This window comes from Streptomyces sp. SDr-06 (genome assembly GCF_003324565.1).
Lineage (GTDB): Bacteria > Actinomycetota > Actinomycetes > Streptomycetales > Streptomycetaceae > Streptomyces.
Genome location: NZ_QOLA01000014.1, coordinates 115,179 through 172,849 on the forward strand (window position 1 = coordinate 115,179; position 57,671 = coordinate 172,849).

General features: G+C 72.7%; 43 protein-coding genes, 1 tRNA gene, 1 pseudogene and 1 riboswitch (1 of these 46 only partly in view). Of the genes and pseudogenes, 29 read left to right on the forward strand and 16 right to left on the reverse strand.

The window, feature by feature from the left end:
* Both DT019_RS25740 and DT019_RS25745 read left to right on the forward strand, forming a co-directional pair.
* Positions 1-658: the 3' portion of an ABC transporter ATP-binding protein gene (locus DT019_RS25740; protein WP_114039290.1), read on the forward strand. Its footprint begins 131 nt before the window's first position; the window shows 658 of its 789 coding nt (coding positions 132-789); its start codon lies off the left edge, out of view; it ends in the stop codon at positions 656-658.
* A complete protein-coding gene (locus DT019_RS25745; protein WP_114039291.1) occupies positions 655-3,234 on the forward strand; it encodes an ABC transporter permease in 2,580 nt (859 codons plus the stop codon). Before DT019_RS25740 ends, DT019_RS25745 begins: the two co-directional genes overlap by 4 nt.
* A gap of 93 nt (positions 3,235-3,327) precedes the next feature.
* On the opposite strand, the gene DT019_RS25750 is transcribed toward DT019_RS25745, so the two are convergent.
* Both DT019_RS25750 and DT019_RS25755 read right to left on the reverse strand, forming a co-directional pair.
* A complete protein-coding gene (locus DT019_RS25750; protein ID WP_114039292.1) occupies positions 3,328-3,789 on the reverse strand; it encodes a hypothetical protein in 462 nt (153 codons plus the stop codon).
* On the reverse strand, positions 3,782-4,273 hold the full coding sequence (locus DT019_RS25755) for a SigE family RNA polymerase sigma factor (RefSeq protein ID WP_114039293.1): 492 nt from the start codon (positions 4,271-4,273) through the stop codon (positions 3,782-3,784). Before DT019_RS25755 ends, DT019_RS25750 begins: the two co-directional genes overlap by 8 nt.
* 708 nt (positions 4,274-4,981) lie before the next feature.
* On the opposite strand from DT019_RS25755, the gene mfd reads away from it, so the two are divergent.
* Both mfd and DT019_RS25765 read left to right on the forward strand, forming a co-directional pair.
* Positions 4,982-8,515 carry a transcription-repair coupling factor gene (mfd, locus tag DT019_RS25760; protein WP_114039294.1) on the forward strand — a complete coding sequence of 1,178 codons (3,534 nt, stop codon included), beginning with the start codon at positions 4,982-4,984 and terminating at the stop codon, positions 8,513-8,515.
* Between the two features lie 241 nt (positions 8,516-8,756).
* Positions 8,757-9,425 carry an HNH endonuclease family protein gene (locus DT019_RS25765; RefSeq protein ID WP_114039358.1) on the forward strand — a complete coding sequence of 223 codons (669 nt, stop codon included), beginning with the start codon at positions 8,757-8,759 and terminating at the stop codon, positions 9,423-9,425.
* Between the two features lie 25 nt (positions 9,426-9,450).
* On the opposite strand, the gene DT019_RS25770 is transcribed toward DT019_RS25765, so the two are convergent.
* Entirely contained in the window at positions 9,451-10,161 is a 711-nt protein-coding gene (locus tag DT019_RS25770; protein WP_114039295.1) for a hypothetical protein, read from the reverse strand.
* Positions 10,162-10,345: 184 nt separating this feature from the next.
* On the opposite strand from DT019_RS25770, the gene DT019_RS25775 reads away from it, so the two are divergent.
* The 3 genes from DT019_RS25775 (at position 10,346) to DT019_RS25785 (ending at position 14,644) form a co-directional block, all read left to right on the forward strand.
* Positions 10,346-12,397, forward strand: a complete 2,052-nt coding sequence (locus DT019_RS25775) for an N-6 DNA methylase (protein WP_114039296.1) — start codon at positions 10,346-10,348, stop codon at positions 12,395-12,397.
* A 139-nt stretch (positions 12,398-12,536) separates the two neighbouring features.
* Positions 12,537-13,124 carry a hypothetical protein gene (locus DT019_RS25780; protein WP_114039297.1) on the forward strand — a complete coding sequence of 196 codons (588 nt, stop codon included), beginning with the start codon at positions 12,537-12,539 and terminating at the stop codon, positions 13,122-13,124.
* Positions 13,121-14,644: a serine/threonine-protein kinase gene (locus DT019_RS25785; protein WP_223279749.1), complete on the forward strand. Its 1,524-nt coding sequence runs from the start codon at positions 13,121-13,123 to the stop codon at positions 14,642-14,644. The genes DT019_RS25780 and DT019_RS25785 overlap by 4 nt, the downstream gene beginning before the upstream one ends.
* A gap of 375 nt (positions 14,645-15,019) precedes the next feature.
* Here DT019_RS25785 and DT019_RS25790 read toward each other — a convergent pair whose 3' ends face one another.
* The gene (locus DT019_RS25790) at positions 15,020-17,497 is read right to left on the reverse strand and encodes a YfhO family protein (protein ID WP_114039298.1); all 2,478 of its coding nucleotides are present in this window, start codon (positions 17,495-17,497) and stop codon (positions 15,020-15,022) included.
* 248 nt (positions 17,498-17,745) lie between these two features.
* Between DT019_RS25790 and DT019_RS25795 the strand changes: the two genes are divergently transcribed.
* Both DT019_RS25795 and DT019_RS25800 read left to right on the forward strand, forming a co-directional pair.
* Positions 17,746-18,423 carry a SurA N-terminal domain-containing protein gene (locus tag DT019_RS25795; RefSeq protein WP_114039299.1) on the forward strand — a complete coding sequence of 226 codons (678 nt, stop codon included), beginning with the start codon at positions 17,746-17,748 and terminating at the stop codon, positions 18,421-18,423.
* Between the two features lie 21 nt (positions 18,424-18,444).
* Entirely contained in the window at positions 18,445-19,419 is a 975-nt protein-coding gene (locus DT019_RS25800; protein ID WP_114039300.1) for a nucleoside triphosphate pyrophosphohydrolase, read from the forward strand.
* A gap of 479 nt (positions 19,420-19,898) precedes the next feature.
* Here DT019_RS25800 and DT019_RS25805 read toward each other — a convergent pair whose 3' ends face one another.
* The gene (locus DT019_RS25805) at positions 19,899-21,125 is read right to left on the reverse strand and encodes a globin domain-containing protein (protein ID WP_223279750.1); all 1,227 of its coding nucleotides are present in this window, start codon (positions 21,123-21,125) and stop codon (positions 19,899-19,901) included.
* Between the two features lie 40 nt (positions 21,126-21,165).
* Between DT019_RS25805 and DT019_RS25810 the strand changes: the two genes are divergently transcribed.
* The 9 genes from DT019_RS25810 to DT019_RS25850 all read left to right on the forward strand — a co-directional run bounded on the left by DT019_RS25810 (position 21,166) and on the right by DT019_RS25850 (position 31,595).
* Positions 21,166-22,425 (forward strand): cytochrome P450 family protein, encoded by a 1,260-nt coding sequence (locus DT019_RS25810; protein ID WP_114039301.1) that lies wholly within the window; start codon positions 21,166-21,168, stop codon positions 22,423-22,425.
* Between the two features lie 143 nt (positions 22,426-22,568).
* A complete protein-coding gene (locus DT019_RS25815) occupies positions 22,569-23,561 on the forward strand; it encodes a transglycosylase family protein (RefSeq protein ID WP_114039302.1) in 993 nt (330 codons plus the stop codon).
* A gap of 257 nt (positions 23,562-23,818) precedes the next feature.
* Positions 23,819-23,988, forward strand: a riboswitch (cyclic di-AMP (ydaO/yuaA leader).
* Between the two features lie 3 nt (positions 23,989-23,991).
* Positions 23,992-24,705 carry a transglycosylase family protein gene (locus DT019_RS25820; RefSeq protein ID WP_114039303.1) on the forward strand — a complete coding sequence of 238 codons (714 nt, stop codon included), beginning with the start codon at positions 23,992-23,994 and terminating at the stop codon, positions 24,703-24,705.
* A gap of 256 nt (positions 24,706-24,961) precedes the next feature.
* Entirely contained in the window at positions 24,962-26,248 is a 1,287-nt protein-coding gene (eno, locus tag DT019_RS25825; RefSeq protein WP_114039304.1) for a phosphopyruvate hydratase, read from the forward strand.
* A gap of 102 nt (positions 26,249-26,350) precedes the next feature.
* A complete protein-coding gene (locus tag DT019_RS25830; RefSeq protein ID WP_114039305.1) occupies positions 26,351-26,839 on the forward strand; it encodes an FtsB family cell division protein in 489 nt (162 codons plus the stop codon).
* A 30-nt stretch (positions 26,840-26,869) separates the two neighbouring features.
* Positions 26,870-27,403, forward strand: a complete 534-nt coding sequence (locus tag DT019_RS25835; protein WP_114039306.1) for a DUF501 domain-containing protein — start codon at positions 26,870-26,872, stop codon at positions 27,401-27,403.
* The gene (locus DT019_RS25840; RefSeq protein WP_114039307.1) at positions 27,400-28,314 is read left to right on the forward strand and encodes a Ppx/GppA phosphatase family protein; all 915 of its coding nucleotides are present in this window, start codon (positions 27,400-27,402) and stop codon (positions 28,312-28,314) included. Before DT019_RS25835 ends, DT019_RS25840 begins: the two co-directional genes overlap by 4 nt.
* A gap of 369 nt (positions 28,315-28,683) precedes the next feature.
* A complete protein-coding gene (locus DT019_RS25845; protein WP_114039308.1) occupies positions 28,684-30,081 on the forward strand; it encodes an NAD(P)/FAD-dependent oxidoreductase in 1,398 nt (465 codons plus the stop codon).
* 221 nt (positions 30,082-30,302) lie between these two features.
* Entirely contained in the window at positions 30,303-31,595 is a 1,293-nt protein-coding gene (locus DT019_RS25850) for a class I SAM-dependent methyltransferase (RefSeq protein ID WP_114039309.1), read from the forward strand.
* 82 nt (positions 31,596-31,677) lie between these two features.
* Here DT019_RS25850 and DT019_RS25855 read toward each other — a convergent pair whose 3' ends face one another.
* Together DT019_RS25855 and DT019_RS25860 are read right to left on the reverse strand one after the other, a co-directional pair.
* The gene (locus tag DT019_RS25855; RefSeq protein ID WP_114039310.1) at positions 31,678-34,209 is read right to left on the reverse strand and encodes an ABC transporter permease; all 2,532 of its coding nucleotides are present in this window, start codon (positions 34,207-34,209) and stop codon (positions 31,678-31,680) included.
* 208 nt (positions 34,210-34,417) lie between these two features.
* Entirely contained in the window at positions 34,418-35,188 is a 771-nt protein-coding gene (locus DT019_RS25860; protein ID WP_114039311.1) for an ABC transporter ATP-binding protein, read from the reverse strand.
* Between the two features lie 445 nt (positions 35,189-35,633).
* Here DT019_RS25860 and DT019_RS25865 point away from each other — a divergent pair.
* Together DT019_RS25865 and DT019_RS25870 are read left to right on the forward strand one after the other, a co-directional pair.
* Positions 35,634-35,715, forward strand: a tRNA-Leu gene (locus tag DT019_RS25865).
* A gap of 156 nt (positions 35,716-35,871) precedes the next feature.
* Complete coding sequence (locus DT019_RS25870) at positions 35,872-36,747, forward strand: Bax inhibitor-1/YccA family protein (protein ID WP_114039312.1); 876 nt, start codon at positions 35,872-35,874, stop codon at positions 36,745-36,747.
* Positions 36,748-36,816: 69 nt separating this feature from the next.
* Here DT019_RS25870 and DT019_RS25875 read toward each other — a convergent pair whose 3' ends face one another.
* The 3 genes from DT019_RS25875 to DT019_RS25885 form a co-directional block, all read right to left on the reverse strand.
* A complete protein-coding gene (locus DT019_RS25875; protein ID WP_189389924.1) occupies positions 36,817-38,013 on the reverse strand; it encodes a glycoside hydrolase family 64 protein in 1,197 nt (398 codons plus the stop codon).
* 13 nt (positions 38,014-38,026) lie between these two features.
* On the reverse strand, positions 38,027-39,424 hold the full coding sequence (locus DT019_RS25880) for a glycoside hydrolase family 16 protein (protein ID WP_114039314.1): 1,398 nt from the start codon (positions 39,422-39,424) through the stop codon (positions 38,027-38,029).
* 263 nt (positions 39,425-39,687) lie between these two features.
* On the reverse strand, positions 39,688-39,918 hold the full coding sequence (locus DT019_RS25885) for a DUF4287 domain-containing protein (RefSeq protein ID WP_053725101.1): 231 nt from the start codon (positions 39,916-39,918) through the stop codon (positions 39,688-39,690).
* A 100-nt stretch (positions 39,919-40,018) separates the two neighbouring features.
* Between DT019_RS25885 and DT019_RS25890 the strand changes: the two genes are divergently transcribed.
* Positions 40,019-40,345: a hypothetical protein gene (locus DT019_RS25890; protein ID WP_114039315.1), complete on the forward strand. Its 327-nt coding sequence runs from the start codon at positions 40,019-40,021 to the stop codon at positions 40,343-40,345.
* A gap of 12 nt (positions 40,346-40,357) precedes the next feature.
* Here DT019_RS25890 and DT019_RS25895 read toward each other — a convergent pair whose 3' ends face one another.
* From DT019_RS25895 to DT019_RS25905, 3 genes are all read right to left on the reverse strand, one after another.
* Complete coding sequence (locus tag DT019_RS25895; RefSeq protein WP_223279756.1) at positions 40,358-41,158, reverse strand: hypothetical protein; 801 nt, start codon at positions 41,156-41,158, stop codon at positions 40,358-40,360.
* 365 nt (positions 41,159-41,523) lie between these two features.
* Positions 41,524-42,744, reverse strand: coding sequence for an acetyl-CoA C-acetyltransferase (locus DT019_RS25900; RefSeq protein WP_114039316.1), 1,221 nt, complete (start codon positions 42,742-42,744; stop codon positions 41,524-41,526).
* Positions 42,745-42,955: 211 nt separating this feature from the next.
* A complete protein-coding gene (locus tag DT019_RS25905; protein ID WP_114039317.1) occupies positions 42,956-43,942 on the reverse strand; it encodes an SGNH/GDSL hydrolase family protein in 987 nt (328 codons plus the stop codon).
* Between the two features lie 164 nt (positions 43,943-44,106).
* On the opposite strand from DT019_RS25905, the gene DT019_RS25910 reads away from it, so the two are divergent.
* Complete coding sequence (locus tag DT019_RS25910) at positions 44,107-45,495, forward strand: cystathionine beta-synthase (RefSeq protein WP_114039318.1); 1,389 nt, start codon at positions 44,107-44,109, stop codon at positions 45,493-45,495.
* A 387-nt stretch (positions 45,496-45,882) separates the two neighbouring features.
* Here the strand turns inward: DT019_RS25910 and DT019_RS25915 are convergent, their stop codons facing one another.
* Both DT019_RS25915 and DT019_RS25920 read right to left on the reverse strand, forming a co-directional pair.
* Positions 45,883-46,326 (reverse strand): hypothetical protein, encoded by a 444-nt coding sequence (locus DT019_RS25915; protein ID WP_114039319.1) that lies wholly within the window; start codon positions 46,324-46,326, stop codon positions 45,883-45,885.
* Positions 46,313-47,799: pseudogene (locus DT019_RS25920) on the reverse strand (purine-cytosine permease family protein). The gene DT019_RS25915 and the pseudogene DT019_RS25920 overlap by 14 nt, the downstream one beginning before the upstream one ends.
* A gap of 147 nt (positions 47,800-47,946) precedes the next feature.
* Here DT019_RS25920 and DT019_RS25925 point away from each other — a divergent pair.
* From DT019_RS25925 to DT019_RS25935, 3 genes are all read left to right on the forward strand, one after another.
* Complete coding sequence (locus tag DT019_RS25925) at positions 47,947-48,342, forward strand: hypothetical protein (protein WP_114039320.1); 396 nt, start codon at positions 47,947-47,949, stop codon at positions 48,340-48,342.
* A gap of 11 nt (positions 48,343-48,353) precedes the next feature.
* Positions 48,354-49,193 carry a MurR/RpiR family transcriptional regulator gene (locus DT019_RS25930; RefSeq protein WP_114039362.1) on the forward strand — a complete coding sequence of 280 codons (840 nt, stop codon included), beginning with the start codon at positions 48,354-48,356 and terminating at the stop codon, positions 49,191-49,193.
* Positions 49,194-49,272: 79 nt separating this feature from the next.
* The gene (locus DT019_RS25935) at positions 49,273-49,839 is read left to right on the forward strand and encodes a hypothetical protein (protein ID WP_114039321.1); all 567 of its coding nucleotides are present in this window, start codon (positions 49,273-49,275) and stop codon (positions 49,837-49,839) included.
* A 13-nt stretch (positions 49,840-49,852) separates the two neighbouring features.
* Here the strand turns inward: DT019_RS25935 and DT019_RS25940 are convergent, their stop codons facing one another.
* Positions 49,853-51,208: a diaminopimelate decarboxylase gene (locus tag DT019_RS25940; protein ID WP_114039322.1), complete on the reverse strand. Its 1,356-nt coding sequence runs from the start codon at positions 51,206-51,208 to the stop codon at positions 49,853-49,855.
* Between the two features lie 114 nt (positions 51,209-51,322).
* Between DT019_RS25940 and hutU the strand changes: the two genes are divergently transcribed.
* The 4 genes from hutU (at position 51,323) to hutI (ending at position 56,993) form a co-directional block, all read left to right on the forward strand.
* Entirely contained in the window at positions 51,323-52,981 is a 1,659-nt protein-coding gene (gene hutU / locus DT019_RS25945) for a urocanate hydratase (RefSeq protein ID WP_114039323.1), read from the forward strand.
* 266 nt (positions 52,982-53,247) lie between these two features.
* Positions 53,248-54,438, forward strand: a complete 1,191-nt coding sequence (locus DT019_RS25950; RefSeq protein ID WP_114039324.1) for an allantoate amidohydrolase — start codon at positions 53,248-53,250, stop codon at positions 54,436-54,438.
* On the forward strand, positions 54,429-55,766 hold the full coding sequence (locus DT019_RS25955) for a formimidoylglutamate deiminase (RefSeq protein ID WP_114039325.1): 1,338 nt from the start codon (positions 54,429-54,431) through the stop codon (positions 55,764-55,766). Before DT019_RS25950 ends, DT019_RS25955 begins: the two co-directional genes overlap by 10 nt.
* A gap of 60 nt (positions 55,767-55,826) precedes the next feature.
* Positions 55,827-56,993, forward strand: coding sequence for an imidazolonepropionase (hutI, locus tag DT019_RS25960; RefSeq protein ID WP_114039326.1), 1,167 nt, complete (start codon positions 55,827-55,829; stop codon positions 56,991-56,993).
* Positions 56,994-57,671 lie beyond the last annotated feature (678 nt).

The following is a 57,671-nucleotide window of genomic DNA, read 5'->3' on the forward strand; positions in this document are numbered from 1 at the left end:
CGTCGACATAGCCCGCGGCCAATTCACCGCGATCATGGGCCCGTCGGGGTCCGGCAAGTCCACGCTGATGCACTGCCTGGCGGGGCTCGACACGGTGACCAGCGGCCAGATCTATCTGGACGAGACCGAGATCACCGGGCTCAAGGACAAGAGGCTGACCCAGCTGCGCCGGGACCGGATCGGCTTCATCTTCCAGGCGTTCAACCTGCTGCCGACGCTGAACGCGCTGGAGAACATCACGCTGCCGATGGACATCGCCGGGCGCAAGCCGGACGCCCAGTGGCTGGACCGGGTGGTGGAGACGGTGGGCCTGGCCGGGCGGCTGCGGCACCGGCCGACGCAGCTCTCCGGCGGGCAGCAGCAACGCGTCGCCGTGGCGCGGGCGTTGGCGGCCCGGCCGGAGATCATCTTCGGTGACGAGCCGACCGGAAACCTGGACTCCCGGGCGGGCGCGGAGGTGCTCGGCTTCCTGCGCCAGTCCGTCGACGAACTGGGCCAGACCATCGTGATGGTCACCCACGACCCGGTGGCCGCCTCCTACGCGGACCGGGTGCTCTACCTCGCCGACGGCCGCATCGTGGACGAGATGTTCCGCCCGACCGCGGACGCCGTCCTGGACCGCATGAAGGACTTCGACGCGCGGGGGCGGACGTCATGACCGTCCTCAAGACCTCGCTGCGCAACTTCCTCGCGCACAAGGGGCGCATGGCGCTCTCCGCCGTCGCGGTCCTGCTGTCCGTGGCGTTCGTGTGCGGCACGCTCGTGTTCACCGACACGATGAACACGACCTTCGACAAGCTGTTCGCGGCGACCGCCTCCGACGTCACCGTCAGCCCGAAGTCGGCCGCCGGCGACGGGGGCGCCCGCTCCCGGACCGGCAAGCCCGACGCGCTGCCCGCCTCGCTCGTCCAGAAGGTCGAGAAGGTGCCCGGCGTGCGCAGGGCCGAGGGCGGCGTCGGCAGTTCCCAGGTCACCGTCGTCAACGCCAAGAACGAGAACATGGGCTCCTCCACCGGCGCCCCGACCATCGCCTCCAACTGGTCCGACAACGACCACAAGGCGATGGAGATCACCTCCGGGCACGCCCCGCGCGGCCCGACCGAGATGATGGTCGACGCCGACACCGCCGACAAGCACCACCTCAAGCTCGGCGACGAACTGCGCACCATCTCGGTCACCGGCGACTTCACCGCGAAGATCACCGGCATCGCCACCTTCAAGGTGACCAACCCGGGCGCGGCGATCGTCTACTTCGACACGGCCACCGCCCAGCGTGAACTCCTCGGCGCCACCGGCCAGTTCACCCAGATCAACGTCACCGCCGCGGACGGCGTGAGCGACACGCGGCTCAAGCAGGACGTGGCGGCCTCGCTCGGCTCGGGCCCGTACAAGCTGCAGACCGCGAAGGAGGCCGCGGACGCGGACCGCTCCAGCGTCGGCTCGTTCCTCGACGTGATGAAGTACGCGATGCTCGGCTTCGCCGGGATCGCCTTCCTCGTCGGCATCTTCCTGATCATCAACACGTTCTCGATGCTGGTCGCCCAGCGCACCCGCGAGATCGGCCTGATGCGCGCCATCGGCTCCAGCCGCAAGCAGGTCAACCGCTCGGTGCTCCTGGAGGCCCTGCTGCTCGGCGTGGTCGGCTCGGTGCTCGGGGTGGGCGCGGGCGTCGGTCTCGCGGTCGGCCTGATGAAGCTGATGAGCTCCATCGGGATGGAGCTGTCAACCGGCGACCTCACCGTGAAGTGGACGACGCCCGTGATCGGTCTGGTCCTCGGCGTGGTCGTCACCGTCGTCGCGGCCTACGTGCCGGCCCGCCGGGCGGGGAAGATCTCGCCCATGGCGGCGCTGCGCGACGCGGGCACCCCGGCCGACGGCAAGGCCGGTGTCGTCAGGGCCGTCATCGGTCTGGTCCTGACCGGCGCGGGGACCGCCGCCCTGTTCGCCGGAGCCAACTCCTCGAAGGCGGCCGCCGGTTCGGGCCTGCTCGGGCTCGGCGTCGTCCTCACCCTGATCGGCTTCGTGGTGATCGGGCCGCTCCTGGCGGGCGGCGTGGTGCGGGTGATCAGCGCGCTGGTGCTGCGGGTGTTCGGCCCGGTCGGGCGGATGGCCGAGCGCAACGCGCTGCGCAACCCGCGGCGTACCGGGGCGACCGGCGCGGCCCTCATGATCGGCCTCGCCCTGGTGGCCTGCCTCTCGGTGGTCGGCTCCTCCATGGTCGCCTCGGCCACCAGCGAGCTCGACAAGTCGGTCGGCGCGGACTTCATCGTGTCCTCCGGCACCGGTCAGCCGATCGTGCCGCAGGCCGCGGACGCGATGAAGCGGACCCCGGGCATCGAGCACGTCACCAACTACAAGGCGGTGGACGCCCGGCTGACCGCCCCCGACGGCAAGGCGCAGGACGACCAGGTCACCGCCGCCGACCCCACCTACCGCGAGGACCTGCGGCGCAAGACCGTCGACGGCGACCTGGCGGCGGCGTACGGGCCGGGCGCCATGTCCCTCGGCGATACCTACGCCAAGGCGCACGGCGTCAAGGTGGGCGACTCGATGACCGTCGCCTTCAAGGGCGGCGCCACCGCGAAGCTCAAGGTCGCGGCCATCACCTCGGACGACACCAACGTCGACAAGGGCGCGATGTACACCAACATCACGACCGTCGCGCGCTACCTGCCGGCCGACCGGATGCCCCAGAACATGCTGATGTTCGCCAAGGCCGAGGACGGCAGGGCGAAGGACGCCTACGCGTCGCTCAAGCAGTCGCTGACGGCGTATCCGCAGTACAAGGTGCAGAACCAGGCCGACTTCAAGCAGGACCTGAAGGACCAGATCGGCCAGCTCCTGAACATCGTGTACGGGCTGCTCGCCCTCGCGATCATCGTGGCGGTGCTCGGCGTGGTGAACACGCTCGCCCTCTCCGTGGTCGAGCGGACCCGAGAGATCGGCCTGATGCGGGCGATCGGCCTCTCGCGCCGCCAGCTGCGCCGCATGATCCGCCTGGAGTCGGTGGTGATCGCCCTGTTCGGCGCGCTGCTCGGCCTCGGGCTCGGCATGGGCTGGGGCGCCACCGCGCAGCGGCTCCTCGCCCTGGAGGGCATGGACGTCCTGGAGATCCCCTGGCCGACCATCCTGACCGTGTTCGTCGCCTCGGCGTTCGTGGGCCTGTTCGCCGCGCTGATACCGGCGTTCAGGGCGGGCCGGATGAACGTCCTGAACGCGATCGCGACGGACTAGCCACCGGCCGGTCCGCAGCGGTACGCGCACCCCCGCCACCCCGGCGGCCGTCCCAACGGCCGCCGGGGTGGCGTTCTCGCGGGGCGCGGGAGTTCAGCGCACCCGGGTCGCCCGGGTCTGGGTGCCGGTCGGGACGGCGTACGGGAGGGAGGGCGAGGCGGACACGGCAGGAGCGGTGTCGACGGGGGCGGGGGGCGGAGAGGGAGAGTGCGAGGGGGCCGAGCGCGAGGGGGTGCCCGCGGTGTCCGGGACCGGTGTGCGGGGCGCCCGGGTCGGCAGCCCCGGGCCCGGCGCGGTGGACGGCGGGCCGCCGCTCGGGGTGGACGCGGGCGTGACCGGCGGAGCCTGCTGGAGCCGCAGGCCGAGCGCGGCGCCGGACCCGGCGAGCAGGCACACCGCGCCGACGGCGAGCGCGGCCATCGTGCGGCGGCGGCGCCTCAGGCCGCGCTCGGCCACCCGCTCGGCGGGCTCGGGCACGATCTGTCGACCACCTGCCTCGGCCGCCCGCTTCAGGGCGCGGGCCAGCGACTCCTCCTCGGGGCGGAAGTCAGACACCGTGTTCCTCCTCCAGGAGACGGGGCGCGAGGGCGGCCCGGGCGCGCGACAGATGGGTCTTGACGGTGCCGGCGGAGATGCCGGTCTCGTGTGCGACCTGCTCCACGCTCAGGTCGCACACGTAGTGCAGGACGGCCACGCGGCGCTGGCGGTCGGAGAGTTTGCGCAGGGCGTCGGTCAGGGCGACGGTGCCGGGGTCCGGTTCGGGGGCCTGGGCGGGCTGTGTCCGGCTGTGGCGCCGCCAGGCCTCCGCGGCCCTTCTGCCGCGCCGCCACCGGCTCACCGCGAGGCGCCACGCCACGGTCCGCACCCAGGCCTCCGGGCCCGCTCCCGTCTCCAGGCGGGACCGGCGGCCCCAGGCCCGCACGAACGCCTCCTGGACTACGTCCTGGGCCTCGTGGAGGTCGCCGGTCATCAGGTACACCTGTCCGACCAGGGGTTTTACGGAGTGAGCGTAGAAGTCCTCGAACTCCTCGTCGGTCAATGCGGCTCCCGTGGCTGGACAGTTCTCCCGGGTTATACGCCCCGTCCCCCTCCCGCGCCGACACCGCCCCCACCGCGCGGGGCTCCGCCCCAAGGGCGCGAGGTTGCCCCTGCTGGCCGGCACCGACCCTGCCAGGGGCGCGGGGAACGGCGCGAGCAAGCGGGCACGGTCCGCAGGCGCCCTGGGGCTCTGCCCCAGACCCCGGTTCGCGCCTACAGCAGGACGGGCTGAGGTTGCTCATGCGGGCCAGCACGATGCCGCTAAGGGGCGCGGGGAACTGCGCGAGCAACCCCGCATGGTCCGCAGGCGCCCTGGGGCTCCGCCCCAGACCCCGTTCGCGCCTGCCGCAGGACGGGCTGAGGTTGCTCATGCGGGCCAGCACCATGCCGCCAAGGGCCGCGGGGAACTGCGCGAGCAACCACGCACGGTCCGCGGGCGCCCTGGGGCTCCGCCCCAGACCCCGTTCGCGCCTTGAGGGCGCTCGTCCTCAAACGCCGGACGGGCTGAGGATGAGCATGCGGGCCACCACGATGCCGCTAAGGGGCGCGGGGCAGGGCGGGCGCGGGCCGGCGCGATGCCGCTAAGGGGCGCGGGGCAGGGCGGGCGCGGGGCGGCGGGGGGGCGTGGGGCGTCGTACGCTGGAAGCCCCCGGCCCGTACGACGTGTCGGGCGGTTCGCGTTGCCCACTCCCCGGGATGGATGCCCTTCATGAGCCTGCACGGTCTGCTGGACGCCGTTGTACGAGACCCCGCGCTCGCCGAAGCGGTGAAGGCCGCCACCGACGGTCACCGGATGCACGTCGACCTGGTGGGCCCGCCCGCAGCCCGCCCCTTCGCCGTCGCGGGCCTCGCGCGGGAGTCCGGGCGCCCGGTCCTCGCGGTGACCGCCACCGGCAGGGAGGCCGAGGACCTCGCGGCGGCGCTGCGCTCGATGCTGCCCGCCGAGGAGGTCGTCGAGTACCCGTCGTGGGAGACGCTGCCGCACGAACGCCTCTCGCCGCGCAGCGACACCGTGGGCCGTCGCCTCGCCGTGCTGCGCCGGCTGACCCACCCCAGCAAGGACGACCCCTCGGCCGGTCCGGTGAGCGTCGTCGTCGCGCCCATCCGTTCCGTACTGCAACCGCAGGTGAAGGGCCTGGGCGACCTGGAGCCCGTCGCGCTGCGCACCGGCCAGACCGCGGAGCTCGGCGAGATCGTCGAGGGGCTCGCCGCCGCCGCGTACGCCCGGGTCGAACTCGTCGAGAAGCGCGGGGAGTTCGCCGTCCGCGGCGGCATCCTCGACGTGTTCCCGCCGACCGAGGAGCACCCGCTGCGCGTCGAGTTCTGGGGCGACGACGTCGAGGAGATCCGCTACTTCAAGGTCGCCGACCAGCGCTCCCTCGAAGTCGCCGAGCACGGGCTGTGGGCCCCGCCCTGCCGCGAGCTGCTGCTCACCGACGAGGTGCGCGCCCGGGCCGCCGACCTCGCCGAGCGGCACCCCGAGCTCGGTGAGCTGCTCGGGAAGATCGCCGAGGGGATCGCGGTGGAGGGCATGGAGTCCCTCGCCCCGGTCCTGGTCGACGAGATGGAGCTGCTCATCGACGTGCTGCCGCAGGGCTCGATGGCCGTGGTCTGCGACCCGGAGCGGGTGCGGACCAGAGCCGCGGACCTGGTCGCCACCAGCCAGGAGTTCCTCCAGGCGTCCTGGGCGGCCAGCGCGGGCGGGGGCCAGGCGCCCATCGACGTGGACGCGGCCTCGCTGTGGGGCATCGCCGACGTGCGGGACCGGGCCCGCGAGCTCGGCATGATGTGGTGGTCGGTCTCCCCGTTCGCCGCCGACGACGCGGACCTCGACGAGGACACCCTCAAGCTGGGCATGCACGCCCCCGAGACGTACCGCGGCGACACCCAGCGGGCGCTCGCCGACACCAAGCAGTGGCTCGCCGACGGCTGGCGCACGGTGTACGTGACGGCCGGCCACGGCCCGGCCTCGCGCACCGTCGAGGTGCTCGGCGGCGAGGGCATCGCGGCCCGGCTCGACGGCGAGCTCGACGAACTGACCCCGTCGGTGGTCCAAGTGACGTGCGGCGCCATCGACTTCGGCTTCGTCGACCCGTCGCTCAAGCTGGCCGTCCTGACCGAGACCGACCTCACCGGCCAGCGCACCGCCACCAAGGACCTGGGCCGCATGCCGGCCCGGCGCCGCAAGACCATCGACCCGCTCACCCTGGAGGTGGGCGACTACATCGTGCACGAGCAGCACGGCGTGGGCCGCTACATCGAGATGGTCCAGCGCACCGTGCAGAACGCGACCCGCGAGTACCTCCTCGTCGAGTACGCGCCCGCCAAGCGCGGCCAGCCCGGCGACCGCCTGTACATCCCCACCGACCAGCTGGAGCAGGTGACCAAGTACGTCGGCGGCGAGGCCCCGACGCTGCACCGGCTCGGCGGCGCCGACTGGACCAAGACCAAGGCGCGCGCCAAGAAGGCCGTCAAGGAGATCGCCGCCGACCTCATCCGGCTGTACAGCGCCCGCATGGCCGCGCCCGGCCACGCCTTCGGCCCCGACACTCCCTGGCAGCGCGAGCTGGAGGACGCGTTCCCGTACGCGGAGACGCCCGACCAGCTGTCCACGATCGCCGAGGTCAAGGAGGACATGGAGAAGACGGTCCCGATGGACCGGCTGATCTGCGGTGACGTCGGCTACGGCAAGACGGAGATCGCGGTGCGGGCCGCGTTCAAGGCCGTACAGGACGGCAAGCAGGTCGCCGTCCTCGTGCCGACCACCCTGCTCGTCCAGCAGCACTTCGGCACCTTCACCGAGCGGTACGCCCAATTCCCCGTCGTGGTACGGGCGTTGAGCCGCTTCCAGACCGACGCCGAGGCCAAGGCCACCCTTGAGGGGCTCAGGGACGGTTCGGTCGACCTCGTCATCGGCACCCACCGGCTGTTCTCGTCCGAGACCAAGTTCAAGGACCTGGGCCTGGTCATCGTCGACGAGGAGCAGCGCTTCGGCGTCGAGCACAAGGAGCAGCTGAAGAAGCTCCGCGCCAACGTGGACGTCCTGACGATGTCGGCGACGCCCATCCCCCGTACGCTCGAAATGGCGGTCACGGGCATCCGCGAGATGTCGACGATCACCACCCCGCCGGAGGAGCGCCACCCCGTCCTGACCTTCGTCGGGCCGTACGAGGAGAAGCAGATCGGCGCCGCGATCCGGCGTGAGCTGCTGCGCGAGGGCCAGGTCTTCTACATCCACAACCGGGTCGAGTCCATCGACCGGGCGGCGGCGCGGCTGCGTGAGATCGTGCCCGAGGCGCGCATCCAGACCGCGCACGGGCAGATGGGCGAGAGCCAGCTCGAACAGGTGGTGGTCGACTTCTGGGAGAAGAAGTTCGACGTGCTGGTCTCGACGACGATCGTCGAGTCGGGCATCGACATCTCCAACGCCAACACGCTGATCGTCGAGCGCGGCGACAACTTCGGCCTCTCCCAGCTGCACCAGCTGCGCGGCCGGGTCGGCCGTGGCCGCGAGCGGGGCTACTCCTACTTCCTGTACCCGCCGGAGAAGCCGCTGACGGAGACCGCGCACGAGCGGCTCGCCACCATCGCGCAGCACACCGAGATGGGCGCGGGCATGTACGTGGCGATGAAGGACCTGGAGATCCGCGGCGCGGGCAACCTGCTCGGCGGCGAGCAGTCCGGGCACATCGCGGGCGTCGGCTTCGACCTGTACGTACGTATGGTCGGCGAGGCGGTCGCCGACTACCGGGCGCAGATGGAGGGCGGCGAGCAGGAGGAGGCGCCGCTGGAGGTGAAGATCGAGCTGCCGGTCGACGCGCACGTCCCGCACGACTACGCGCCGGGCGAACGGCTGCGCCTCCAGGCCTACCGGGCGATCGCGTCGGCCAACTCCGAGGAGGACGTCAAGGCGGTGCGCGAGGAGCTCACCGACCGCTACGGCAAGCTGCCCGAGCCGGTCGAGAACCTGCTCCTGGTGGCGGGCCTGCGCATGCTGGCGCGGGCCTGCGGGGTCGGCGAGATCGTGCTCCAGGGCCCCAACATCCGCTTCGCGCCGGTGGAGTTGCGGGAGTCGCAGGAGCTGCGCCTCAAGCGGCTCTACCCCCGCACGGTCATCAAGGCGGCCACCCGGCAGATCCTGGTGCCCCGCCCGACCGCCGGGAAGATCGGCGGGAAGCCGGTCGTGGGGCGTGAACTCCTCGCGTGGACGGGCGAGTTCCTCACCACGATCCTGGGGTCCTGAGGCAGCGGCGGGCGGCACGGCGGGCGGCACCCGGGGCGCTGCCCGCCTTTCGTACGCGGTCCATGGGCGCCCGGCGCCCGTGGGTGCGGGCCGCGCCCGGTCCCGTACGCCGGTCGCGCGGTGGTGATCAAGGGCGTAGGGCCGTCCCTTTCGGGACCATTGGCCCGCGGCGGGGCGGGTAGGACTGCCTAGGATTGCCAGGTTCCGCCAACTGCTGCCAGGACGGCCCGCCTTGACGCACATCTTTCGCATCGCCCTGCCCGCGTCCGCTCTCGCGGCGTCCCTCGTCCTGACCGGGTGCGGGGGCGACGGGTCGAAGAAGGGGGCGCCGGGGGCCGGGGGCGCGCCGGGATCCGCGCTCGCGGCCGTCGACTCGCTGACCGTCAAGGGCCGGGCGCCCAAGACGGGTTACACCCGCGACGAGTTCGGCAAGGGCTGGACGGACACCGACCACAACGGCTGCGGGACCCGCGAGGACATACTCAAGCGGGACCTCAAGGACGTGAAGCTCAAGGACAGGTGCGACGTCGCCTCCGGGACGCTCGCCCACGACCCGTACACCGGGCAGTCCATCACGTTCACGCGCGGCGCAAGCAAGGTCGACATCGACCATGTGGTGGCCCTGTCGGACGCCTGGCAGAAGGGCGCCCAGCAGTGGGACAAGCAAAAGCGGACCGAGTTCGCCAACGACCCGCTCAACCTGATCGCCGTCGACGCGAGCGCCAACCGCCGCAAGAGCGACGGCGACGCGGCGACCTGGCTGCCGCCCTACAAGGCGTACCGCTGTCCGTATGTGGCGGGCCAGGTGGCCGTGAAGAAGAAGTACGGCGTGTGGCTGACCGACGCCGAGAAGACCGCCATGAAGACGGTCCTGGCCGAGTGCCCCGACCAGAAGCTCCCGGCGGGCTGAGCCGCCGGGGAGCCGTGAGGGGGCGTCAGGCGGTGACGGAGGCCCTCGGCGGGGCGACCGCGTGGACCGGCTCGTCGAAGTGCGAGAAGACGAGGGTGCCCGGAGTGTCGCCGCCGACGGTGACCATCTTCAGGAGGTAGGGCTTGCCCGACGTCGCCACGTCCATGGTGTAGCTCTCGGCGCCGTCCTTCTCGGTGAGCACGAGGGCGGGGTGGCCGTCGACCGTGGTGGTCGCGCCCTTCTTGGCCTCGGTGTCCTCGCCCTGGAAGCCGCCGACGAAGGTGTTCAGGTCGCAGACCGAGGCGAGGTCCTTGCCGTCCGCGGACGTCGTGCTCGTCTTCGTCCACTTGCCGCCCGCGCCCTGGGGGCGCAGGTAGACCGTCTTGCCGATCTTGATGATGGCGATGGTGTCCTTGCTCTGCGCGATGGTGCCGGTGCAGTCGCCCTTGGTGTCCAGGGAGAGGTCCATCTTGCTGGCGCCCTCCTTGGCGTCGACGACGTCCGCCTTGAGGTGCAGTGAGGTGGCCTGGCGGTTCGCCTTGAGCGCGTTGGTGAGGACCTGGCCGCCCGTCAGGTCCGCGTACGGGCCCTTCGAGGCCGCGGCGGCCGGGCTCGCGGCGGCGGGCGACGCGGGGGTGGCGGCGTTCTTGGCGGAGCCGGGGACCGAACAGGCCGTCAGGGCCGTGGCGGCGCAGACGGTCAGGACGCTGGTGGTGGTGATGGTGCGGCGGCGCATGGCGTGACTCCCCCTGGGGGCGGTGGTGCGGGACGGCGGGTGTGGCGGGGCCGCGCACATCAGAGCAGAGGGTTGTGAACCGAGTCAACACGATGCCCTGAATCGTGATTGTTCACGCCGTGTATGGAGTGCTTCAGTGGGATTCGGTAGGCTCGGCCGTACGCGGACGAGGGGAGCAAGTCAGGTGCCGGAGCACGCAGCAGAGGTCACCGCTGCCACGATCGCCCGCCTCGCAGGCGTGGGCCGCGCGGCCGTCAGCAACTGGCGGCGCCGGCACGCCGACTTCCCCAAACCGGTCGGCGGCACCGAGACCAGCCCCTCCTTCGCCCTCCACGAGGTCGAGCAATGGCTGCGCGCCCAGGGCAAGTTGGCCGAGGTCCCGCTGCGCGAACGGATCTGGCAGCAGCTCTCGGCCCACCCCGCGGGCGCCGTCACCGCCCTGGTGCACGCGGGCGGCGCCCTGCTCGTCGTACGGGACCGGCCCGCGCGCTGGCGGGAGTTGGCCGTGCTCCCCGACGCCCTGCTAGCCGAACGGCTGCCGGACGTCCTCGACGAGGTGCTGCGGGAGCGCTTCGGCGAGGCTTCGGAAGCGGGGGCGCCACGCTCCGGCCCGGCCGAACTCGCGCCGTCCGTGTCGCTCCTGCGCGGGGCCGCCGAACTCGCCGCCGAGACCGGGGCGCGGGAGGCCTTCGAGTTCCTGCTCGGGCGCCACCTCGACGCCAACCCCCGCCAGTACACGCTCACTCCGCAGGGCCCCGCCGACCTGATGGCCGCGCTCGCCGGACCGGCGGCCACCGTCCTCGACCCGGCCTGCGGCACCGGCACCCTGCTGTGCGCGCTGCCCGGGGCCACCGCCCCGCACGGCCAGGACAACGACCCCGAACTCGCCGCCCTCACCGGGCTCCGCCTCGCCCTCGCCGGCCGCGCCGCGATCCGCACCGCGGCCGCCGACTCGCTGCGCGCGGACGCCTTCGGGGAGCTGGCCGCCGACGCCGTGCTCTGCCACCCGCCGTTCAACGAGCGGGCCTGGGGCCATGACGAACTCGCCTACGACCCGCGCTGGGAGTACGGCCTGCCCGCCCGCACCGAGTCCGAACTCGCCTGGGTGCAGCACGCGTTGGCCCGGCTGCGCGAGGACGGCACCGCCGTGCTCCTGATGCCCCCGGCCGCCGCCTCCCGCCGCTCCGGGCGCCGCATCCGTGCCGACCTGCTGCGCCGCGGCGCGCTGCGCGCGGTCCTCGCGCTGCCCGCCGGGGCCGCGCCGCCCTACGGCATCCCGCTGCACCTGTGGGTGCTGCGCAAACCGGGCGCCACCCCCCGGCCCGCCCCCGAGCTGCTCCTCGTCGACACCGCCGGCATCGACGGTGTCACGGTGGACGGCGGCCGCGACCGGCTGCCCTGGCCCGTCCTGCAGTCCGCCGTCCTCGACGCCTGGGCCCCCTTCGACCGCGACGGCACGGCCGCCGAACAGCCCGGCGTCAGCCGGTCGGTGCCGGTCATCGAACTCCTCGACGACGACGTCGACCTGGCACCGGCCCGCCATCTCCCGCCGCCCGCCGCGAAGGGAGGCGCCGCGGCGCTCGACGCCCTGCGCGACGACCTCGGCGCCACCCTGGGGCTGGCCGTCGAGCTGACCCCGCCGCCCGCCGCGCCCCCCGCCGCGGGGCCCGCTCGCTGGTCGCTCACCACCGTCGGCGAACTCGCCCGCGCGGGCGCGCTGGTGCTGCGCACCGGGGGCGCCGGGACCGGGAGCGGCGGGCCCGCCGTCCTCACCGAGCACGACGTCCTGGCCGGCACCGCGCCCTCGGGCACCCTGCCCGAAGGGCCCGCCGAACAGCCGGTGCTCACCCGGCCCGGCGACGTGGTGGTGCCCGTGCTCGGCGGCGGGGCCGTGGCCCGCGTCGTCGACGACGCCACCGCGGGCGCCGCCCTCGGCCGCAACCTCCAGCTCCTGCGGCCCGAACCGGCCGCGCTCGACCCGTGGTTCCTGGCCGGATTCCTGCGCGGCACCGCCAACAACCGCCAGGCCAGCAGCTACGCCACCACCGCCTCCCGGCTCGACGTGCGCCGCCTGCACCTGCCCCGGCTGCCGCTCGACGAACAGCGCCGCTACGGCGAGCGGTTCCGTACCCTCGCCGCGTTCGAGGACGCGCTGCGCCTGGCGGGACGGCTCGGCGAGCAGCTCGTCCAGGGCCTGCACGACGGCCTGACGGACGGCACCGTCGGCCCCGCGTGAGCCGCGGCGGGTGACGGTTGGATACCGGCCGGGGGATCGCCCGGAGTGCTGTCAGTGGCGCTGTATACGCTCGTGTCCCCGACCCGTCCAGGTCCCGGTCCGCCTCCGCCCCGGGCCCGTCCCAGTTCCAGGAGCAGCGATGCACGGCCCCGGCTATGGACCGCCGCAGCCCGGCCCCTCGGGCGCGGGGGCGATCGTGCTGCGCGTCCTGTTCGCGCTGCTGCCCCTGGTCAGCATCGGCATGCTGTCGTGGACCGCGCCGCTGAGGCTCGCGATCGTGACCCGGCGCGCCGCGCACTGGGTGCTGTTCTGGATCCAACTGGCCGTGTTCGTCTTCTTCTTCGCCTTCATCATGGCCGCGCCCGACGAGTACGACTGGCGGATGGACGTCGGGATGATCGGGCTGCTCACCCTCGCCGTGGCCAGCACCTCGCACTTCCTGTACGCCGACATCCGCCACGCCGCCCGGCCGCCGTTCGCGCCGAGCCCCCACGGCCGGTACGCGGGGCCGGTGGCGTACGGCCCACCGCACATACCGCGAACCACGGCCCCGCACGTCGGCCCCTACGCCAATCCGTACGCCGACACCCCCCTGCCGGGCGCCGCGCCGGCGCCCGTGCCCCCGCAGCCGCACACACCGGGTGCGCCCAGGATCGACCAGGTCAGGGCCGAGCTCGACGAGCTGTCGCAGTACCTGCGCAAGGGGACCGGGAGCGAGGGCCGGTGACCGAGGGGCGGGTCGTCGCCGGGCGCTACGAGCTGGCGGCGCTCCTCGGGCAGGGCGGCATGGGCCAGGTGTGGACGGCGTACGACCGCCGCCTGGACCGCCGGGTCGCGGTGAAGCTGCTGCGCCCCGACCGGGTCGCGGGCGGCGGGGCCGGTGAGGACGCCGAGGAGCTGCGGCGCCGCTTCGCGCGCGAGTGCCGGGTGACCGCGCAGGTCGACCACCCCGGGCTGGTCACCGTGCACGACGCGGGCAGCGACGGCGACGACCTGTACCTCGTGATGCAGTACGTCGAGGGCGCCGACCTCGCCGACCACCTCGCCGAGCACGAACCGTACCCCTGGCCGTGGACGGTGGCCGTGGCCGCGCAGCTGTGCGCGGTGCTCTCGGCGGTGCACGCGGTGCCGATCGTCCACCGCGACCTCAAGCCGCGCAACGTCATGGTGCGGCCGGACGGCACGCTGACGGTGCTCGACCTGGGCGTCGCCTCCGTCCTTGACTCCGACACGACCCGGCTCACGCACACCGGCTCGCCCATCGGGTCGCCCGCCTACATGGCGCCCGAGCAGGCGATGGGCGGGGCGGTCGGCCCTTACACCGACCTGTACGCGCTCGGCGTGCTGCTGCACGAACTGCTCAGCGGCGACGTGCCGTTCGCGGGTTCCACCGCGCTGGGCGTCCTGCACCGCCACCTGCACGAGCCGCCGGTCCCCGTGCGACGGCTGCGCCCCGAGGTGCCCGAGCCCCTCGAAGCGCTCGTCCTGCGCCTGCTCGCCAAGGACCCGCAGGACAGGCCGAGTTGCGCCCAGGAGGTGTACGAGGCGCTCGCGCCGCTGCTTCCGGCGCCGGGCGGGCCCGGACCCGCGGGGCCGCTCGACCCGACCCGGCCGTTCCTGCGCCCGCACGCGCCCTGGCCGGACCGCGCGGCGGCCCCGGCGGCCGCGCCCGTTGCGCCGCGCCCGGACGTGGCGGGGGCGGTCGACGAGGCCAAGCGGCTGCTCGGCGAGGGCCGGATCACCCAGGCCGTCGACATCCTCGGCGCGATCCTGCCCGCCGCGGCGGCCGAGCACGGCGAACGCTCGCCGGTGGTACGCATCCTGCGCAAGCAGTACGCGGCGACGCTGATGGACGACGGCCAGTACCGGCGGGCCCTGCCGGAGCTGCGCCGGCTCGCCGAGGAGCGGGCGGCCGAGGCGGGTCCCGCGGACGCGCAGGCGCTGGAGTTCCGCCACGACGCGGCGCAGTGCCTGGAGCAGCTCGGCGACGCGGCGGCGGCCCTCGCGGAGTACCGCGCGGTGCTGCCGGGCTTCGAGGCGCTGTACGCGGCCACCGACCCGGCCCGCCCCTTCGCCGTCCGGCACCGGATCGGCCACCTGCTGCTCGCGGTGGGCGACCATGCGGCGGGGCAGCGGCAGCTTCAGGGGCTGCTGTGGGATGCGGAGCGGGTGTACGGGGTGCGGCACGCTTATCCCGGCGAGCTGCGGCGGGCGCTGGCGCGCGGGCGGGAGGTTCGGGGGGTGTAGCTGCCGCCCCCCGGCCCTGGCGGCTCCTCGGCCTGCGGCCGGGGCGGCCGTCTCTTGTCCGCGGACCGCAGACGGCTTCTCGCGCAGTTCCTCGCGCCCCTGGCAGGGTCGCACTTGGCGGGGTGCTCAGGAGGCATACCCAGCCCGTCATGGGGGTCCCCCCTGGCCCTTGAGGCCTTGGGGGAGATTGAGGACGAGCGCCGTCCAGGCGCGAACGGGGTCTGGGGCGCAGCCCCAGGACGCCCGCGGACCGTGCGGGGTTGCTCGCGCAGTTCCCCGCGTCCCTGTAGGAGGCCCAGCGCTGGCATCCTCAGCCTGTCATGGGGGTCCCCCCTGGCCCTTAAGGCCTTGGGGGAGATTGAGGACGAGCGCCGTTCAGGTGCGGACGGGGGCTGGGGCGGAGCCCCAGGTATGCCTGCCGCGGAGGCGGGGCCAAGCCGCCAGCGTGCCCAGTGCGAGCAGGGCCGTGGCCCCCACCAGCGCACCCGACCGCAACCCCGGCGGCCGGAAGTCGCACGCGACGGACCGCGCCCCGGCGGGCAGCGAAACCGCCACCAGGCCCAAGTAGTCCCCGGCGGGAGCCGACGCCGCGCCGTCGACCCGGCACGACCACCCCGCGATCCGGGGCATCGCGAACACCGCCGTCCCCCGCGCCCCGGCGGGCAGTTCGGCCCGTATCGAGGAGTCCGAGACCGAGACCCGGGTCGCACCCGTCGCCCGCAGACGGCCCACCGCGCGGTCGAGGGCCGCCCGGTCCAGACAGCCCAGTTCGGCGTGCCGGTCCGCGGGCGTCAGGGTGATGTGCGAGGCGCGGCCCGGCCCGGCCGACGTGCCGAACGGGATGAGCGGGGCCCGCCGGCTGGGCGCGCCGCCGCGCATCTCGACGGCCTGGCCTTCGCCGAGCCGCGCGGAGCCGAAGTGTTCGGGGGCCCACAGGAAGATGTCGGTCCCCGCGGGGCAGCCCTGCGTGAGGGTGCGGGTCGTGTAGACCCGGGCGCCGAGCAGGAGTTCCTGGTTGCGGAACGGGTTGGAGCCGTACGCCGGTTCCGGCGCGGGCGGCCGGAGCGTGACGAGCGGCGGGGTGGCGGCGGCCCGGATCAGCACGGGGTCGCCGCCCTTCTCCGCGACCCGCACGCGTGCGCCCACCGAGAAGATCGCGTCGGTCACCGGGTTGTCCAGGCTCTGCACCGCCCGTCCCCGCGAGGTCCAGCCGCCGCCGAGGGCAGTCATGGTCTGGTTGAGGACCTCCGGGGTGAGGCTGGAGTAGTAGGCGCCGCCCTCGCCGCCGAGCAGGAGCGGGTCGTTGTTGGTGATCTGCCGCTGCCCGGGGTCGGTGCGGTAACCGGGCCAGCCGGAGGCGTCCGACCCGAGGGCGGCGCGCGCCGAGTGCTCGGCGCCCCAGGCGGGGTAGCCGTCCATCCTGGCCGCCCGCTGCTGGTCCCCGTACGCCGCGGTCACCCCCGCCTGGGCGATCTGCGCCCCGGCCAGCAGGGCGAGCGCGACGAGGGTGCGGCCGCGCCTGCCCCGGCGGGCGAGGAGCAGCCCGCCGGCCACGGCCGCGACGCCCGCCGCGAACAGCGGGTACGTCCATGCCGAGATCAGCTCGCTGAAGGCCGCGCCCGCCGCGATCAGGGCGAGCACGCCGGCCCCGCCGAGCAGCGCGCGGCGCCCGGGGATCCCGTACGACAGGGAGATCCAGGCGGCGATCACGAGGATGCCGCAGAGCACGAAGGTCTGCCGGTAGGGGCTGCCGTTGGGGGTGACGAAGGCGTGCCAGGCCAAGTGGGTGGGCTTCCACTGGAAGGAGAGCGCGACGGCGAGCGCGAGGCCGCTCCAGGCGTACCGCTCGCGGCGCGGGACCGCCCGGTGGAAGGCGAGGGTGCAGGCGAGCAGCAGCGCGCCGGTGCCGAGGAAGACGGCGGGGGAGGAGAAGGAGTACGTGGCGGGCAGGGTGCGGGCCAGGTAGTCCGGCCAGGACACCGGCGCGAACTCCCGCACCCAGCCCGGGTGCGCGTGCCGGGTGCCGAGATAGATGGTGAACAGGACGGGCGCCGAGAGCCCGATGCCGATCACGACCGAGCGCGCGGCCAACAGCACGGCCCGCACCCGGCCCCGCGCGTCGGTGTCGCGGTCCACGAACAGCAGCAGGAGCAGGACCAGAGCGGCGCCGATGGTCGCCATGTAGGCGGTGTAGAAGTTGGCGATCCAGGCGAGCGCCACGACCAGCGGGCCGAGGACCGGCCGCCGCCCGGACCTCGCCCAGTGGCCGACCAGGCAGAGCAGCGGGAAGGCGATCAGGCCGTCCAGCCACATCGGGTTGTACGTCGACTCCAGGATCGACCAGCCGCACAGCGCGTACGAGGAGCCGAGCACCCCCGCCACCCAGCGGCGGGGGGCCGCCGGGCGCAGTGCGAGCAGCAGCACCGTCATGGCGACGGCCGCCGCAGCCATCTTGAGGACGGTGATCACATAGACGGCGAGGTCGATCCGGTCGCGCGGGAAGACCCCGACGAGCAGCGCGAACGGGCTGCTGAGGTAGGTGCCGAGGTCGGGCAGGAACGAAGTGCCGTACCCGGACTGCCAGTTGAGGAGCAGCCCGCCCGCGGCGCGGCCGTGCAGCAGGTCCCACAGGTGCTCGTGGAAGGGCACGAACTGGTTGCCCAGGTCATTGATGCTGCGGGTGTGGCGCTGGAGCGGGCCGAGCGGGACGACCCCGGCGACGGCGTCCGCGCCGCACACCGCGAGCAGGGTGATCAGTGCGGACAGGGCGGCGGCGCGGGTGGCCGGGCGGCGGGCGGCCGCGATCCGCACCGGGGCCACCGGCGGGGCGGGGGCGGCTTCGAGGGTCGGCATCGAGGTCCTTTGCTGTGCGCTGCCGTCGAATATGCCGGACCCCCGGCGGCAACACAGCGGGCCGGGAACTCAGTTCACGCAATGGACGGCACGGCTTCATCCGGCTTCACCCCCGCGACCGACGGGGGTCGCGAATCGTTGGGCGAATCAGTGGCCCTGGCCACGCCGACTGCCTAACATCGATCACCGCAAGGTCTTAGCAAGGTTCGTCGCCACGCCGCACGTATCTGCTCCGCCGGGAGGCTCCTTTGCACCGCCGCCGTCGCACCGCGCTCTCCGTCTCCGTCGTCCTGCTCGCCGCGGGCCCACTCCTCACGGCCTGCGGCAGCACGGCCCACCCGGGGGCCGCGGCCGTCGTCGGGGGCGAGCGGATCGAGGTCTCCGCGCTCCAGGCCGAGGTCAAGGACGTACGGACGGCCCAGCAGAAGTCCCCGCAGTCCGCCCAGCTGATCAAGGACTCGGGGCAGCTCGGCAAGGTGAAGCTCAGCAACATGATCTTCGACCGGGTCCTCGCGCGCGCCGCCGAGCAGGCCGGGGTGAGCGTGAGCCCCAAGGAGGTCCAGGACGCGCGGGCCGCGATGGTCCAGCAGGCCGGGGGCGAGGACCAGCTGCGCGAGCAGGCCCTGACCAACGGCGGGCTCGCCCCCGACCAGATCGACGCGTACGTCCACCGGCAGGTCACCGAGCAGAAGCTGGCCACCGCGATCGGCGCCCGCACCCAGCAGGATCTGCTGCCCGCCCTGGTCAAGGCGTCCAAGGACCTCGGGGTGGACGTGAACCCGCGCTACGGCGCGTGGAACGCGAGCCAGATCCAGCTCGCCGACTACCAGGCGCCCTGGATCGCCAGGACCAAACAGGCCGCGGCGCCCCCGGCCGCCCCCGAGGAGCAGCAGGGCGACCCGGGGGACTCCGCGTCGACCGGCTGAGCCGGGAGGTAGGTTCGACGGGTGACTGCTGCTCAAGAGCCCGGCCGAATCGTTCTTCTCACCGCGAGCCACCGGGTCGCCCCCGGACTCCTGTCCTGGCCCGCGTGGCAGACCCTGCGCGCCGCCGACCTCGTGCTGTGCCCCGACGCCGGGCACCCGCAGCTGCCGTACCTGCGCGAGGCCGGGGTGGCGGTCGAGCTGTCCGCGCCGGACGCGCAGGAACTGGTCGAGGCCTGCGCGGGGGGCCGCACCGTCGTCGTCCTGCCCGCGGGCGAGGGGGATCGCCGCCTGACGGACGGGCTGGCCCGCCTCGCCGGATCCGGCCGGGTCCAGATGCCCGACCTGGAGCTGCTCCCCGGCTCCTACGATCTGCCGGGCGCGCGCCTGCTCGACCTCGTCCAGGTCATGGACCGCATCCGGCGCGAATGCCCCTGGTCCTCGCAGCAGACCCACAAGGGGCTCGCCAAGTACGCCCTGGAGGAGGCGTACGAGCTCGTCGAGGCGGTCGAGGAGGGGGACCGCGACGAGCTGCGCGAGGAGCTCGGCGACGTGCTGCTCCAGGTCGTCTTCCATGCCCGGATCGCCGAGGAGGGCGGGGCCGGGGAGGGGGAGGAGCCGTTCTCCATCGACGACGTGGCGGGCGGGATCGTGGAGAAGCTGATCCACCGCCATCCGCACGTCTTCGGCTCCGAGACCGCAAGGACGCCGGAGGAGGTCAAGGCGCACTGGCTGGCGATGAAGGCGGTGGAGAAGCGGCGGGCGTCCGTGACGGACGGGGTGCCGTTGGGGCAGCCCGCGCTCGCGCTGGCCGCGAAGCTGTCCTCGCGCGTGCGTTCCGCGGGCCTTGAGGTCCCGCTCCCCTCCGGGGAGGGCGTGGGCTACCGCCTTCTCGCGCTGGCGGCGGAGGCGGAGGCGGCGGGGGTGGACCCCGAGAGCGCGCTGCGGGCTGCCGCCCGGGCCTACCGAGCGTCGATCCGCTCAGCAGAATCGGCTTGATCCCCCACCCCGCCCCTTCCCGAAACCCTCCGGGGGTGGAAGGACTCCTGGGGGCTCCGCCCCCAGACCCCCGTTCGCGCCTTGAGGGCGCTCGTCCTCAATCTCCCCCAAGGCCTCAAGGGCCAGGGGGACCCCCATGACGGGCTAGGCATGCCATGCCGACCAGCACGGTCCCGCCAGGGGCGCGGGGAACTGCGCGACAAGCCATGCACGGCCCGCAGACCGAAGGACCCCCGCATAGTCACCCCGAGAGGGGCGACGTACCCAGGGGCGCGGGGAACTGCGCGAGCAGCCACGCACGGTCCGCAGGTGAAAGAGGGTTTGAGGGGCGCGGGGAACTGCGCGAGAAGCGGGCACGGTCCGCAGGCCGCAGGGGATTGGGGGCGCGGGGAACTGCGCGATGAGCCCGCACGACCCGCAGACCGAAGAGGGGTTGGGGGTACCCGGGAGAATCCCGGTGATTGCGGGGCGGGGCAGCGTCAGGGGGGCGGCGGCGCGGACCGGTCCGCCGGGTTGTGCCAGCGCGGCACCGGACGGTCAAGGAACCATTCGGCGGAGCCGAGCGCCCGGGGCCCGGGGACGGGCGAGGGCACCGCGTCGCACCGTACGCGGGACGCGACCGCGCCGAGCCCCACCAGCACCCCGCGGACCTCGGCCATGAACCCCGCCGGCCCGGCGAGCAGCACATCGTGGTGGGCCCAGTGCCCGCGGTGCCCCAGCGCGGTGATCAGCCGCTCCGTCGCCTGGAGCGGGTCGCGCCCCGGCGCCGGGGTGATGAACGTCGTGTGCAGGCGCGGGAGTTGGGCGGACAGCGCCTCCATCGCCGGGCGGTCGTACAGATGGGCCGTGTCCCGGGCGACCGCGAACAGGCGTAACTCGTCGGCGTGCCCCGCCGGCGCGAGCTGCTCCAGCAGGGCCTTCACCGGCGCCCACCCCGTACCCGCGGCTATGAAGGTCAGCGGGCCCCCGGGACCGGCCAGGGACAGGGAGCCCGCCGGTGGGCTCAGGCGCAGGGTGTCGCCGGGGTCCGTCCGCTCGACCAGGGCGGTGGACATCAGCCCGCCCGCCACCCGGCTGACATGGAGGTCGACCGTGCCGTCGGGACGCGGCGCGTTCCCGATCGAATACGTCCGCCACACCCCTGGCACCGCGGGATGGGCCACGCTCACGTACTGCCCGGCGGTGTAGGGGAGCCGGGGCGAGGGGCGCAGGGTGAGGACGGCCAGGTCGGGGCCGTACCGGGCGTGGCGTACGACCTCGGCGCTCCACCAGGCGGGCTCGCCCGCGGCGACCGCGGCGGCGGCGCCCTCCAGCATCGTCTCGGTCATCACCGAGTACGCCTGGCACCACGCCTTCTCCACCTGTGCCGTCCACGCCCCGCCCGCCGCGCGGGCGAACGCGGCGAGCAGGCTCGCGCCCACGGCCGCGTAGTGCTCGGGCGCCGCGAGGAACCTGCGGTGGTCGCGTCCCAGCGCGCGCAGATAGGAGGGGAGGGACGGGTCGCCCAGGCGGCCCACGACCTCCGTGATCGCGGCGAACAGCCGGTCGCGCTGGAGCTCCATGGCGGCGGGTCCGGACGGGAACAGCGCCCGCAGGCCCGGGTTGTGCCAGAAGAGGTGGGAATAGAAGAATTTGGTCGCGTGTTCGGCGCGCCGCTCCACCACCGCGAAGCCGGCCCTCAGCACCTCTTGCTCCTCTGGATCCACCAGCGCGAATCTAGGGGAGAGGGCGGGATACGGTCGAGGGGTGCAGGACAACGACCCCCTTCCGCCCGCCCCGCCCGCCCCCGAACTCTTCACCTGGGAGTTCGCCACCGACCCGTACCCGGCCTATGCCTGGCTGCGCGAGCACGCCCCCGTGCACCGCACCCGGCTGCCGAGCGGCGTCGAGGCGTGGCTGGTGACGCGGTACGGGGACGCCCGGCAGGCCCTCGCCGACCAGCGGCTCTCCAAGAACCCCGCGCACCACGACGAGCCCGCCCACGCCCGGGGCAGGACCGGCATCCCGGGCGAGCGCAAGGCCGAGCTGATGACGCACCTGCTCAACATCGACCCGCCGGACCACACCCGGCTGCGGCGCCTGGTGTCGAAGGCATTCACCCCGCGTACGGTCGCCCAGTTCGCGCCCCGCGTGCAGGAGTTGACCGACCGGCTCATCGACGCGTTCGAGGCGAAGGGGGAGGCCGACCTCATCCACGAGTTCGCCTTCCCGCTCCCCATCTACGCCATCTGCGACCTGCTCGGCGTACCGCGCGAGGACCAGGACGACTTCCGGGACTGGGCGGGCATGATGATCCGCCACGGCGGCGGGCCGCGCGGCGGGGTGGCCCGCTCGGTGAAGAAGATGCGCGACTACCTCGCCGAGCTCATCCACAAGAAGCGCGAGAACCCCGGCGACGACCTCATCTCGCGGCTCATCGAGGCCAGCGACCACGGCGAGCACCTGACGGAGAACGAGGCCGCCGCGATGGCCTTCATCCTGCTCTTCGCCGGGTTCGAGACCACCGTCAACCTGATCGGCAACGGGGTGTACGCGCTGCTGCGCAACCCCGGACAGCGGGGGCGGCTCCAGGAATCGCTCGCCGCCGGGCGGAGCGACCTCCTCGAAACCGGTGTCGAGGAGCTGCTGCGGTACGACGGGCCCGTCGAGCTGGCGACCTGGCGGTTCGCCACCGAGCCGCTGACGATCGGCGGCCAGGACATCGCCGCCGGCGACCCGGTCCTCGTGGTGCTCGCCGCCGCCGACCGCGACCCCGAGCGCTTCGCCGACCCGGACGTCCTCGACCTCGGCCGCAGGGACAACCAGCACCTCGGGTACGGGCACGGCATCCATTACTGCCTCGGCGCCCCGCTCGCCCGGCTCGAAGGGCAGACCGCGCTCGCGACCCTGCTGCGGCGCCTTCCTGACCTGCGGCTGGGGGCGGAACCTGACGATTTGCGCTGGCGCGGCGGGCTCATCATGCGCGGACTGCGCACCCTGCCGGTCCAGTTCACGCCGCCCCGCTGACCGGGCGTGACCGGGCCGGAACTGACGGGCCGTCAAGACTGTGACTTTTATGTGATCCCGGGTGCATCGACTTGTGACAGGCGTTCGAGTACGGCTACGTTCACCGTTCATTCGGCTCAGCAGTCACACGGAAGGCCTTATTCATGCGCTCCGGGAATGGACGGCATCGTCGACCCCGCCAGGCACCCGCTCTCGTCGTCGCGGCAGGAGTGACCGGCTCGGCCATCGCCCTTCCCCTGCTCGCCGCGACCGGCGCGAACGCCGCGGACGCGAGCACCTGGAACCAGGTGGCGGCCTGTGAGTCGGGCGGTATGTGGAGCGCCGACTTCGGCAACGGCCTGTACGGCGGCCTCCAGTTCTCGCAGGCCACGTGGGAGGCGTACGGCGGCACGGAGTACGCCCAGCGTGCCGACCTGGCCAGCCGCGCCCAGCAGATAGCCGTGGCCGAGAAGGTGCTCGCGGCCAAGGGCCCGGGGGCCTTCGCGAACTGCGGCAGCGGCGCCGGGCTCACCAAGGGCGGCGGCTCGGCCAACGTCGACCCGGGCGTGCCGGACACCTCGGACGGCAGGACCGCGCCCCTGCCCGCGACCCCCAGCGCCCCGCCCGCCAAGACGCCGGGCACCACCCCGGCGCCGAGCGGCTCGGCGCCCGCCACGCCGGCGCCGGGCGCTCCCAAGCCGAGCGACCCGCCCAAGTCCCCGACGCCGTCCGCCTCCACCCCCGCGGCTCCCGGCAAGCACCGCGGGGCGCCCTCGCCCGAGGAGAGCGCGGGCACGGCTCCGGGCGGCACGCCCTCGGGTGCGCCGGCCGGCCAGGCCGACCCGGGCGCCGCGAGCGGTCCGGGCCATTCGGCCGACGACCGCGAGGCGGGACGCCACGCCTCGCGAGGTGACGGTGCCTCACGTGAGAACGGCAACACCCTTCCCGCGGGCGGCGACTACACCGTGCGTCCCGGCGACAATCTCTCGGCCATCGCCGACGCGAACAAGATCCAGGGCGGCTGGCCCGCGCTGTACCACGCCAACGAGCACCTCATCGGCACCGACCCGAACCTCATCCTGCCTGGCCAGAGCCTGGACCTGAAGGCCGCGTCGACTGCCGCCGCGACCCCGAACTCGACGCCGAAGCAGGGTTAGTTCGCGGGACTATGTCCGTTCTGTGCAAGTGAGACATGGGTCTCTTCGCCTCAACTGGCGTGTCCCGTCTGCCCGGTCCGTCCGCCCCGCCCCTCACCTGCGGAAACGCCCCTTGTGTCTCGGCAAGTAGGGGGGATTTCTCCCCGATGTGCGTCTTTGAACATTGGCGGGGCGTGTGTTTTCGTCGTTCTCGCTCGTCACCGCGAGCCCCTTCGACCGAGCACGCCGAATCCTGCCGTCGGCCGGAGGGAACAGTCGACGCTTATGCGCCGTAGGCAGGAGCGGGGGACCCAAGGTAGGCGCCGGGCCCGGCAGTTCACGTGACTGCCGCAACCGGCTTGGGGTGAAGACGGGCGCACCGACGCTCGGCCGGGCAGCTCACGCCCGAACCCGACAGCTCACCTCGCAGGCGTCGGTGAGGAGAACCTCCATGCTGCTTTCCGGCAAGGGCAAGCACCGCCGCCCGTCCAAGGCCGTCCGTGTCGCCACGCTGGCCGGTGTCACCGGCGCCGCGGTGGCCGCCCCGCTGATGGCGGCGGGCAACGCCTCCGCCGCCTCCGTCCAGACCTGGGACGCCGTCGCCCAGTGCGAGTCCGGCGGCAACTGGTCCATCAACACCGGCAACGGCTACTACGGCGGCCTGCAGTTCTCGCAGTCCTCCTGGGCCGCCGCCGGCGGCACCCAGTACGCCTCGCGCGCCGACCTGGCCACCAAGGGCCAGCAGATAGCCACCGCCGAGAAGCTGCTCGCGATGCAGGGCCCGGGCGCCTGGTCCTGCGCCGGTGCGGGCAACCTGACCTCGGGCGGCGGCAAGGCCGACGTGGACACCTCCGGTTCCTCGTCCTCGTCGAAGACCTCGGGGTCCTCGGGGTCCTCGAAGTCGTCCAAGCCGAAGCAGCAGGCCCAGCCGCAGCAGAAGTCCGAGCGCGCCGAGTCGGCGCCGAAGGCCAGCCGCGACGAGCAGCGCGGCGAGCCGGTCAAGCAGGGCAACGGCGAGTACACCGTCAAGTCCGGCGACACCCTCGGCAACATCGCCGCGGCCAACGGCGTCAAGGGCGGCTGGCAGAAGCTGTTCGACGTGAACAAGGACATCGTCAAGGACGCGAACCTGATCTTCCCGGGTCAGAAGCTGCACCTCGGCTGAGTCCCGCCCCCTCCAGGCCGCCCCGGCCCGGCGCGCGTTCCCCCGTACGCGCCGGGCCGGGGCTTCGCCATTACCCGGCAGTAGTGTTGTGGTCCTTTGCCCGTGAATCAGGGTCCTTGGGCCCTTTTTCGTCCCAGGAGGCGGGCACTCGGCTGGCCGGAGCTCCAGAGCCGGTTAGGCTCTTGTCGCAAGGCGAAGCGACCCCGCATGTCCCTGCACTGCTTGCGTCACATCTAGCGTCACATCCCAGAAGGAGATGCTCGTGCCGTCCATCGACGTCGTCGTAGCCCGGGAAATCCTGGACTCCCGAGGCAACCCCACGGTCGAGGTCGAGGTCGGCCTCGACGACGGCAGCACCGGCCGTGCTGCCGTTCCGTCCGGCGCCTCCACCGGTGCCTTCGAGGCCATCGAGCTCCGCGACGGCGACCCGAACCGCTACGGCGGCAAGGGTGTCGAGAAGGCCGTCCTCGCCGTCATCGAGCAGATCGGCCCGGAGCTCGTCGGCTACGACGCCACCGAGCAGCGCCTGATCGACCAGGCCATGTTCGACCTGGACGCCACGGACAACAAGGGCTCGCTCGGCGCCAACGCCATCCTCGGCGTCTCCCTCGCCGTCGCGCACGCCGCCTCCGAGGCCAGCGACCTGCCGCTGTTCCGCTACCTGGGCGGCCCCAACGCGCACCTGCTGCCCGTGCCGATGATGAACATCCTCAACGGTGGGTCGCACGCCGACTCCAACGTGGACATCCAGGAGTTCATGATCGCCCCGATCGGCGCGGAGTCCTTCTCCGAGGCCCTTCGCTGGGGTGCCGAGGTCTACCACACGCTCAAGAGCGTCCTGAAGCGCAAGGGCCTCTCCACCGGCCTCGGCGACGAGGGCGGCTTCGCGCCGAACCTGGAGTCCAACCGCGCCGCCCTCGACCTCATCCTCGAGGCCATCAAGGAGGCCGGTTACGCCCCGGGCAAGGACATCGCGCTCGCGCTCGACGTCGCCGCGTCCGAGTTCTACAAGGACGGCAAGTACGAGTTCGAGGGCAAGTCCCGCTCGGCCGCCGAGATGACCGAGTACTACGAGGAGCTCGTCTCCGCGTACCCGCTGGTCTCCATCGAGGACCCGCTGTTCGAGGACGACTGGGCCGGCTGGAACACCATCACCTCGCGCCTGGGCTCCAAGGTCCAGATCGTCGGTGACGACCTGTTCGTGACCAACCCCGAGCGCCTGTCGCGCGGCATCGAGGAGGGCTCCGCCAACGCCCTGCTCGTCAAGGTCAACCAGATCGGTTCGCTGACCGAGACCCTGGACGCCGTCGAGATGGCCCAGCGCAACGGCTTCAAGTGCATGATGTCGCACCGCTCCGGCGAGACCGAGGACGTCACCATCGCCGACCTCGCCGTCGCGGTGAACTGCGGCCAGATCAAGACCGGCGCCCCGGCCCGCTCGGACCGCGTCGCCAAGTACAACCAGCTGCTGCGCATCGAGGAGATCCTCGACGACGCCGCGGTGTACGCGGGCCGCAGCGCGTTCCCCCGCTTCAAGGGCTGACGTGTGAAGGGCTGACGCCCTAGCCAGTCGTACGTACGTCCCCGGCCGCGGTCCCGTACCGTGTCCGGGGACGTCCGTGTGTAACGGGGAGGCGGGAGAGCGATGGGCAAGAACGCCAAGGGCGGTGACCGCGACCGGTTCTCCACCGCGGCCCGGCTCAAGGTGCTCGGCGAGCAGACCGCCGCCCGCGTCTACCGCTCGCAGACCAAGCGCCAGGCCCGCCGCTCCCGGCTCACCGGCCGGGCAGCCCTCCTCGCGCTGGTGCTGTGCTCCCTGATCGTGGCCCTCGCCTACCCGATGCGGCAGTACGTCTCGCAGCGCGCCGACATCTCCGACCAGCAGCGCAAGGCCGCCGACGCCCAGAAGGCGGTCGAGCGGCTGCGGGACGAGAAGGCGCGGCTCCAGGACGACGCGTACATCGAGAAGCTGGCCCGCGAGCACCTGCACATGCAGTTCCCGGGGGAGACCGGCTTCACCGTCGTCGACCCGGGCGCGAGGGACAAGCACCGCGAGGACAAGGGCGCGACCGGCCGCGCCTGGCACTCCAACCTCTGGGACGGCGTCGACCAGGCCGACCGTCCCGCCAACTGACCACCGCTAGCGATAGAGACTGACCCAGGCATGGAAACGCCCCCGCCCCAGACCGACCGCACCGAGCCCACCGACGCGGACATCGCCGCCTTCAAGCAGCAGCTCGGCCGCCCGCCGCGCGGCCTGCGTGCCATCGCGCACCGCTGCCCCTGCGGCAACCCGGACGTCGTCGAGACGGCCCCGCGCCTGGAGGACGGCACGCCGTTCCCGACGACGTACTACCTCACGTGCCCGCGCGCGGCCTCCGCGATCGGCACCCTGGAGGCGAACGGCGTCATGAAGGAGATGACGGAGCGCCTGGCGAGCGACCCGGAGCTGGCCGCCGCCTACCGCGCCGCGCACGAGGACTACATCGCGCGCCGCGACGCCATCGAGGTCCTGGAGGGCTTCCCCAGCGCGGGCGGCATGCCGGACCGGGTGAAGTGCCTGCACGTGCTCGTGGGCCACTCGCTGGCGGCCGGGCCGGGCGTGAACCCGCTCGGTGACGAGGCGATCGCCCTGCTGCCCGAGTGGTGGGCCAAGGGCCCGTGCGTGACGCCGTGCGGTGGGGAGGACGACCAGTGACGCGCGTCGCCGCGATCGACTGCGGTACGAACTCGATCCGCCTGCTGGTCGCCGACGCGGACCCGGCCACCGGCGAGATCACCGACCTGGACCGGCGGATGACGATCGTCCGGCTCGGCCAGGGCGTGGACCGCACCGGACGGCTGGCCCCCGAGGCCCTGGAGCGGACGTTCGCGGCGTGCCGCGAGTACGCCGCCGTGATCAAGGAGCTCGGCGCGGAGCGCATCCGCTTCGTGGCGACCTCCGCCTCGCGGGACGCCGAGAACCGGGACGACTTCGTGCGCGGGGTCCTCGACATCCTCGGCGTCGAGCCCGAGGTGATCTCCGGCGACCAGGAGGCCGAGTTCTCCTTCACCGGCGCCACCAAGGAACTGCACGCCGACGGCTCGTACCTGGTCGTCGACATCGGCGGCGGCTCCACCGAGTTCGTGGTCGGCTCGCGCAGCGTGGAGGCCGCCCGCTCGGTCGACATCGGCTGTGTGCGGATGACCGAGCGCCACCACCCGGGCGATCCGGCCACCCCCGAGCAGATCGCCGCCATCCGCGCCGACATCGAGGCCGCTCTCGACCTCGCCGAGCAGAGCGTGCCGCTGCGCGAACCGCGCACCCTGGTGGGCCTCGCGGGCTCGGTCACCACCGTCGCGGCCATCGCCCTGGGACTCACCGCGTACGACTCGGCCGCCATCCATCATTCACGTATCCCTCACGAGGACGTGGCCGCCGTCACCGCCCGGCTGCTCGCCTCCACCCACGAGGAGCGCACCCGCATCCCCGTGCTGCACCCCGGGCGCGTCGACGTGATCGCGGCCGGTGCGCTGGTGCTGCTCGCCGTGATGGAGCGGACCGGGGCCCGTGAGGTCGTGGTCAGCGAGCACGACATTCTGGACGGAATCGCCTGGTCGATCGCCTGATCGCGGTCGACAGGGGGCCGTGTGGGCGCCCCGGCGGAGAAAGTTCGTGAAGTTCTTCACAAGGAAATCGGGTCCCGGGGCCGAGGTTTGTGGCCCCGGGACCGCTTTCTGAGGCGTCAGGGGCTCATCCGGGCGCATTCCAGACGGTGATGGGCGTGTTACGCCTGCGTTTCGCACGGCAGTGGTCCACCGAGTGCCGGGCCGTGCAGGCCAGTTCAGGAGGGGTGCACAACGCTCTCCCCGCCATCGTGGTTCCCTCCGGGCACCATGACCTCGGTCACGTGGGCCGCGCAGTGTAGCAGAGGCCCCTGCGAACCTTGTGAAGGGGCGCACGAGCAGGGGTCCACGGGCGGGTGGATACTCGATGGCATGAGCACCACGGAGCGTCCCAGGATCCTCGTAGTAGGTGGCGGGTACGTAGGCCTGTACGCAGCGCGACGCATTCTCAAGAAGATGCGTTACGCGGAAGCGACCGTCACGGTCGTCGACCCGCGCTCGTACATGACGTACCAGCCCTTCCTCCCCGAAGCCGCCGCAGGCAGCATCTCGCCGCGTCACGTCGTCGTCCCGCTGCGGCGCGTCGTGCGCGGAGCCGAGGTGCTCACCGGCCGGGTCACCAGCATCGACCAGGACCGCAAGGTCGCCACGGTCGCGCCGCTCGTCGGCGAGGCCTACGAGCTGCCCTTCGACTACCTGGTCATCGCGATGGGTGCGGTCTCCCGCACCTTCCCGATCCCCGGTCTCGCCGAGCAGGGCATCGGCATGAAGGGCGTGGAAGAGGCCATCGGCCTGCGCAACCACGTTCTGGAGCAGCTCGACAAGGCCGACTCCACCACGGACGAGGACGTCCGCCGCAAGGCGCTGACCTTCGTCTTCGTGGGTGGCGGCTTCGCCGGCGCGGAGACCATCGGCGAGGTGGAGGACATGGCCCGCGACGCGGCCAAGTACTACACCAACGTCAAGCGCGAGGACATGCGCTTCATCCTGGTCGACGCCGCCGACAAGATCCTTCCCGAGGTCGGCCCGGAGCTGGGCCGCTGGGGCAAGGAGCACCTCGAGGGCCGTGGCGTCGAGATCTACCTCTCGACCTCCATGGACTCCTGCGTGGACGGCCACGTCGTGCTGAAGAACGGCCTTGAGGTCGACTCCAACACCATCGTGTGGACCGCGGGCGTCAAGCCCAACCCGGCGCTGTCCCGCTTCGGCCTCCCGCTCGGCCCGCGCGGCCACGTGGACGCCCAGCCGACCCTCCAGGTCACCGGCACCGACTACATCTGGGCCGCCGGCGACAACGCCCAGGTCCCGGACCTGGCCGCGATCAAGGCCGGCGTCCCGGCCGAGCGCGCCTGGTGCCCGCCGAACGCCCAGCACGCGCTGCGTCAGGCCAAGGTCCTCGGCGACAACGTGGTCTCCGGCATGCGGGGCTTCCCGCAGAAGGAGTACGCGCACTCCAACAAGGGTGCGGTGGCCGGTCTCGGCCTCCACAAGGGCGTCGCGATGATCGTCATGGGCAAGATGAAGATCAAGCTCAAGGGCCGTCTCGCCTGGTACATGCACCGTGGCTACCACGGTCTGGCCGTGCCGACCTGGAACCGCAAGATCCGCGTCTTCGCCGACTGGACGCTCGCGATGTTCCTCAAGCGCGAGGTCGTCTCCCTCGGTGCGATGGAGACCCCGCGCGAGGAGTTCTACGAGGCGGCCAAGCCCGCCCCGGCTCCCGCGGCCAAGGTCGAGGAGAAGACCGAGCAGAAGGCCAAGGCCTCCTAGCTCGTCCGGCATTGCCCCGAAGGGGCCGTCCGCCATCCGTGGTGCGGGCGGCCCCTTCGGCGTACCCGGCCGCATCCGGCCCGTCCAAGATCGGTTTCCGGCCAGAAGGTTGGTGTATACAGACACCCTGTCACTCCCGTGCGCGGTAGCGGGATTGCCGTGCGCCCGGGCAGTGTTGTCGGGGGTGCTGAGACATTTCTGCTAGCACGGAGGTGTGCACCATGGCCGACGCGGCGCTACGGCTGACCGCTCTTGCCGAGGAATTGCTGGGGGAGGCCCTCCCGGTACGCATCCGGGCCTGGGACGGCAGTGAGGCGGGCCCGCCCGGCGCCCCGGTCCTCGTCGTACGCCACCGGCGCGCGCTGCGCCGACTGCTGTGGAAGCCGGGCGAACTCGGCCTGGCCCGCGCCTGGGTGGCCGGTGAGATCGACGTCGAGGGCGATCTCTACGCGGCGCTCGACCGCCTCGCCGGGCTGATCTGGGAGCGCGGCGGCGAACCCAAGGACGCTGTGCACCCCATCCGCGACCCGCGCCTGAGAGCCGCGGCCAAGGCCCTGGTGAAGCTGGGCGGCGCGCTGCCTCCGCCGCCCCCGCCCGCCGAGGAGCTGCGGCGCCGCACCGGCCGCCTGCACACCAAGCGGCGCGACAAGGAGGCGATCAGCCACCACTACGACGTCGGCAACGACTTCTACGCGCTGGTCCTCGGCCCGTCGATGGTCTACTCATGCGCGTACTGGGAGAGCCCCGAGGCCACCCTCGAAGCGGCCCAGCGCGACAAACTCGACCTGGTCTGCCGCAAGTTGGCCCTCAAGGAGGGCGACCGGCTGCTCGACGTCGGCTGCGGCTGGGGCTCGATGGCCATCCACGCGGCCCGCGAGTACGGCGCCCGCGTCGTCGGCATCACGCTGTCGCGCGAGCAGGCCGCGTTCGCCCGCAAGCGCATCGCCGAGGAAGGGCTCACCGACCGCATAGAGATCCGCGTGCAGGACTACCGGGACGTCAAGGACGGGCCGTTCGACGCGATCTCGTCGATCGGCATGGCCGAACACGTGGGTTCGGTGCGGTACGCGGAGTACGCGGACACCCTGTACGCCCTGCTCAGAGACGGCGGGCGGCTGCTCAACCACCAGATCGCCCGGCGCCCCGAGCGGGACGAATCGGCGTACTCCGTCGACGAGTTCATCGACAAGTACGTCTTCCCCGACGGCGAGCTCGCCCCGGTCGGCCGGACCCTGGCCACCCTGGAGGAGGCCGGGTTCGAGGCCCGCGACGTCGAACCGATCCGGGAGCACTACGCCCTGACGCTGCGTCGCTGGGTGGCGAACCTGGAGGCGGACTGGGCCCGCGCCGTGCGGCACACCAGCCCCGGCCGGGCCCGGATCTGGCGGCTCTACATGGCGGCCTCCGCGCTCTCCTTCGAACGCAACCGGATCGGCGTCAACCAGATCCTGGCGGTGAAGACCCCCGAGTCCGGCGCCTCGGGCATGCCGCTGAGGGCCCGTACCTGGAACTGAACCGGGCGCACGACGCCGAGGGGCCCCGGGAGGCGAACTCCCGGGGCCCCTGCAACTGCCGTATGGATAAGCGGCGTTGCCGCTACTCGGTCTTGATGGCGGTCAGCATGTTGAGCTTCGCGGCGCTGCGGGCCGGCCACATCGCGGCGAGCACGCCCACCAGGGCGGCGAGCAGCAGGAAGATGCCGATCCGGTCCCACGGGATGACCAGGGCGTAGTTCGGGATCGACTTCTTGATGGTCTGGCCGATGGCCCAGGCGAGGAAGGAGCCGAGGCCGACGCCGATCACCGCGCCGAAGAGCGAGATGACGACGGCTTCCAGGCGGATCATGGTCTTGACCCGGCGGCGGTCCAGGCCGATGGCGCGCAGCATGCCGATCTCCTGCTGGCGCTCGAACACCGACATCGCGAGGGTGTTGACGACACCGAGCACCGCGATGATCAGGGCCATCGCGAGCAGGCCGTACATGATGTTGAGCAGCGTGTTGATCATGCCGCCGAACTCGTTGCGGATGTCCTGCTGGTCCATGATGCTGATCGCCGGGTTGTCCCCGAGCGCGCTGACCAGGGCCTTCTCATGGGCGCTGGTGGCGCCGCCGTCCATCTTGACGAAGACCTGCGGGATGTAGGGCTTCGTCTGGTGCGGGTCGAGCAGCGAGGTCGGGGCGATCACGGAGTCGAGGAAGTCGTTCTCCTTGTAGGTCGCGCCGATCGTCACCTGGCTCTTCTTCTTGTCGTCGAACTCGACCGGAAGCCTGGAGCCGGGCTTCCACCCGTGCCGGGCGGCGGTCTTGTCGTCGACGGCTATCTGGCCCTGGCCGAGGGTGGCGAGCGAGCCGGAGACGGGCTCGATCTTGATGACCTTCTCGATGTCGCCGGGCGTCACACCGGCCACCGACTGGTCGGTGTCGCCGAGCTTGAGGTACGAGGTCTGCTTGGGGGAGACCGCCGAGACGCCGGGCGCCTTGCGCAGCGAGGAGACGACCTCCTGGTCGAGCCCGGAGCCGTTGGCCGCCATCTGGACCATGTAGTCGGCCTTGATGTTGTCCGTCGTCATCTTGTCGATGGCGGTCCCGAGCGTGACGCCGAGCACCGAGAGGCCGGTGACCAGGGTGAGGCCGATGGCGAGCGCGGAGGCGGTGGCGCCGGTGCGGCGCGGGTTGCGCACCGCGTTCTGGCTGGCGAGCTTGCCGGAGACGCCGAACACCTTGCTCAGGGCCGGCCGCACGAGGGCGATGATCGGCCGGGAGAGCAGCGGGATCAGGATGATGATGCCGACCAGGGCGAGGAAGGCGCCGAGGCCGATGAGCATCTTGCCGTCCTTGCCCGCGGCGGCACCGCCCATGATCGCGGCCGCACCGGCGAGGGTGATCACGCCGCCGATGGAGTTCCGCACGACCAGGGACTTGGTGGTGGCCACGCCGTGCACGCTGTTCATCGCGGCGACCGGGGGGATCTTCGCGGCGCGCCAGGCGGGCAGCAGGGCGGCGATCAGGGTGACGAACACGCCGACGGCGAGCGCGGCGATCACCGGTGTCGCCGACACGATCAGCGGGCCGGCCGGCAGCTTGGCGCCGAACGCGCCCATGGCGGAGCGCAGTCCGGTGGCCAGCCCCAGGCCGAGGGCGAAGCCGATCACGGAGGCGACCGTGCCGACCACCAGGGCCTCGGCGAGGACGGAGCGCCGCACCTGGCCGCGCGAGGCGCCGACGGCGCGCATCAGGGCGAGCTCACGGGTGCGCTGGGCGACCAGCATGGTGAAGGTGTTGGAGATGAGGAAGATGCCGACGAACAGCGCGATGGCGGCGAAGGCGAGCAGCGTCTGGTTGAGGCCGCTGAGGCCCTGCTCGATGTCCTTGGCCTCCTGGTCGGCGAGCGCCTGACCGGTCTTGGCCTCCGCGCCCTTGGGCAGGAGCGGCTTGACCTCGGTGAGGATCTTCTGGGCGTCGGCGCCGGGGGCGCCGGCCACGCTCACGGTCCGGAAGTAGCCCGGCTTGAGGTAGAGCTGCTGGGCGACGGCGGTGTCGAACAGGACGAGGCTGCCGCCCGCGTTGACCGCGCCGTCCTCGGTGGTGAAGACGCCGGTGAGCTTGTACTTCTTGACCGGTCCGTTGGTGGCGACCCGCACGGTGTCGCCGACCGCGTACTTGCCCTTGTCAGCGGTGTCCTTGTCGAGCGCGATCTGGTCGTCGCGCACCGGGCCCGAGCCCTGGGCGAAGGTGTAGGACGGGTCCTTGCCGTCCTTGCCGGGGGCGAAGTTGCCGCCCTTGTTGGCCCAGCCCTGGCCGATCAGCTTGCCGTCGGTGCCGGCCACACCGGCGAAGCCGTCGACCCGGCCGGTGGCCGATGCGACGCCGTCGAGCTTCTCGATCTTCTCCAGGGTCTGCTTGCTGACACCGGGCTCCCGCTCGGTGTCGTCACGGCTGCCGTACGTGGTGACGGCGACGGCCACCTTGTCGTAGCTCTTCGACGACTGGTTGCGGAAGGCGTTGCCGAGGGTGTCGGTGAACACGAGCGTGCCGGAGACGAAGGCGACGCCGAGCATGACGGCTAGCACCGTCATCAACAGCCGGGCCTTGTGCGCGAGCACGTTGCGCAGGGCGGTTTTGAACATGGGGTTTCTCAGTCCTGGTGATCGGGGGCCCGGGTCCGCGTGCCGTCACTCGCTCCGGCGATCGGTGCCGGGGGCGAGAGCTCGGCCTCGCCGGCGGTCGGGGAGCGGGGGTCCGGGGGCAGGGCCCCCGGGGACACCGGGTACGGGCGCAGGGGCCCGGCGACAAAGGGCTAGGGGGTTCGGGGGCGGAGCCCGCGACGGCTCGGGGTCAGCTGGTGCGGCCCTTCGCCTCGAACGCCTTCATCCGGTCGAGCACCCCGTCCGCGCTGGGCCGGAGCATCTCGTCGACGATCCGCCCGTCGGCGAGGAATATGACCCGGTCCGCGTAGGAGGCGGCGACCGGGTCGTGGGTCACCATGACGACGGTCTGCCCGAGCTCGCGCACCGAGTTGCGCAGGAAGCCGAGGACCTCGGCGCCGGAGCGGGAGTCCAGGTTTCCGGTCGGCTCGTCACCGAAGATGATCTCGGGCTGGGAGGCGAGCGCGCGGGCCACGGCGACGCGCTGCTGCTGGCCGCCGGAGAGCTGGGTGGGGCGGTGCGAGAGCCGGTCGGAGAGGCCGACCATGGCGATGACCTGGTCCAGCCACTGCTTGTCGGGCTTGCGGCCCGCGATGTCCATGGGCAGCGTGATGTTCTCCAGGGCGGTCAGCGTGGGCAGCAGGTTGAACGCCTGGAAGATGAAGCCGATCTTGTCCCTTCGCAGCTGGGTGAGCTGCTTGTCCTTGAGGGAGCCGAGCTCGGTCTCGCCGATGCGGACCGAGCCGGAGCTGAAGGAGTCGAGCCCCGCGACGCAGTGCATCAAGGTCGACTTGCCGGAGCCCGACGGGCCCATGATCGCGGTGAACTCGCCCTGCCGGAAGTCGACCGTGACCTGGTCAAGGGCGACCACCTGGGTCTCGCCCGTGCCGTAGACCTTCGACAGCTCGATGGCGCGGGCGGCCACCGCGGTCGCGCGGTGTGCGGTGGGGATGGTGGTCACGGAGGTACTCCTTGCGAACGGCTTTCGGGGACTTCTCCATCCTCTCGGCCGCACGGCGCCACATCGTCAGTCCCTGTGCCCGTTCTGCGGCCCTCTTGAGTCGGACGGAAGGACCCCTGCCGTCCTCCTGAGGTATGACGGCACCCCTGAGACGGGCCGCCCGCTCCAGGCGGACTCCACTGCGGCTCGACCCATGGGCGGGCGGTCTGTGCCACCGTCAGATGCGAGGCGGTCCCAGGCATCGACTTTCCGTCATTCCCTGCCCCTGTACAGGGGTCGTCGGGCAGCCGTGCCAACCGCCTCCGGCATGTGCCAACACCACCCCGAGCTGTGCTGACGCACCCTCAGGCGTCAATAAAATAAGACAACATCGGGTGGTTGTTCCGCTGTTCGGGGGATGCGTCGGGCTAGGCTCGTCCCGCGAAACGCGGAGCCGCGCGCCCTTGCCCGGATGGTGGAACGCAGACACGGCGAGCTTAAACCTCGCTGGCCTTCGGGCCGTGCCGGTTCGAGTCCGGCTCCGGGCACTCATGCAGGTTCCGGCTCCCCCGCGCGTCGGGGTGTCGGACCCTTGCACCCCCCTCTCCCCCGAGTGAAGATCCTCCCTAGGCAGTACGTCGCTTTCTTTGCGTGCCCATTACCCTTGACGGCAAGGCCGCACTCGGCGGCCACGGAGGAGTGAGATGAGGAGCAGCAACCCGGTCTTCTCGCGACGGGGGTTCAGCCGCGACAACGGCTACGCCGGTTTCAACACCGCGCAGCAGCCGCAGGCCGGGGGCAACCCGTACGCGCAGGCGCCCACGAACCCGTACGCGACCAATCCGTACGCACAGCAGGACACGCAGTACGGCGCCCCCCAGGCGCCGGCCCGCTCCGGTGTGATGACGATCGACGACGTCGTGTCGCGGACCGCGATCACGCTCGGCACGGTCGTCGCCGGTGCGGTCGTGGCCTGGCTGGCGCTGCCGGTCGACGCGGCGAACATCGGCAAGTCGTACGGCATCGCCTTCGGCGCGGCTCTGGTCGCCTTCGTCCTCGCCATGGTCCAGTCCTTCAAGCGCAAGCCGACCCCGGCACTGATCCTCGGGTACGCGGCCTTCGAGGGCGTCTTCCTCGGCGTGATCAGCTCGGCCGTCACCACGCATGTGTCGGCGGGCGCGGTCCCGCAGGCGGTGCTCGGCACCATGGCGGTCTTCGCCGGCGTGCTCATCGCCTACAAGACCCGGCTGATCAGGGTCAACCGCCGCTTCACCGGCTTCGTCATGGCGGCGGCCATCGGCTTCCTGCTGCTGATGCTGGCGAACACGCTGTTCGCGGTCTTCGGCGGAGGTGACGGCCTCGGCTTCCGCAGCGGCGGCCTCGGCATCCTCTTCGGGATCATCGGCATCATCCTCGGCGCCTGCTTCCTGGCCATGGACTTCAAGCAGGTCGAGGACGGGATCACCTACGGCGCCCCGCGCGAGGAGTCCTGGCTCGCGGCCTTCGGCCTCACCATGACCCTGGTGTGGATCTACCTGGAGGCGCTGCGGCTGATCTCCATCCTCCAGGGCAACGACTGACCCGACCGCTGACGACGAGGGGCCCCGCCCGGCGCACTGCCGGGCGGGGCCCCTCGTCGTTCCCGTCGCTCACCAGCCGATCGAGAGCGTCAGCTCCGTGGGCGGGTTCGCGTTGCCCAGGATCTGGACCGAGGACTGGTCGTCGATGTCGTCGTACGGGAAGCCGTAGGCGCGCCCGGCCAGGCCGACCGTGTGGAAGAAGGCCGCGTAGTCGTTCTTCGCGGCCGCGCCCTTGTAGTACGCGGCCGGGGTGTGCCACTGCGAGGTGTCCTGGGACACACCGCGGTTGAAGGCGGCGCAGAACTCCGCGCCGAGCCGCTTCTCCACGTCGCCGCCCGAGGCGAGCGCCCCTGAGCAGGCCATGACCTCGCGCGAGGTCGGCTTGCGCAGGGTGAACGGACCGGCGCCGTTCCTGGTGAAGGTCAGGGTGTCGCCCGCGACGCGCCCGGCGAACGTCTCGCCCGGCAGGTTCAGGGTGAACGGGTGCGAGGCGTAGTAGCTCCAGGTGCGGTCCACCGTCGCGGTCAGGTAGTCGGCCGGGAACCCGGCGGCCGAGCGCGGGGCCACGATCCGGTAGGCGGATCGCAGCGGCCGGAAGGCCGGGCCCACCGCGGCCGCGTACGCCGACATCACCTGGGCGCGGCTCTGGGTGATGCCCCGGGTCGTGTCGTAGCCGCTGGAGGTCTGGCGCACCCGGGCGGTCATCGGGAAGCCGAACTGGTCGACCTGGGTGGTGTTCCCGCCGTACGCCGCCTGCCCGTTGACGAAGGTGTACTCGTACCAGTCGTAGAAGACGTCGTTGTTGGGGTCGGACGGGTTGTTCGGGTCGGGGCCGCCCCAGCCCTGGTCGTCGGGCGAGACCGGGATGTACAGCGGCGAGCCGAGCGAGAGGTATATACGGCCGCCGCGGATCGAGGACGGGGAGGGGACCCGGCCGCCCGCCCGCGCCACGGTGAACGACATGTTCGGGTAGTTCACGCCGTGTTTGGTCAGGTGGCCCGGCGCGTTCGCGTCGCGGTGGTCGATGTGGGCCGTGCCGCCGTCGGGCAAGAGGTACGACCACTGGCCGGGCGTGATCTGGCCGAGCACGGTCACGTAGATCTGGGTGTCGGCGTAGGCCCCGTGGGTGTCGTTCCGGAAGGTGATCGGGAAGCCCGCCGCCGCGGCCCGCGGGGTGTCGGCGGCCGTGGCGGTGGGGCCGGCCGCGGTGAGGAACAGCAGGGCGCTCGTGGCCGCGGCCGCGAGGAGGAGCCGTACGGTCTTCATGGCTGCCCCTTCGTCAGTGGCCGAAGCCGAACCAGTTGACGTTCACGAAGTCGGCTCCCTGGCCGCTGGTGAAGGTCAGATAGACGTCGTGGGTGCCGGTGACGTCGCTGATGTTGGCCGGAATCGTGCGCCAGCTCTGCCAGCCGCCGGTGTTGGCGACGGCGAAGCTTCCCACGGGGGCGTTGCTCCGGCTGTCGAGGCGCACCTCCACCAGACCGCTGACCCCGCCCGCCGCGCCACTGGCGACCCTGGCGGAGAACTGCCTGGCCGGTGTCGTACCGAAGTTCACGCCCTTGTAGAGCGCCCAGTCACCATTGGCGATCGAGCCGATGTCCTGGCCGCCGCCGCTGTCGGTGGTGGCCTCCTGGACGACTCCGGACTGCTGGTCGTACGACTCGGCCTGCACGGTGCCGTAGGCGTCCCGGCTCCCGGGGGGCGGGGTGGTGGGCGGCGTGGTGCCCGAGCCCCCGGCCTGGCGCACGGTGACGTAGTCGACGACCAGGGCGTGGCCCGGCTGGGTGCCCGCGTCGGGGCCGCCGCCGAACGCGTCGGGGAAGCCGCCGCCCATGGCGACGTTCAGGATGACGAAGTAGCCGTGGTTGGTGGCGTTCGCCCAGGTCGTCGCGTCGACCTGACTCTGGTTCACGGTATGGAAGGTGACGCCGTCCAGGGAGAAGCGCATCTGCTCGCTGGGGCCCGAGCGGTCCCACTCGACGGCGTACGTGTGGAAGCCGCCCTGGCAGGTCGTTCCGTCGCAGGCCTTCTGGCCGCCGATGCCGGTCGTCTCGTTGCAGGGGCCGCCGGGGCTGGTGCCGCAGTGCATGGTGGACCAGTTGTTGTTGAGGCCCTGGACGTTCTCCATGATGTCGAGCTCGCCGATGCCGGGCCAGTTCCACCAGTTGCCGCGGAAGGGCGCGCCGAGCGCCCAGAACGCCGGCCAGTAGCCCTTGGCGGCGGCGCCCGTCACGTCCGGCATCTGGAGGCGGGCCTCGATGCGGAGCTTGCCCCCGGCCGGGGGCTGGAAGTCGGTGCGCCTGGTCTCGATGCGGCCCGAGGTCCAGTTGCCCGCGGCGTCGCGCTGCGGGGTGATGCGCAGGTTCCCGGCGCCGTCGAGCGCCACGTTGCTGGGGGACGAGGTCATCGTCTCGACCTCGCCGGTGCCGAAGTGGGCGGGGCCGCCGGGGTAGCTGGTGCCCGTCGTGTACTGCCAGTTCGCGGGGTCCACCCCGGACCCGGCCGGGCCGTTGAAGTCGTCGGAGAACACGGTGGTCCAGCCCGCCGGGGGCGGCGGGGCGGAGGCGCTGGCGGGCAGGGCGACCACGGCGGCGGAGGCCGCGGCGAGGCCGAGGGTGGAGAGCACGGCGATCAGGGCTCGCCTGGCGGGACCGCGTCTGTGGGGTGTCGGGCGCATGTGGGGGGTGCCTCTCTCGGAGAGAGAGCGCTCTGAGAGCGCTCTCAGCGGCGGGCTGCGCGGTCACTGTGCTCCCCGTCGTCCGGAGCGTCAAGAGGTAAAGCGGTGAAAGGCCTTGCAGGGAAGGGGAGTTCACCTACTGAAGGCGATCGGCGCGGAGGCGGGCGGGCAGCACTTCGCCCCGTCGGCCGGGGACCGACGGGGCGAAGGGGCGGTGCGCCTCCGGCGCGGGAGCGCGGGAGGCCGGACGGTTCCTCCTGGAGCTAGAGCAGGCGGCGCGCGGCCCGCCTCAGGTCGTACTCATGGATGATCGCCTTGGCGTGTCCGTAGGCGAGATCGTGCTCGCTCCGGAGCCAGCTGACCTTCTCCTCGAAGCGGAAGAGGGAGGGACCCTCCTCGACGGTGCGGAGCCAGTCGGACACTTCACGACCGGTGCAATGGGGGATGCGGGAGAGCAGGTTGCGATGGGTCTCTTCGGAGAAGACTTGGGACATCGGCGCCTCCGGAGGCGTTGCGCTTACTGGTCCTTCACTGCACCGTGCCTGAGGGTTCGCGTATTGGCAACAGTGCGGGCCGGGCGCGTAGGGTCGCGGCGTGCTCGATGTGAACCCGTTGATCTTGGCCGTGGACCGTTTCGCCGACCGGCTGCGGTCGGCCCCCGAGAGCCGCCTCAGGCGCGGTGCGGCGGCCGAAGGGCTCGCGCTGGCCCGGGAGTTGGCCGTCCGGGCGCAGCGCGTCGAGGACCCCGGGCGCGAGCCGCGGGTCATGCCGGACGCCGGGGTGTTCGCGGTCGCGGACCAAGTGCTGGTCGCCGGACGGGACTTGGCGCAGGCGCTGCGCACGGCGAAGACCCCGCCCGGCGGGGAGCCGGACGGGGCCGTGGAGCTGGTGGAAGCCGCGCGGGCGCGGGCCTTCGGCTGAGCCGGGCCCGCCTCAGAGTGAGGCGATGACCCGGTCCGCGAGGATGTAGACGCTCTCCTCGCCGCAGGAGAAGGTCAGCGCGTACGCGCCGGACACGCCGGAGCCGCCGAGCAGCACCGGGGCCTCGCCGTCGCGCAGGGCGTCCGCGAGGCGCTCCGCGGTCTCGCGGTGGCCCGGGGTCATGCAGAGCGTGGTGCCGTCGGCGAAGACGTACACGTCGAGCGTGCCCAGCGGGCCGGGGCGCACGTCCGCCAGGGCGGTACGCGACTCGGCGAGCTCCTCCAGGCGGGAGACGGTGGCCTCGTGGTCGGCGACGACGGGCGTCTGGACCGGCACGAAGTCGGGGTGCGAGGGGTGGCGGCGGCGGGCCGCGGCGAGCTCGGGGGAGTCCTCGGGGAACTCCTCCGCGATCTCCAGTGCCTCGGCCTCCAGGCCCACGAAGTCCGCCTGGCGGGGCAGGAAGAACGCGGCGTCCTCGCCGAGTCCCGCGAGCCCGCCCAGCATCGGGGAGGGCGCGTCGGCGGCGTCCCTGGCCTCCTGGGCGGCCCAGAAGGCGCGCGCCTCGGCCAGCTCGCGCTCCCGCTCCTCGGCGAGGGCCTCGGCGACGGCGGCGCGTATTTCGGCGGCCGGGGTCGCGCTGGAGCGGGCCTGCTGGGGCAGGGAGACGCTGTGGTCGGCGCGGTGTTCGGCACGGGCGGCTGCCAGGTCTTCGCGCAGAGCCACCACCTGCTTGCGCAGCCCGTGGGCAGCGTGCAGGGCAGCGGCGCCCACGGCCGTGGCAGCGGCCGTGGTCAGCAGCAGGGCAAGAGGCATGGCGCTCACTGACTTACTCCCGGATTCAAACGATTCCCCGACTTCCTACATCAGCTTGTCGTGAGCCCGCTCGTGGTGTCAGTGCATTACGTCACGAAATGGACAGGTCTTTCGACCCCGGGTTTACCGCCATAACCCACCTGACCTGCGAAGTTACTCTCGCCGCAGGAGATACGTCACATCCTGGGGGAGATTCGGTCACGGTTAGGACGCGGTGCGGTTGGCTGTGCGCCGCCTGTGGGACGCGGGAGGCCAGGTCAGCGGGGTCGCTGTCGCGCTGTGCGTTCAACCTGTGGCGGCCGGGTCGTCAACACTGCGTCGACCGGCGGTCAACGCAGTGCTCCGGCCGCCCCGGAGATCGCCGGCTAGCTGAGGCGCTCGATGACCATCGCCATGCCCTGGCCGCCGCCGACGCACATGGTCTCCAGACCGAACTGCTTGTCGTGGAACTGGAGGCTGTTGATCAGGGTGCCGGTGATGCGGGCACCGGTCATGCCGAAGGGGTGGCCGACCGCGATGGCGCCGCCGTTGACGTTCAGCTTGTCCAGCGGGATGCCCAGGTCCTGGTAGGACGGGATCACCTGGGCGGCGAAGGCCTCGTTGATCTCGAAGAGGTCGATGTCGTCGACGGTGAGCCCGGCCCGCTTCAGCGCCTGGCGGGAGGCCTCGACCGGGCCGAGGCCCATGATCTCGGGCGACAGGCCCGTGACGCCGGTGGAGACGATGCGCGCCAGGGGGGTCAGGCCGAGCTCGCGCGCCTTGGTGTCGCTCATGATCACCAGGGCGGCGGCGCCGTCGTTCAGGGGACAGCAGTTGCCGGCGGTGACCAGTCCGTCCGGGCGGAAGACGGGCTTCAGGCCCGACACGCCCTCGACGGTGACGCCCGCGCGCGGGCCGTCGTCCTTGCTGACCACGGTGCCGTCCGGGGTCGTGACCGGGGTGATCTCGCGCTCCCAGAAGCCGTTCTTGATGGCTTCCTCGGCGAGGTTCTGCGACCGCACGCCGAACTCGTCCATCTCCTGGCGCGAGATGCCCTTGAGGCGCGCGAGGTTCTCGGCGGTCTGGCCCATCGCGATGTACGCGTCCGGGACCAGGCCGTCCTCGCGCGGGTCGTGCCAGCCGGCGCCCTCGGACTGCGCGACGGCGGCGGTCCGCGCCTCGGCGTCCGCGAAGAACGGGTTGTGGGTGTCGGGAAGGCCGTCGCTGCTGCCCTTGACGGAGCGGGACACCATCTCGACACCGGCCGAGATGAACACGTCGCCCTCGCCCGCCTTGATGGCGTGCAGGGCCATCCGGGAGGTCTGGAGCGAGGACGAGCAGTACCGGGTGATCGTGCAGCCCGGCAGGTGGTCCATGCCCATCTGCACGGCCACGATGCGGCCGAGGTTGTGGCCCTGCTCGCCGCCGGGGAGGCCGCAGCCGAGCATCAGGTCGTCGATGTCGCGCGGGTCGAGGCCGGGCACCTTGGCCAGTGCGGCCTCGATGATCGTGGCGGTCAGGTCGTCCGGGCGCAGGTCCTTGAGGGAACCCTTGAAGGCGCGGCCGATGGGGGAACGGGCGGCAGAGACGATCACGGCTTCGGGCATCACGGCTCCAGGGGATGGGAAGGCAGGACTCCCTGGGAAGTTACCCGCACGTACCGGATTGGTCATCCGGGGTGGCGTGTGATGCGGGACTCTTTTCTAAGCGGTTGCTCAGGGGTGGTCGGGGGGTGCCTCCCGGGCGGGGTCGGTGGCGCTCCCGGGTGGGGCCCGGGGTGCTCCGCGAGAGGCGGTGGCGCTTCCCGGGGCGCCACCGTCAGCGTCTTGTGTGCGAGCCGTTGCGGGTGGGCTCGACCGGGGCGGGCAGCCGCCGTCGGCGGCGGTGCTTGAGCAGGGCCCAGGGCGCGCGGGCCGCCGTGACCTCGGTGCCCGGTTGCGCCGCCGCGGCCGAGGCCGCCTTCGCCACCGGCAGGATGTCCTCGTCGCGCGAGGCGTCGGGGTGGTCGGACTCAGGCCACAGGCCGAGCGCGGCGCACAGCGTGGGCAGCACCGCCATCGCGGCGGTCGCGTACCCCTCGGCCGAGGGGTGGTAGTTGTCCGGCCCGAACAGCTCCCGGGGGTTCGCCTCGAACTCGGGGCCCAGCAGGTGGCCGAGCGAGACCGTGCGGCCGCCCTGCTCCACCACCACGATCGTCTGCGCCGCCGCGAGCTGGCGCGAGACCCGCCGGGCCAGCCAGCGCAGCGGCTGGTAGACGGGCTCGATGGTGCCGAGGTCGGGGCAGGTGCCGACGACCACCTCGGCGCCCGCGGCCCGCAGGCGGCGGACGGCGGTGGACAGGTAGCGCACCGAGGTGGTGGGTGCCATCCGGGTGGTGACGTCGTTCGCGCCGATCATGATCACGCAGACGTCGGGGAGCCGGTCCGGGTCGTCGAGCAGCAGCGAGACCTGACGTTCTAGGTCGTCCGAGCGGGCCCCGGGCAGCGCCACGTTCCGCAGCGTGACCATGCGCTCGGCGACCGCCGCGAGCCCGGAGGCCAGCAGCGCGGCCGGGGTCTGGCCCGCCCTGCGCACCCCCTGCCCGGCCGCCGTGGAGTCGCCCAGCATGCCGAGCCTGAGCGGCGGCGTGCCGTCGGCGTAAGCGGTTCCGTACAGGCCGTCCGCGTTCGGGGCCTGGGGGGAGCCGCCGCCCACCGAGCGCTTGGCGAGGGCCACCTCGGCCAGGACCACGCCGACCGCCGCCCCGGCGAGCAGCCCGATGCCGCCGCCGCCGAACGCCGCGCCCGTCGCGATCCGCCGTGCCACCCTGGCTCTCGACAGAGTCCCCGCCACCGCCACCTCCCTGGAGCTTGCAGTCGTACAACAGCTAACTGCCCGGTAGCGGGTGTCGCTCAATCCAGTGCAAAGGTGAACACCCGGTCGTGATCCGCATACGCTGGCGGTACCTAATCGGAGACCCGGAGACAACGGTGCGATTCCACGACTCGATGATCAGCCTCGTAGGCAACACCCCGCTGGTGAGGCTCAACAGTGTGACCCAGGGCATTCAGGCGACAGTCCTGGCCAAGGTCGAGTACTTCAACCCGGGCGGCTCGGTGAAGGACCGCATCGCCGTCCGCATGATCGAGGCGGCCGAGCAGTCCGGCGCGCTCAAGCCCGGCGGCACCATCGTGGAGCCGACCAGCGGCAACACGGGTGTGGGCCTGGCGATCGTGGCCCAGCAGAAGGGCTACAAGTGCATCTTCGTCTGCCCTGACAAGGTCTCCACGGACAAGATCAACGTGCTGCGGGCGTACGGCGCCGAGGTCGTGGTCTGCCCGACCGCCGTCGACCCGGAGCACCCGGACTCGTACTACAACGTCTCCGACCGCCTGGTGCGCGAGACGCCCGGGGCCTGGAAGCCGGACCAGTACAGCAACCCCAACAACCCCCGTTCGCACTACGAGACCACCGGTCCCGAGCTGTGGGAGCAGACCGAGGGGAAGATCACCCACTTCGTCGCGGGCGTCGGCACCGGCGGCACCATCTCCGGCACCGGCCGCTACCTCAAGGAGGCCAGCGACGGCCGGGTGCGGATCGTCGGCGCGGACCCCGAGGGCTCCGTCTACAGCGGCGGCTCCGGCCGGCCGTACCTGGTGGAGGGCGTCGGCGAGGACTTCTGGCCGACCGCCTACGACCAGGACGTGACCGACGAGATCGTCGCCGTGTCCGACAAGGACTCCTTCCAGATGACCCGGCGCCTGGCCAAGGAGGAGGGCCTGCTCGTCGGCGGCTCCTGCGGCATGGCCGTGGTGGCCGCGCTGAAGGTCGCCGAGGGCCTCGGCCCGGACGACGTGGTGGTCGTGCTGCTCCCGGACTCCGGGCGCGGCTACCTCTCGAAGATCTTCAACGACGAGTGGATGGCGGACTACGGCTTCCTGGAGGAGGCGGGCCCCTCGGCCCGCGTCTCCGACGTGCTCGGCTTCAAGGAGGCCGGTCACCTGCCCTCGCTGGTGCACATGCACCCCGAGGAGACCGTCGGCGAGGCCATCGAGGTGCTGCGCGAGTACGGCGTCTCGCAGATGCCCATCGTGAAGCCGGGCGCGGGGCACCCCGACGTGATGGCCGCCGAGGTCATCGGCTCGGTCGTCGAACGCGAACTGCTCGACGCCCTGTTCACCCAGCGCGCCTCGCTCGACGACGCGCTGGAGAAGCACATGAGCGCGCCGCTGCCGCAGGTCGGCTCCGGCGAGCCGGTCGGCGACCTGATGTCCGTGCTCGGCAAGGCCGACGCGGCGATCGTGATCGTCGAGGGCAAGCCGACCGGTGTGGTCAGCCGCCAGGACCTGCTGGCCTTCCTGGCCCGCACCCCGCAGTAGCCCCCGGGCCGCCGCCACTTCCGCACCTCGCCCGCGAGGTGCGGAAGTGGCGGCGAAGCAGCCGAAGTCGCGCAACCGGTACGAGCGCGACATGTGCGCGCAGCACCCGCTTAACACGGCTCGTGCACAGTGGTGGATGTCGGCGGGGGACCCCGGGCAGGGGCCCCGGCCGGCACACCAGCGGCGTCGAGGAACCTCCGGAGCGGCTCCCGGACCTCCCCGATCGCCCAGGACGCGGAGACCGGCCCTGACCCGGGACCGTGTCCCTCGCGGGGACCGCCGTCGTCCCGCCCCCCGGGCGACCGGGGGTGCGGCGGTCCCCGCGATCACCTCTTCCCGCTCCGTCGGCGTCGGTCCAACTCAGCCCGTTCCGCGGCCAGTTGGGGCTCAGTCGTCCTCGCGGGACCGCCGCGGGCGCAGCCACGGCCAGCGGTGCGCCGCGTGCACGGCGTTCACCGCCACGATGCCGAGCCAGGTGGTGAGCAGTCCGCTGTACCCGGCGTTCACCACGCCGATCGCGGAGAGCGGTATCGCGAGGATCAGCGAGATCATGGCGAAGCCGAAGCGCTCGCCGAAGTGGCTCTCCTGGCCGCTTTGCGGCGGGCGGCCGCCGCGGGCCACCACCATCTGCTGTTCCGCCAGTTGCCTGCGCACGCGCCGGTCGACCGAGCCGTCCACCCGCTGCTCGACCTTCTCCAGGAAGGAGTCGACGAGCGCGGACTCGTACTCGGGGCCGAGCTCCCTGCGGGCGTTCAGGGTGGCGTCGAGTTCCTTCTTGAGCTCAGCGTCCTTCACGAGACTGGGCCTGGGCTCGGTGTCACGGGCATCCATGCATGTCACGGTACGGATCCGGGGCCGTCCGCACACGGGGGCTACCCCCCGTATTCCTTCCTCGTGCCAGCACGAGGAAGAGCGCCGCCGGGACCGCGAGTCCCACGATCCAGGAGGCGTCGGCGCCGCCGAGCCGCTCGACCAGCGGGCCGGTCCAGAAGCTCGTGGCCAGGAACGGGAGCTGGGCGAGCACGCCGAGGACGTACACCGCCAGCGCGTCCCAGCGCCAGGCGCCGTAGCGGCCGCGCGGGTCGAACAGGGCCGGGATGTCGTAACGCTCGCGGGAGATCAGGTAGTAGTCGACCAGGTTGATCGCGGACCATGGTGTGAAGAAGGTCAGCAGGAACAGCAGGAAGTCCTTGAACGAGGTCAGGAACGAGTCCTTGCCCGCGAGGGCAACGGCCGTGCCGGCCACCATGATGCCGCCGATGTAGAGGGCGCGGGCGCGCGGCCCGATGGTCCTCTGGGCGCGGAAGCCGCTGACGCCGGTCACCATCGACATGAAGCCGCCGTAGGTGTTGAGCACGTTGATGGTGAGCTTGCCCAGCGCGATCGTGAAGTACAGGAAGGAGGCGATCAGACCGGTGCCGCCGAGCCCGACCACGTAACCGACCTGGTGGGCGAGGAAGGCGTCGCCCGCCGTCGCGGCGACCAGCACGCCGAACGTCATCGACCTCCCCCAAGCTCTCAAAGAGCAGGGGGGACCCCCATCGAGCCGAGCGCCGAGCCCGCCAGCGTCCACCAGAAGGTGGCGCGGGCGCTGGTCGTGCGGGGCAGATAGCGCGAGTAGCCCGCGACGTACGGGCCGAACGCCAGTTGCCAGGAGGCCGAGAGGGACACGGCGAGCAGGAACATCGGCAGGTGGAAGGCGCGGTCGTGCAGGACCGCCGCCAGGTCGATCCGGTCGAGCAGGCGTATGCCCAGGTAGACGAAGGCCAGCGCGCAGACCGCGCTCGCCACCCGGCCGAGCGCGTGGATCACCCGGTAGCCGATCGTCGCCGTCACGGCCGTGACCAGGGCGAAGACGACGATGCCGGGGGTCTCGCCGAGGTGGGTGAGTTCACCGACCGCCTGGCCCGCGAGCACGCTGCCACTGGCGAAGAAGCCGACGTACATCACGATCACCAGGAGCAGCGGCACCACCGCGCCCCGCACGCCGAACTGGGCCCGCGAGGAGATCATCTGCGGCAGGCCGAGGCGCGGACCCTGCGCCGAGTGCAGCGCCATCACGGCGCCGCCCAGCAGGTTGCCCACGACGAGGCCGATCAGGGACCAGAACGCGCCGCCGCCGAAGACCACGGCGAGGGCGCCGGTCACCACGGCGGTGATCTGGAGGTTGGCGCCGAGCCAGAGCGTGAACTGGCTGAAGGCGCTGCCGTGGCGCTCCTCGTCCGGGACGACGTCGATGGAGCGGCGCTCGACGAGCAGGGCTCCCGGTGCCGCGGGGCGGACGGGCTGGGCTGCTTCGGCCATGGAGAGGGTGTGCTCCTTCGCGACGAGGAGGCGGTGCGGGCTTGCCCGGCTGTATATGGTCATGCAGAGTTCTGGGTGTCTGAATAACTTGTCAATGGTTCGTGCCCGGGCCGTTGGTGCCGCGTCCGGAAAAGGTGGTGTTCGCGCATGTTGTCGTCCCACGTCGTGGATGCTCCGCGGGATGCGACGACGGGGATCGTCGTGCTCGGGGCGCGGGCGGTGGCCGATGAGGTCGCCCCGGCCCCGCTCGGCCACGCTGTACTCTCTCGGGGCGTCGAGGGGCGGGCCGGCTCCGCCTCGCTCGCGGCCCGCCGGAGCCCGCTGCCCGGCGGGGTGCCGCGACGGGTGGTGGGGGGCGAACTGGTCGCGGCGGCAGGGGCGTTGCTCCGGCGCGGACCGGGACCGGACCCGGAGCCGCCCATCGGGCGGGCGTTCGCGCTCGCCGATTCCGTACGGGACGAGGACACCAGTGACCGGCCGCTGACCGCGGACGTCGACCGGGCGGCCGCGCCGCTCGACCGGTTCAAGGAGCTGAACGTATGAAGGGGGACGGCATGAGCGAGGGCCCTGCCGCACGGCTGCAACAGCTCTTCGAGGGGCGCAGGCTGACCCCGACGCAACGGCGCATCGCCCACTGCATGGTGCGCCGCGCCGCCGACGTCCCCTTCCTGTCGAGCGTCGAGCTCGCCGAACTCGCCGGGGTGAGCCAGCCCTCGGTCACCCGGTTCGCGGTCGCCCTCGGCTTCGACGGCTACCCGGCGCTGCGCCGGCACCTGCGCGAGGTGGCCCCCGCGGTGACCGGCGAGGCGGCCGAGACCTCGTACAACGAGTACCAGCAGGCCGTGCAGGCCGAGATCGAGAACCTCCAGCACCTGGCCGGGCTGCTCGCGGACCCGGGGCCGGTCGAGAACGCGGGCCGGCTGCTCGCCGCCTCCCGGCCGCTGCCCGTGCTCGGACTGCGCGCGGCCTCCTCGCAGGCCCGCGGCTTCGCCTACTTCGCGGCCAAGGTCCACCCGGATGTACGCCTGCTCGACGAGGGCGGCACCATGCTGGCCGACCGGATCGACGCGGCGCTGCGGGCCGGGGCCTCGGCCCTGCTGTGCTTCGCGCTGCCGCGCCATCCCCGGGAGGTCGTCGAGGCGCTGGCGTACGCGCAGTCCGCCGGGCTCACCGTGGTCACGGTCGCCGACTCGGCGTTCGCGCCGGTCGCCAAGTACAGCGACCTGCTGATCCCGGCGGCCGTCGGCACCGGGCTCGCCTTCGACACGGCGTGCGCGCCGATGCTGCTCGGCCGGGTCCTGCTCGAAGCCATGTGTGACGACCTGCCGGACGCGCAGGCCCGCCTGGAGGAGTTCGACGCGAAGGCGGCGGCGCGCGGCCTGTTCGTGGAGTAGAAGCCACGCGCGCCTCTCAGGAACCGCTCATCTTGCCCGGCTACCCTCCGCGCCAAGATTCGAGGCACGGAGGTGTGACGTGGGGCGCGGAGGGCAGGCGCTGGCGCGCGTGGCGGTGATCGTACGGGCCGGGGCGGCCCCGCTGTTGTGGTTCGGCCTGCTGGCCGCGGGCCTGGGAGCGGCGCTCCCGGTGAGCCTGACCGGGCGCCGGATCGGCCTGCTCGCGGGGGCCGCGCTGTTCCTGGTCGCGGCGGTCGCCGTGCCGGTGACCCGGCGCCGCCGCTACACCCACTTCGCCGGGGCCGCCTCCCGCGCCGCCAAGGCGGACTTCCTCCAGGACCGCTCCGTCACCGTGCGGGCCTGGCGGCGGGCCTGGCGCTGGTGGCTGCTGCTCGGCTTCGCCGCTGCGGCCGGGTCCGCCTTCGCGCTGCCCGGCGCGGGCGGCCTGCTGATGGCGGGGGCGGGCGCGGGGCTGTGGCTGAAGTCGGCCTGGCTCGGCCGGGTCGAGCGGGCCGCCGACGCGCTGCTCTGGGTCCGCACCGACTGGGTGCCGCGGGGCGCGCCGGTGGGCAAGCGGGTGCGCGGCTTCCGGACCACCGGCCTCGGCGCGGGTGACGCCGCACCCGGCGGGGCCCGGCGCCGCTGACCGCACCGGGGCCTCAGAGCAGGGCGTCCACCTGCGCGCCGCCCGCCTCCGCGATCAGGTCCGCGATGGGCTGCGGGCTGCGTACGGTCGCGAACTCCACTCCCTCGGCCGTGGCCGTGAAGCCGTAGATCCCGGGCCGGGCAAGGGAGTTGTAGGAGTAGTGGTGGGCGAAGTAGTACGCCCCCGTGTCCAGCACGGCCGCGTGGTCGCCCTGTTCGAGCAGGGGCAGCGGGCGGTTCTCGGCGAGCAGGTCCCCGGCGAAACAGGCGGGCCCCGCGATGTCCTGCGCGACGGGCGGGCCCGGCTTGGGGCGGCCCTTCGCGTCGTACGCCTCGATCCGCAGCGGCCAGGAGGCGGGCGCGTACACGGTGCGGGCCGCGATCTGCACCCCGGCGTGGGTGACCGCGATGGGCCGGCCGCCCGAGCTCTTCGCGTACTCCACCCGGGCGAGGACCGTGCCGTGCTTGGCGAGCAGCGAGCGGCCGAACTCCGTCACCAGGCCGTACCGCCCGTCGAACAGGCCCGGCACCTCCTCCTTGAGGAGCTGGGCGTAGGCGGCGTACGTCGGTGTCTCCTCGTCGGAGCCGAAGTTGACCGGCAGCCCGCCGCCGATGTCGAGGGTGTCGACCTGCTGCCGGCCGACCGCCGCGTTGATCTCCTCGGCGAGCTCGTAGGCGGCCCTGACGCCCTGGGCCATGAGGGCGAGCGCCACGCCCTGCGACCCGGAGTGCGTGTGCAGCCGGGTCAGCCAGGGGCGTTCCGCGTACGCCCGCACCACCCACTCCCGGGCGCCGTCGTCGAGCAGTGCCACCCCGAACTTGGACGTGGCCGTCGCCGTGGACAGCGCGTCGATGGACCCCGCGCCGAGCTGCGGATTGATCCGGAGCCCGATCGCTGAGGCGCCCGGGTGGCCGTCCCGGGAAGCGACGAGGGCGTCCAGGCGGGCCAGCTCCTGGGGGTTGTCGGCGTTGACGGCGATGCCCAGGGCGAGCGCCTCGCGCAGTTCGGCCGGGGTCTTGGCGGGGGAGTCGAGCACCGTGTCGGCGGGGCTGATCCCGGCGGCCCCGGCCAGGGCCAGCTCGCCCGGGCTCGCGACCTCCGCGCCCAGACCCTCGGCGCGCAGCAGCCGGAGCACCGGCACCAGCGGGCAGGCCTTCACGGCGAAGGCGTGCAGCACGGGCGCGTCGGTGACGGCGGCGAAGGCGGCCCGCAGCGCGGCCGCGCCCGCGCGGATGCCGGTGGTGTCCAGGAGGGCGACGATGGGGGCGTCGGGCCCGGCCAGGCCCTGCTCCACCGCGGCCCGCACGGCCTGTTCGCGGCGCTGGGCCGCGGCGGTCCCGGCCGTCGGGGACGTTGCCTGGGGAGTCATGGGATCAAGCCAATCACCGGGCGGCCGGACGTGCAGAGGGACCGGTCTATTGACTAGTTCTATTCAGTGACCCAGGATGTGAATATCTGGATCAGGTCACGAGGAGGCATCGCCATGTCAGGACCCCGCCCCGTACGGGCACCGCGCGGTACGGAACTGAGCGCCCTGGGATGGCAGCAGGAAGCCGCGCTGCGCATGCTCCAGAACAACCTCGACCCCGAGGTCGCCGAACACCCCGACAAGCTCGTCGTCTACGGCGGCACCGGCAAGGCCGCCCGCGACTGGCGCTCCTTCGACGCCATGGTGCGTACGCTGCGCACCCTCAAGCAGGACGAGACGATGCTCGTCCAGTCCGGCCGCCCCGTCGGCGTCATGCAGACCCACGAGTGGGCGCCGCGCGTCCTGATCGCCAACTCCAACCTGGTCGGCGACTGGGCCAACTGGGAGGAGTTCCGCCGCCTGGAGCAGCTGGGCCTGACCATGTACGGCCAGATGACGGCCGGCTCGTGGATCTACATCGGCACCCAGGGCATCCTCCAGGGCACGTACGAGACCTTCGCCGCGGTCGCCGCGAAGAAGTTCGGCGGCACCCTGGCCGGGACGATCACCCTGACCGCGGGCCTCGGCGGCATGGGCGGCGCCCAGCCGCTCGCCGTCACCATGAACGACGGCGTCGCGATCTGCATCGACGTCGACCCGCGCGCCATCGAGCGCCGCATCGAGCACCGCTACCTCGACGTGAAGGCCGACTCCCCGGAGCACGCGCTCCAGCTCGCCGTCGAGGCCCGCGACGCCCGCAGGCCGCTCTCCATCGGCCTGCTCGGCAACGCGGCGGAGCTGCTGCCCCGCATGCTCGCCGAGGGCGCCCCCATCGACATCGTGACGGACCAGACCTCCGCCCACGACCCGCTCTCCTACCTCCCCGTCGGCGTGGACTTCGACGACATGGCGGCGTACGCGGCCAAGGACCCGGCGGGCTTCACCACCCGCGCCCGTGAGTCGATGGCCCGGCACGTCGAGGCGATGGTCGGCTTCATGGACGCCGGGGCCGAGGTCTTCGACTACGGCAACTCCATCCGGGGCGAGGCCCAACTCGCGGGCTACGAGCGGGCGTTCGCCTTCCCCGGCTTCGTTCCCGCCTACATCCGGCCGCTGTTCTGCGAGGGCAAGGGCCCCTTCCGCTGGGCCGCCCTGTCCGGCGAGGCGTCCGACATCCACAAGACGGACAAGGCGCTGCTCGAACTCTTCCCGGAGAACGAGTCCCTGCACCGCTGGATCAAGATGGCCGGCGAGCGGGTCCACTTCCAGGGCCTGCCCGCGCGCATCTGCTGGCTCGGCTACGGCGAGCGCGACAAGGCGGGCGAGCGCTTCAACGACATGGTGGCCTCCGGTGAGCTGGCCGCCCCCCTGGCCATCGGCCGCGACCACCTCGACTGCGGTTCCGTCGCCTCCCCCTACCGCGAGACCGAGGCCATGCTGGACGGCTCCGACGCGATCGCCGACTGGCCGCTCCTGAACGCGATGGTCAACGTGGCCTCCGGCGCGTCCTGGGTCTCCATCCACCACGGCGGCGGGGTCGGCATGGGCCGCTCCATCCACGCGGGGCAGGTGTCGGTGGCCGACGGCACGAAGCTGGCGGGCGAGAAGATCCGCCGCGTCCTGACCAACGACCCGGGCATGGGTGTCATCCGGCATGTCGACGCCGGGTACGACATCGCGGAGTCGGTGGCGGACGAGCGCGGGGTCCGCATCCCGATGCGGGAGGGCGAGTGACCCCGCCTGCTGGGGACGCGGGCGTGCCCGGCACCGACCCCGCCAGGGGCGCGGGGAACTGCGCGAGCGGCCACGCACGGTCGGAAGCCGGACGACCGGCGCATCCAGCCTCTCCGGCGTTCGGGGAGCGGGGGCCCGGGGGCGCAGCCCCCGGCAGCACCCGCCGGGCGGCGCCCGGTCCCCATCCCCCGGAGGCCCGCGGCGGAGCCGCCGAGTGTCGCAGCGGGAAGGGGCGGGGTGGGGAAAACCTCCCCTCCTTCCAGGAGATGTGGCGCGAGCTCGCCCCCATCGGTCGCCACCCCGACACCCACGGCTACCGCCGCCACGCCTGGACCGGAGCCGACCAGGAGTGCCGGGACTGGTTCCGCGCCCAGGCGGAGTCCCGAGGGCTCACCTACGAGCTCGACCGCAACGGCAACCAGTGGGCCTGGGCCGGCGACCCGGAGGCCGGCGACGCCGTGGTCACCGGCTCGCACCTGGACTCCGTCCCGGACGGCGGCGCCTTCGACGGCCCCCTCGGCGTCGTGTCGTCGTTCGCCGCCCTCGACGAACTCCGCCGCAGGGGAGCCGAGTTCACCCGCCCGCTCGCGATCACCAACTTCGGTGACGAGGAAGGCGCCCGCTTCGGCCTGGCCTGCGTGGGCTCGCGGCTCACCGCCGGGCAGCTCACCGTCGAGGCCGCGCACCGCCTGCGCGACCAGGACGGCGTCAGCCTGCCGCAGGCCATGGAGCGGGCCGGGTACGACCCGGACGCCATCGGCCCGGACCCGCGACGCCTCGCCCGCGTCGGCGCGTTCGTGGAGCTCCACGTCGAACAGGGCCGGGCGCTCGACCTGAGCGGGAACGCCGTGGGCATCGCCTCGGCGATCTGGCCGCACGGCCGCTGGCGGTTCGACTTCGCGGGGGAGGCCAACCACGCGGGCACCACCCGCCTGGTGGACCGCCGCGACCCGATGCTGACGTATGCCGAGACCGTCCTGGCGGCCCGCCGCGAGGCCCAACTCGCGGGCGCCGTGGCCACGTTCGGCAAGATCTCCTGCGAGCCCAACGGCGTCAACGCCATCCCCTCGCTCGTGCGCGGCTGGCTGGACTCGCGGGCCGCCGACCAGTCCACCCTGGACACGGTCGTCGCCGCGATCGAGCAGGCCGCCCGGGAGCGGGCCGAGCGCGACGGGGTGGACCTCAGCGTCGTGCGCGAGTCCTTCACGCCCGTCGTGGAGTTCGAGCACGCGCTGCGGGACGAGATCGCCAAGATCCTGGGCGGTGACACCCCGGTCCTCGGGACCGGGGCCGGACACGACGCCGGAATCCTCTCCGGCTCGATCCCGACCGCCATGCTGTTCGTACGCAACCCCACCGGCGTCTCGCACTCACCGGCCGAATTCGCCGGCGAGGACGACTGCGTCGCCGGGGTGCTCGCACTCGCCGACGTACTGGAGGGCCTGGCGTGCAGGTGACGTACTGGCTGGAGCACGCCTGGCTGGACCCCGTGGCCGAGCCGGGCGTGGTCGTGGAGGTGGCCGACGACGGCCGGATCTCCGCCGTCCGCACGGGAGTCGAGGCGCCGCCGCCCGGCGCCGTCGTGCTGCGCGGGTTCACCGTGCCGGGGCTCGCCAACGCCCACTCGCACGCCTTCCACCGGGCTCTGCGCTCCACCGTGCAGGTCGGCTCCGGGACCTTCTGGACCTGGCGCGAGATCATGTACCAGGTCGCCTCCCGGCTCACCCCGGACTCGTACCACGCGCTCGCCCGCGCCGTGTACGCGGAGATGGCGCTGGCCGGGATCACCGCGGTCGGCGAGTTCCACTACCTCCACCACGCCCCGGGCGGCACGCCCTACGACGACCCCAACGCGATGGGCGAGGCGCTGATCGCCGCGGCCGCCGACGCGGGGATCCGGATCACCCTGCTCGACACGGCGTACCTGTCCTCGGGGTTCGGCGCGGCGCCCGACCGGCACCAGCAGCGCTTCTCCGACGGCACGGCCGAGGCCTGGGCGGAGCGCTGCTCGGCCCTCAAGGAGCGGCCGCACGCCAGGATCGGCGCGGCCGTCCACTCCGTACGGGCCGTGCCCGCACGGGAGTTGGGCACGGTCGCGCGATGGGCGCAGGAGCGGCGGGCGCCGCTCCATGTGCACCTGTCCGAGCAGACCGCCGAGAACGACGCCTGCCTGGACGCGTACGGCATGACGCCGACCCGGCTGCTCTCCGAGCACGGGGTGCTCGGGCCGCGCACCACCGGCGTGCACAACACCCACCTCACCGACGGGGACATCGCCCTGCTCGGCACCACGCGGACCGGCACCTGCATGTGCCCCACCACCGAACGCGATCTCGCCGACGGCATCGGCCCCGCGCTCGCCCTCCAGCGGGCGGGCTCCCCGCTCTCGCTGGGCAGCGACAGCCACGCCGTCATCGACATCCTCGAAGAGGCGCGGGCGATGGAGCTCGACGAGCGCCTGCGCACCCGCACCCGGGGCCACTGGACGGCGGCCGCCCTCCTCCGCGCGGCCACGGCCGACGGGCACACGGCGCTCGGCTGGGACGAGGCGGGGCGGATCGAGGCGGGCGCGCTCGCCGACCTCGCCACGATCGCGCTGGACTCCGTCCGTACGGCGGGGGCGGTGCCTCGGCTCGCCGCCGAGACGGCCGTCTTCGCGGCGTCCGCGGCCGATGTGCGGCACGTGGTGGTGGGTGGCCGTCCGATCGTGCGGGACGGCTCCCACACCCTGATGCCCGACGTCCCGTCCGCCCTGTCCAAGGCCCTGACCACCCTGCGCACCTGACCCCTCGGGGCTGCCGGGAACAACCCTGCCAGGGGCGGGGCGGGGGACAGAAAGGAAGTCATGAGCACCACCCTCGTACGGAACATCACCACCCTCGTCACCAACGACCCCGAAAAGGGGGACGGCCCCCTCGGCCTCGTCCACGACGCCGCCCTCGTCGTCGAGGGCGACCGGGTCGCCTGGGTGGGCCGCACGGCCGACGCGCCCCCGACCGACGAGGCCGTCGACGCGCGGGGCCGCGCCGTGATCCCCGGGTTCGTCGACTCCCACAGCCACCTCGTCTTCGCGGGCGACCGGACCCAGGAGTTCAACGCCCGCATGTCCGGCCAGGCGTACGCGGCCGGCGGCATCCGGACGACCGTCGCCGCCACCCGCGCGGCGAGCGACGAGGAACTGGGGGCCAACGTCGCCCGCTACCTCGCCGAGGCGCTGCGGCAGGGCACCACCACCCTGGAGACCAAGTCCGGGTACGGGCTCACCGTCGAGGACGAGGCCCGCGCGCTGCGCATCGCGGCCAGGCACACCGACGAGGTCACCTACCTCGGCGCGCACATCGTGGCCCCCGAGTACGCCGACGACCCCGCGGGGTACGTCGAGCTGGTCACCGGCGCGATGCTCGACGCCTGCGCCCCGCACGCCCGTTGGGTCGACGTCTTCTGCGAGAAGGGCGCCTTCGACGGGGACCAGGCGCGCGCCGTCCTGACCGCGGGCAAGGCCCGGGGGCTGCTGCCGCGCGTCCACGCCAACCAGCTGACGTACGGGCCCGGAGTGCAGCTCGCCGTCGAGCTGGAGGCCGCGTCCGCCGATCACTGCACCCACCTCACCGACGCCGACGTCGACGCGCTCGCCAACAGCGCGACCGTGGCGACCCTGCTGCCGGGCGCCGAGTTCTCGACCCGGGCCCAGTGGCCCAACGCCCGGCGGCTGCTGGACGCCGGAGCCACGGTGGCGCTGTCGACCGACTGCAACCCGGGGTCGTCCTTCACCTCCTCCATGCCGTTCTGCATCGCCCTCGCCGTACGGGACATGAAGATGACGCCCGACGAGGCGCTCTGGTCGGCGACCGCGGGCGGCGCCGCCGCGCTGCGCCGCACCGACATCGGCCGGCTCGCCCCCGGCGCCCGCGCCGACCTGGCGTTCCTGGACGCGCCCTCGCACGTCCACCTCGCCTACCGGCCCGGCGTCCCGCTGGTGAGCGAGGTCTGGCGGGCCGGGCGCAGGGTCTGACCCGGGCTCACGCCGTCGTGGCCCGCCGTTCCCGGCGGGCCACCCAGCCGCGCAGCGACAGCGAGAACGCCCGCGGCCAGGAACCACCCGGAGTTCGGACCGCAGCCCGGCCCGCCCCGACCGCGCCAGGCAGTCCTTGGTCTTCTCGTACGTCATGAGGACGAGCAGCATTCCGGCCGCGGCGCCCAGGACCTTGACGACGGTCCCCGCACCCCAGCGGGTGGTCGCGTCGGCCCACACCACGAGCGTCCCGCCGCCGAGCGCGTAGCCGCCGAGCCGCAACGGGCCGGGTACCCGGACCTCGCGCCGCCGCACCGTGCGCCATCAGCGGGCCAGCGCGTTCTGGCGAGCTGGGAGGGGAACGCCTTCTCCAGGAGCAGCACCATCAGCAGGAACCAGATGGCGAGGGCGCCCGAGCCCGCCAGGTCCTTGAGCGCCCAGGACACCTCTGCGGGCGTCCGCGCTCGGCGACGGCTTCGGCGCGGTGGAAGGGGGCCCGGCCAGTGGCGTGGAAGGGCCGGGCCCCGGCGTGGACCGCGAGGGTGCGGAGCCGACCGCGGCGGCCGTCGCCGCCGTGGTCACCATGCGCGCGGGCGCCGCCGGATCCGGCACCCCGGCGACGAACGGCAGCGCTGCCGCCGTGCACGCCGCCACGCACACACCCCGTTTCCACAGCCT

Bases quoted from the DNA above. Each gene is read 5' to 3' on its own strand.
- DT019_RS25885 (WP_053725101.1), bottom strand. From the start codon at position 39,918: ATGTCCCAAGTCTTCTCCGAAGAGACCCATCGCAACCTGCTCTCCCGC.
- eno (WP_114039304.1), top strand. From the start codon at position 24,962: ATGCTCGTGCCGTCCATCGACGTCGTCGTAGCCCGGGAAATCCTGGAC.
- DT019_RS25780 (WP_114039297.1), top strand. From the start codon at position 12,537: ATGCACGGCCCCGGCTATGGACCGCCGCAGCCCGGCCCCTCGGGCGCG.
- DT019_RS25790 (WP_114039298.1), bottom strand. From the start codon at position 17,497: ATGCCGACCCTCGAAGCCGCCCCCGCCCCGCCGGTGGCCCCGGTGCGG.
- DT019_RS25820 (WP_114039303.1), top strand. From the start codon at position 23,992: ATGCTGCTTTCCGGCAAGGGCAAGCACCGCCGCCCGTCCAAGGCCGTC.
- DT019_RS25845 (WP_114039308.1), top strand. From the start codon at position 28,684: ATGAGCACCACGGAGCGTCCCAGGATCCTCGTAGTAGGTGGCGGGTAC.
- DT019_RS25830 (WP_114039305.1), top strand. From the start codon at position 26,351: ATGGGCAAGAACGCCAAGGGCGGTGACCGCGACCGGTTCTCCACCGCG.
- DT019_RS25875 (WP_189389924.1), bottom strand. From the start codon at position 38,013: ATGAAGACCGTACGGCTCCTCCTCGCGGCCGCGGCCACGAGCGCCCTG.
- DT019_RS25895 (WP_223279756.1), bottom strand. From the start codon at position 41,158: ATGCCTCTTGCCCTGCTGCTGACCACGGCCGCTGCCACGGCCGTGGGC.
- DT019_RS25940 (WP_114039322.1), bottom strand. From the start codon at position 51,208: ATGACTCCCCAGGCAACGTCCCCGACGGCCGGGACCGCCGCGGCCCAG.
- DT019_RS25855 (WP_114039310.1), bottom strand. From the start codon at position 34,209: ATGTTCAAAACCGCCCTGCGCAACGTGCTCGCGCACAAGGCCCGGCTG.
- DT019_RS25900 (WP_114039316.1), bottom strand. From the start codon at position 42,744: ATGCCCGAAGCCGTGATCGTCTCTGCCGCCCGTTCCCCCATCGGCCGC.
- DT019_RS25815 (WP_114039302.1), top strand. From the start codon at position 22,569: ATGCGCTCCGGGAATGGACGGCATCGTCGACCCCGCCAGGCACCCGCT.
- DT019_RS25835 (WP_114039306.1), top strand. From the start codon at position 26,870: ATGGAAACGCCCCCGCCCCAGACCGACCGCACCGAGCCCACCGACGCG.
- DT019_RS25950 (WP_114039324.1), top strand. From the start codon at position 53,248: ATGTGGCGCGAGCTCGCCCCCATCGGTCGCCACCCCGACACCCACGGC.
- hutU (WP_114039323.1), top strand. From the start codon at position 51,323: ATGTCAGGACCCCGCCCCGTACGGGCACCGCGCGGTACGGAACTGAGC.
- DT019_RS25925 (WP_114039320.1), top strand. From the start codon at position 47,947: ATGTTGTCGTCCCACGTCGTGGATGCTCCGCGGGATGCGACGACGGGG.
- DT019_RS25880 (WP_114039314.1), bottom strand. From the start codon at position 39,424: ATGCGCCCGACACCCCACAGACGCGGTCCCGCCAGGCGAGCCCTGATC.
- DT019_RS25770 (WP_114039295.1), bottom strand. From the start codon at position 10,161: ATGCGCCGCCGCACCATCACCACCACCAGCGTCCTGACCGTCTGCGCC.
- DT019_RS25870 (WP_114039312.1), top strand. From the start codon at position 35,872: ATGAGGAGCAGCAACCCGGTCTTCTCGCGACGGGGGTTCAGCCGCGAC.
- mfd (WP_114039294.1), top strand. From the start codon at position 4,982: ATGAGCCTGCACGGTCTGCTGGACGCCGTTGTACGAGACCCCGCGCTC.
- hutI (WP_114039326.1), top strand. From the start codon at position 55,827: ATGAGCACCACCCTCGTACGGAACATCACCACCCTCGTCACCAACGAC.
- DT019_RS25850 (WP_114039309.1), top strand. From the start codon at position 30,303: ATGGCCGACGCGGCGCTACGGCTGACCGCTCTTGCCGAGGAATTGCTG.
- DT019_RS25745 (WP_114039291.1), top strand. From the start codon at position 655: ATGACCGTCCTCAAGACCTCGCTGCGCAACTTCCTCGCGCACAAGGGG.
- DT019_RS25930 (WP_114039362.1), top strand. From the start codon at position 48,354: ATGAGCGAGGGCCCTGCCGCACGGCTGCAACAGCTCTTCGAGGGGCGC.
- DT019_RS25915 (WP_114039319.1), bottom strand. From the start codon at position 46,326: ATGGATGCCCGTGACACCGAGCCCAGGCCCAGTCTCGTGAAGGACGCT.